General features: G+C 44.5%; 39 protein-coding genes and 1 pseudogene. 19 read left to right on the top strand and 21 right to left on the bottom strand.

Going from position 1 to position 56,295, the window contains the following annotated elements; translation table 11 throughout:
• The 5 genes and pseudogenes from RIB93_RS11030 to RIB93_RS11050 all read right to left on the bottom strand — a co-directional run.
• A pseudogene (locus tag RIB93_RS11030) lies at window positions 1–396 on the bottom strand (IS1634 family transposase); the annotation flags it as partial.
• Window positions 397–631: 235 nt separating this feature from the next.
• Complete coding sequence (locus RIB93_RS11035; RefSeq protein WP_446372830.1) at window positions 632–2,350, bottom strand: adenylate/guanylate cyclase domain-containing protein; 1,719 nt, start codon at window positions 2,348–2,350, stop codon at window positions 632–634.
• Window positions 2,351–2,700: 350 nt separating this feature from the next.
• A complete protein-coding gene (locus RIB93_RS11040; RefSeq protein ID WP_446372831.1) occupies window positions 2,701–5,409 on the bottom strand; it encodes an ATP-binding protein in 2,709 nt (902 codons plus the stop codon).
• A gap of 34 nt (window positions 5,410–5,443) precedes the next feature.
• The gene (locus tag RIB93_RS11045; protein WP_446372832.1) at window positions 5,444–5,842 is read right to left on the bottom strand and encodes a response regulator; all 399 of its coding nucleotides are present in this window, start codon (window positions 5,840–5,842) and stop codon (window positions 5,444–5,446) included.
• A gap of 54 nt (window positions 5,843–5,896) precedes the next feature.
• Complete coding sequence (locus RIB93_RS11050; protein ID WP_446372833.1) at window positions 5,897–7,414, bottom strand: GAF domain-containing sensor histidine kinase; 1,518 nt, start codon at window positions 7,412–7,414, stop codon at window positions 5,897–5,899.
• Between the two features lie 544 nt (window positions 7,415–7,958).
• On the opposite strand from RIB93_RS11050, the gene RIB93_RS11055 reads away from it, so the two are divergent.
• Window positions 7,959–8,156 carry a hypothetical protein gene (locus tag RIB93_RS11055; RefSeq protein ID WP_446372834.1) on the top strand — a complete coding sequence of 66 codons (198 nt, stop codon included), beginning with the start codon at window positions 7,959–7,961 and terminating at the stop codon, window positions 8,154–8,156.
• 109 nt (window positions 8,157–8,265) lie between these two features.
• On the opposite strand, the gene RIB93_RS11060 is transcribed toward RIB93_RS11055, so the two are convergent.
• Together RIB93_RS11060 and RIB93_RS11065 are read right to left on the bottom strand one after the other, a co-directional pair.
• On the bottom strand, window positions 8,266–9,276 hold the full coding sequence (locus tag RIB93_RS11060; RefSeq protein ID WP_446372835.1) for a 3'(2'),5'-bisphosphate nucleotidase: 1,011 nt from the start codon (window positions 9,274–9,276) through the stop codon (window positions 8,266–8,268).
• Window positions 9,277–9,595: 319 nt separating this feature from the next.
• Complete coding sequence (locus RIB93_RS11065; protein WP_446372836.1) at window positions 9,596–10,765, bottom strand: AI-2E family transporter; 1,170 nt, start codon at window positions 10,763–10,765, stop codon at window positions 9,596–9,598.
• Between the two features lie 439 nt (window positions 10,766–11,204).
• Between RIB93_RS11065 and speD the strand changes: the two genes are divergently transcribed.
• Window positions 11,205–11,603, top strand: a complete 399-nt coding sequence (speD, locus tag RIB93_RS11070; RefSeq protein WP_446372837.1) for an adenosylmethionine decarboxylase — start codon at window positions 11,205–11,207, stop codon at window positions 11,601–11,603.
• Window positions 11,604–11,750: 147 nt separating this feature from the next.
• On the top strand, window positions 11,751–11,900 hold the full coding sequence (locus RIB93_RS11075) for a hypothetical protein (protein ID WP_446372838.1): 150 nt from the start codon (window positions 11,751–11,753) through the stop codon (window positions 11,898–11,900).
• 18 nt (window positions 11,901–11,918) lie between these two features.
• On the opposite strand, the gene RIB93_RS11080 is transcribed toward RIB93_RS11075, so the two are convergent.
• Window positions 11,919–12,782: a TlyA family RNA methyltransferase gene (locus RIB93_RS11080; RefSeq protein ID WP_446372839.1), complete on the bottom strand. Its 864-nt coding sequence runs from the start codon at window positions 12,780–12,782 to the stop codon at window positions 11,919–11,921.
• Between the two features lie 184 nt (window positions 12,783–12,966).
• Here RIB93_RS11080 and RIB93_RS11085 point away from each other — a divergent pair, with 184 nt between their 5' ends.
• Together RIB93_RS11085 and RIB93_RS11090 are read left to right on the top strand one after the other, a co-directional pair.
• The gene (locus RIB93_RS11085) at window positions 12,967–13,467 is read left to right on the top strand and encodes a hypothetical protein (protein WP_446372840.1); all 501 of its coding nucleotides are present in this window, start codon (window positions 12,967–12,969) and stop codon (window positions 13,465–13,467) included.
• 268 nt (window positions 13,468–13,735) lie between these two features.
• Window positions 13,736–14,812, top strand: coding sequence for a WD40 repeat domain-containing protein (locus RIB93_RS11090; RefSeq protein ID WP_446372841.1), 1,077 nt, complete (start codon window positions 13,736–13,738; stop codon window positions 14,810–14,812).
• A gap of 36 nt (window positions 14,813–14,848) precedes the next feature.
• Here RIB93_RS11090 and RIB93_RS11095 read toward each other — a convergent pair whose 3' ends face one another.
• From RIB93_RS11095 to RIB93_RS11105, 3 genes are all read right to left on the bottom strand, one after another.
• Window positions 14,849–15,208: a hypothetical protein gene (locus tag RIB93_RS11095; protein ID WP_446372842.1), complete on the bottom strand. Its 360-nt coding sequence runs from the start codon at window positions 15,206–15,208 to the stop codon at window positions 14,849–14,851.
• Window positions 15,198–16,841 (bottom strand): CPBP family intramembrane glutamic endopeptidase, encoded by a 1,644-nt coding sequence (locus RIB93_RS11100; RefSeq protein WP_446372843.1) that lies wholly within the window; start codon window positions 16,839–16,841, stop codon window positions 15,198–15,200. The genes RIB93_RS11095 and RIB93_RS11100 overlap by 11 nt, the downstream gene beginning before the upstream one ends.
• Window positions 16,842–16,995: 154 nt before the next feature.
• On the bottom strand, window positions 16,996–17,226 hold the full coding sequence (locus RIB93_RS11105; RefSeq protein WP_446372844.1) for a hypothetical protein: 231 nt from the start codon (window positions 17,224–17,226) through the stop codon (window positions 16,996–16,998).
• A gap of 118 nt (window positions 17,227–17,344) precedes the next feature.
• On the opposite strand from RIB93_RS11105, the gene RIB93_RS11110 reads away from it, so the two are divergent.
• The 3 genes from RIB93_RS11110 (at window position 17,345) to RIB93_RS11120 (ending at window position 25,719) form a co-directional block, all read left to right on the top strand.
• Window positions 17,345–18,697: a histidine phosphatase family protein gene (locus RIB93_RS11110; protein WP_446372845.1), complete on the top strand. Its 1,353-nt coding sequence runs from the start codon at window positions 17,345–17,347 to the stop codon at window positions 18,695–18,697.
• Between the two features lie 157 nt (window positions 18,698–18,854).
• Window positions 18,855–19,610 (top strand): Uma2 family endonuclease, encoded by a 756-nt coding sequence (locus RIB93_RS11115; protein WP_446372868.1) that lies wholly within the window; start codon window positions 18,855–18,857, stop codon window positions 19,608–19,610.
• Between the two features lie 304 nt (window positions 19,611–19,914).
• Window positions 19,915–25,719 carry a GAF domain-containing protein gene (locus RIB93_RS11120; RefSeq protein ID WP_446372846.1) on the top strand — a complete coding sequence of 1,935 codons (5,805 nt, stop codon included), beginning with the start codon at window positions 19,915–19,917 and terminating at the stop codon, window positions 25,717–25,719.
• A 400-nt stretch (window positions 25,720–26,119) separates the two neighbouring features.
• On the opposite strand, the gene RIB93_RS11125 is transcribed toward RIB93_RS11120, so the two are convergent.
• Window positions 26,120–27,214: a DJ-1/PfpI/YhbO family deglycase/protease gene (locus tag RIB93_RS11125; protein ID WP_446372847.1), complete on the bottom strand. Its 1,095-nt coding sequence runs from the start codon at window positions 27,212–27,214 to the stop codon at window positions 26,120–26,122.
• A gap of 236 nt (window positions 27,215–27,450) precedes the next feature.
• On the opposite strand from RIB93_RS11125, the gene RIB93_RS11130 reads away from it, so the two are divergent.
• On the top strand, window positions 27,451–27,855 hold the full coding sequence (locus tag RIB93_RS11130; RefSeq protein WP_446372848.1) for a DUF6335 family protein: 405 nt from the start codon (window positions 27,451–27,453) through the stop codon (window positions 27,853–27,855).
• Between the two features lie 160 nt (window positions 27,856–28,015).
• On the opposite strand, the gene pyk is transcribed toward RIB93_RS11130, so the two are convergent.
• From pyk to RIB93_RS11155, 5 genes are all read right to left on the bottom strand, one after another.
• The gene (pyk, locus tag RIB93_RS11135; RefSeq protein WP_446372849.1) at window positions 28,016–29,449 is read right to left on the bottom strand and encodes a pyruvate kinase; all 1,434 of its coding nucleotides are present in this window, start codon (window positions 29,447–29,449) and stop codon (window positions 28,016–28,018) included.
• Between the two features lie 293 nt (window positions 29,450–29,742).
• The gene (locus RIB93_RS11140; protein ID WP_446372850.1) at window positions 29,743–31,023 is read right to left on the bottom strand and encodes a M16 family metallopeptidase; all 1,281 of its coding nucleotides are present in this window, start codon (window positions 31,021–31,023) and stop codon (window positions 29,743–29,745) included.
• Between the two features lie 457 nt (window positions 31,024–31,480).
• Window positions 31,481–31,750 carry a hypothetical protein gene (locus tag RIB93_RS11145; RefSeq protein ID WP_446372851.1) on the bottom strand — a complete coding sequence of 90 codons (270 nt, stop codon included), beginning with the start codon at window positions 31,748–31,750 and terminating at the stop codon, window positions 31,481–31,483.
• 98 nt (window positions 31,751–31,848) lie between these two features.
• Entirely contained in the window at window positions 31,849–32,217 is a 369-nt protein-coding gene (locus RIB93_RS11150) for an aspartyl protease (protein ID WP_446372852.1), read from the bottom strand.
• Window positions 32,214–32,531, bottom strand: coding sequence for a hypothetical protein (locus RIB93_RS11155; RefSeq protein ID WP_446372853.1), 318 nt, complete (start codon window positions 32,529–32,531; stop codon window positions 32,214–32,216). The genes RIB93_RS11150 and RIB93_RS11155 overlap by 4 nt, the downstream gene beginning before the upstream one ends.
• A gap of 287 nt (window positions 32,532–32,818) precedes the next feature.
• Between RIB93_RS11155 and RIB93_RS11160 the strand changes: the two genes are divergently transcribed.
• Both RIB93_RS11160 and RIB93_RS11165 read left to right on the top strand, forming a co-directional pair.
• Entirely contained in the window at window positions 32,819–33,796 is a 978-nt protein-coding gene (locus RIB93_RS11160; RefSeq protein ID WP_446372854.1) for a carbohydrate ABC transporter permease, read from the top strand.
• Complete coding sequence (locus tag RIB93_RS11165; protein WP_446372855.1) at window positions 33,793–34,695, top strand: carbohydrate ABC transporter permease; 903 nt, start codon at window positions 33,793–33,795, stop codon at window positions 34,693–34,695. Before RIB93_RS11160 ends, RIB93_RS11165 begins: the two co-directional genes overlap by 4 nt.
• Before the next feature lie 23 nt (window positions 34,696–34,718).
• Here the strand turns inward: RIB93_RS11165 and RIB93_RS11170 are convergent, their stop codons facing one another.
• A complete protein-coding gene (locus tag RIB93_RS11170; protein ID WP_446372856.1) occupies window positions 34,719–34,883 on the bottom strand; it encodes a hypothetical protein in 165 nt (54 codons plus the stop codon).
• A complete protein-coding gene (locus RIB93_RS11175) occupies window positions 34,880–35,254 on the bottom strand; it encodes a DUF433 domain-containing protein (RefSeq protein WP_446372857.1) in 375 nt (124 codons plus the stop codon). Before RIB93_RS11175 ends, RIB93_RS11170 begins: the two co-directional genes overlap by 4 nt.
• 191 nt (window positions 35,255–35,445) lie before the next feature.
• On the opposite strand from RIB93_RS11175, the gene RIB93_RS11180 reads away from it, so the two are divergent.
• The 3 genes from RIB93_RS11180 (at window position 35,446) to RIB93_RS11190 (ending at window position 38,160) form a co-directional block, all read left to right on the top strand.
• Complete coding sequence (locus RIB93_RS11180) at window positions 35,446–36,549, top strand: ABC transporter ATP-binding protein (RefSeq protein ID WP_446372858.1); 1,104 nt, start codon at window positions 35,446–35,448, stop codon at window positions 36,547–36,549.
• A 53-nt stretch (window positions 36,550–36,602) separates the two neighbouring features.
• Window positions 36,603–37,793, top strand: a complete 1,191-nt coding sequence (locus tag RIB93_RS11185) for an AAA family ATPase (RefSeq protein WP_446372859.1) — start codon at window positions 36,603–36,605, stop codon at window positions 37,791–37,793.
• 109 nt (window positions 37,794–37,902) lie between these two features.
• A complete protein-coding gene (locus tag RIB93_RS11190; protein WP_446372860.1) occupies window positions 37,903–38,160 on the top strand; it encodes a hypothetical protein in 258 nt (85 codons plus the stop codon).
• Window positions 38,161–38,351: 191 nt separating this feature from the next.
• Here RIB93_RS11190 and RIB93_RS11195 read toward each other — a convergent pair whose 3' ends face one another.
• Window positions 38,352–39,407, bottom strand: coding sequence for an aspartate carbamoyltransferase catalytic subunit (locus RIB93_RS11195; protein ID WP_446372861.1), 1,056 nt, complete (start codon window positions 39,405–39,407; stop codon window positions 38,352–38,354).
• Window positions 39,408–39,937: 530 nt separating this feature from the next.
• Here RIB93_RS11195 and RIB93_RS11200 point away from each other — a divergent pair.
• From RIB93_RS11200 to RIB93_RS11215, 4 genes are all read left to right on the top strand, one after another.
• Complete coding sequence (locus RIB93_RS11200) at window positions 39,938–40,957, top strand: SH3 domain-containing protein (RefSeq protein WP_446372862.1); 1,020 nt, start codon at window positions 39,938–39,940, stop codon at window positions 40,955–40,957.
• Between the two features lie 72 nt (window positions 40,958–41,029).
• On the top strand, window positions 41,030–41,959 hold the full coding sequence (locus RIB93_RS11205; RefSeq protein WP_446372863.1) for a type IV pilin-like G/H family protein: 930 nt from the start codon (window positions 41,030–41,032) through the stop codon (window positions 41,957–41,959).
• 92 nt (window positions 41,960–42,051) lie between these two features.
• Window positions 42,052–47,523: an AAA family ATPase gene (locus tag RIB93_RS11210; protein WP_446372864.1), complete on the top strand. Its 5,472-nt coding sequence runs from the start codon at window positions 42,052–42,054 to the stop codon at window positions 47,521–47,523.
• Window positions 47,524–48,296: 773 nt separating this feature from the next.
• Window positions 48,297–52,958 carry a response regulator gene (locus RIB93_RS11215; protein ID WP_446372865.1) on the top strand — a complete coding sequence of 1,554 codons (4,662 nt, stop codon included), beginning with the start codon at window positions 48,297–48,299 and terminating at the stop codon, window positions 52,956–52,958.
• Between the two features lie 207 nt (window positions 52,959–53,165).
• Here RIB93_RS11215 and RIB93_RS11220 read toward each other — a convergent pair whose 3' ends face one another.
• Window positions 53,166–53,714 (bottom strand): Uma2 family endonuclease, encoded by a 549-nt coding sequence (locus RIB93_RS11220; RefSeq protein WP_446372866.1) that lies wholly within the window; start codon window positions 53,712–53,714, stop codon window positions 53,166–53,168.
• A 125-nt stretch (window positions 53,715–53,839) separates the two neighbouring features.
• Here RIB93_RS11220 and RIB93_RS11225 point away from each other — a divergent pair, with 125 nt between their 5' ends.
• Complete coding sequence (locus RIB93_RS11225; protein WP_446372867.1) at window positions 53,840–55,756, top strand: ABC transporter ATP-binding protein; 1,917 nt, start codon at window positions 53,840–53,842, stop codon at window positions 55,754–55,756.
• Window positions 55,757–56,295 lie beyond the last annotated feature (539 nt).

Below are 56,295 nucleotides of genomic sequence, written 5' to 3' on the forward strand. Positions count from 1 at the left end.
CTCCTATACTGGATAGTTTGGTCGCTTCTTGTAATCCTCTCGCTGTAGCTAATTTCGACTTAGGGGCAATAATCCGCGCCGCTATCATCGATAGCACTAATCGTCTATTACGTGTGTTTTCGCTGCTAATGATTGAGTCTAGCCAATTTTTTTTATCGTTCCTAGCACAGCAGCGACGTGACCGTGAGGGCGAGAATGAACTATGTTAAACGTCTACTCGATGTCTTCAATCGCGTTGGCACCTTTGAGGAGAAGTTTTAAACCGACTACCGCCTCATCCGGCAATTAGGACAGGTTAGCTAGAGTCCGTTTCCGCACTTTCTTTCCTTCGCGGGAAGATTCGCGAAGTAATACGGCGGGTGGGGAATTTCTATTCGGAACACGTTCGATGTACATGACTACAATTGTCTCACAGATTTTTCCCCAAGAGTATTAAGAAAATCTTAAATATACATGGGTACGAATTGAGAGGAGTAATTGGCTCAAACGCTTACATAGTCGGGCTTTCGACTTCTATCACCAATCGGGATGGGGGGAACTTCAGCTTAATTGTGACTTTAGGAAAATGCTACAACCATTACCTGACAAGGCTTCTTAGCTTCCCCTCACCACCACACTTATTCAGCAGCCCCTACTTATCAGATTGACAGCGCCGCAGATAGAGTTGAGCAACAGTATCTCTAGGATTCATTTCCAAAACAACTTCAAAGTGTTGAGCGGCTTGTTGCATTTGTCGCTGATAGTAAAACAACACCCCCTGCTCAAACATTGTTTTCGTCGCTAACTTACTTTGTTTAATAGGAGGCTCATCGCCATCAAAGACTTCAAAAACTGCCACGGCTTTTGATTTTCCCTTTACTTTTACCTGCTCAATGAAGCGAAGATTATACTCGGTGGGATTTTGTAAACGTGCCAAGGTGTAATGGGTCATGAACAGCGATACGCCATACTTTTTGGTTAGATTTTCCAGCCGAGAGGCTAAATTTACATGATCACTAATGACAGTAGTATCCATGCGGTATCGTCCGCCAACGGTTCCCAGCATTAAAGAACCTGTGTTGATGCCAATGCCAATTTTCAGGGGTAGATATCCCGATTTCACCCGATTTTTATTATACTTAGCTAACCGTTGCAACATAGAAATTCCCGCGCAGAGAGCATCATCGGCACTGCCACTAAATAACGCCATAATCCCATCCCCCATATATTTATCAATAAATCCCTGATGTTCAATAATCGCCGGTTCCATCTTGTAAAGATAAGCGTTGATAAACTTAAAATTATCTTCAGGCGTCATCGTTTCAGACAGGGTAGTAAAGTTCCGAATATCAGAAAATAAAACCGACATCTCCTGCTCCACTTCATCGCCTAATTGGATATCAATAATACTGTCTTTCTCTAAAAGCTGAAGAAATTGACGGGGGACAAAGCGGGATAATGATTCATTCAGTTGAATCAGTTCCGCTTCGGCTTTTTGGCGCAAGTGCAGTTCCTGATAAACATCGCTAATATCTCGACCTTCGATAATCAGATATTCAACGATACCACTCTCATCAAGAATGGGTTTTATTGAGAAATCAATCGTGGCGGTGCGATTGTCAGCCCCCAAAATATCGATTTCATAGCGGATAAATTCACCACCAACCGCTTTTTTAAACGCTAATTTGACCTGAGCTTGGGTTTGGGGGGAAACAGTCCACCAGTAACAGTCCCACAATGGCTTACCCACCACGTCTTCTAACTGCAATCCGCCAAAATCTAAGGCGGTTTGGTTGGTTTCTAAGAGAATACCCTCAACCGAGAGCATTCCGGTAAACTGAAATGTCTGATTAAAAATTGCCCGAAACTTACGTTCACTCGCACTGAGTAACTGCACCGATTCCGCTAACTCCTGATTCAAACGCTGACATTGAACATTTTGTTCTGCCAGCTCTTTTGCCTGGAGATAACTGTTGACGGCTTCTACAACTGTTAATCTTAGGTCTTCAGTTTCCCAAGGTTTAGCAATATAACGATATAATTTTGCATACTTAATTGCCCGTCCCACGGCTTCTAGATTAGCTTGTCCAGTCAGCATAATTTTGAGGGTTTTGGGAGAAAGGACATGAACATGCTTTAATAGCTCATCTCCCTTCATATCTGGCATAATATGGTCGGAAATAATTAAAGGAACTTCATAACCATCCTCTAACAATTCGTCAATTAACTCTAATGCTTCTTCTCCCCCTTCAGCAATTTCAATTATATATTCATTACTTATTGCCTCTTGAAGTTCTGCCCTGAGGCTTTTGAGTATATTTGCTTCATCATCAACACAGATAATGACTGGTTTTTTTTTATCATTAGTCATTGTTTATGGGGTTAAAATTGGGCTAATTATGATTTAAAATATTAATCTAGCTTCAGACAAAGGTTTAAACAAGCAGAAATATACTCCGTTTGGCAAAGTAGATAAAAAAGCTAAATCTAACTAAGTCAAGTGATAGTTAGCTGTCCTACTGTTTTTCTACTATTATAACCGGACTTAGGATAATTTTTTCGTCGTCAACATATAAAATAATGGGTTTGCTCATTTGTCCCTTGTTTTTCATCCTGAGTGTAGATAGCGCGTTACACTAAATTCGCTTGACAATAGCTTTCACAAATTGATTTCTAATACTCCTGCCTACCCCAATTGCTATAGATAATTCCGTATTTCTGCTAAGATTCAATGGGGATAAAAACACTGAATGTCGTTCGACCGGGTTGACTTTCTACAGTTATGCAACCCAAATGTTTGTTAATGATTTTTTGGACAATATCAAGTCCTAATCCACTCCCTTCTCCAGCAGGTTTAGTCGTGAAAAATGGCTCAAATATTTTCCCTTTAATTTCTTCGGGTATACCACAACCACTATCAGTGATGCTAATTTTCGCCTGCTGGTTTTCTTGTGTAACATCAATCGTTAAGGAACCCCGGTTATCCATCGCTTGTAAGGCATTATGGATCAGGTTTATCCACACCTGATTTAGTTCATCGGGATAACAGGATACAGGTGGAATTTCGGCGTAGTTTCGGATTACTTCAACCCCTTGTTTTAGTTGATTTTGATAGAGAGTTAAAACTGTTTCAATTCCCTCAGTAAGATTGACTGTTATCTTTTCTCCAGACTGATCATAACGAGAATAGGTTTTCAGAGCAAATACCACTTTCGCGGCTCGTTCTGTGGAGGTATTAATTGTAGCAGTGCCTCGTTTGAGTTCGGAAAGTTTATAAGCAATTTCTAAGATTTGCAAGCTGTCAGGTCTTTTTAGCAGAGAGATAAAGGGTTCAATCTCGTCAGAAATCCCCATAATCACCAGCCTCTCTGCAATAATATCAGCATCAGTAATGTCCAAATTTTCCAGTTCCCGTCTTAAAGCTCTCTTAAATTTCCGCTCTTCTTTCGTAGAGAAAATTGATTGGTGTTGCAGTGAGCGTTGCAGTAAAGCCAGGAAAATAGCGGCGTCTTCTGTAGAGAGAGATTGAAACAGTGTGGGTAAGTGATTTAGGGTTTGATCTAGGAATTTGGCAATATTTCCGGCAGAGGAACGAATAGCTCCTAAAGGAGTATTAATTTCATGAGCAACGCCTGCAATGAGTTGACCCAAAGCTGCCATTTTTTCTTTTTGAATCAGTTCATCTTGAGTTGTTTTGAGTTCTTCGAGGGCTTGGGCGAGTTCCTGAGTTCGTTCAGCAACCTGAGTTTCTAACGTGCGATTGTAGTCCGCTAAAAGCTTCTCGGCTTCTTTGCGTTTGGTAATGTCTTGAAAGGCAGCAATAGCATAAATGATTTTACCCTGTTCATCGAAAATAGGTGTTGTGGAAACTTCTAAGGGAAGGATTTTATCGGGTTGATGTACTTCTAAATCATCTAGGTAAATCGTTTTTCCTTGTAACGCATTAACAATAGGTAGAGATTCTATCGGGTAAAGTTGATTGGTATTGGCTTGATAAATTTTATACGCTTGACTGAGGTTCTCTTTTTTGGCTTCTAAATGAGAAGTAATCCCTAATAATTTTTGTCCAGTCTGGTTCAAATAGCAGATCTGACCATTAGTTTCATGAACAGTAACACCTACAGGTATAGCTTCTAGGAATTGTCTTAACCGATTTTCGTTTTCTTCTAAGGTTTGAAAATAGACTTGTAATTGAGCAGCCATTTTATTAAAAGAACGTGCCAATTGCCCTAATTCATCTTCTCGGTTAATGGTGACAGTTTTATTAAATTCTCCTTGAGCAATTTTTTGGGAAATTTGGTTAAGTTGTATAATCGGTTTTGTTACCCAAAGTGTGGAAATGAATCCAATCACTGTTGCCAATATTAAGGCTAATATACAAAGAAAAATTGTTTGACGTTTACTCGCATTGATTTCTTTCAAAAAATCAGACTCAGCGACAACGACTACAACAAACCAGTTCAATCCAAATTGATCTCTATAAGGACTGACTTGTAGGAAATATTTTTGATTGTCAATCACTATAGTTTCAACAATTAAACCATTGATGGTGTTATTGCTATTTAATAAATTATTGGAAATATATAAAGCCGTTTTTCGAGTTATTGCATCTTGACTATGAATAGCCAACACTCTTTCTAATTGGTCTTGATTAGCTTTTGCCAACTCTTCTAAAGTAGAGGTAGCAACCAAATACCCTGATTCATCAACAATAAAACTTTGACCAGTCTGTCCAATTTTTAATTGTTGTAAAAAGTCACTAATAGCCGTCAAATAAAAACTACTATTAATAACGCCTTGAAGATTACCCTGAGCATCATAAACGGGTTGTACGGCTGCTAAGGTTAAACCTTTTGTATCTAATTGAGGAAAAATATCACTCCAAACTTCTGTTTTTGCTTCTACTGGTTTTGTATACCAAGGTCTAATCGTTGGATTATAATCTTTACTAATATTGATAGGCTTGATATATTTTCCTGTTTTATTCACCTCATAAGTGTGTAAATTATAATTAGTGGCAGTATTTGATTTCATAACTACTAATTGTTCATTAGCCCGTAATTCCACTCCAATAAAGTCCTTAGCTTGACTACCAAATACTATGCTGGTAACATTATCAAAAATTTGCAATTGCTGCAAAAAATATCGCTCTATTTTCTGAGTGTTTTCTAAATCAAAAGCTTGTAAATTTAACAAGGTTTTATTGGCTTGATTTATTTTATGAGGCAAGGTCAAGTGATTTGAGATATTGTCTTTAATATGATCATTGCTTTTTTCTATTAATTGATTAGCTAAATTGTTAACTGATTTTTGTCCATTTTTAAAAGACAAATAACCCACTAATCCTACTGCACCAAGAATTTGGAGTACAAAGGGTACAATAAGAACTATCCGTAAGGGAAGTTTGTTAATAATAGAACCATAGCTCATAGATCATTTTTCGCTAGTTAATTTCATCCTGACCTTAGTCAAGTTGGGCTAAACTTGATTTGAGAGTTTCTATTAATTCAGCCTCAGACCAAGGTTTAAATAAGCAGCAATGGAGTTTTGCTTCTTCTTTTGCTCGTTGAATGGCTGCTTCATCGGCTTGACCTGTGAGCATAATTTTAATGACGTTAGGAAATTGCTGATGCACTTTGATCAGAAACTCATCTCCCTTCATCCCAGGCATTAACCAATCCGAGACAATAATAATAATTGGCATTTCATCATCAATGAGTTCATCAATTACTTCTAAAGCCTCATCAGCATCTTCCGCTACTTCATAAGCGTAGACATTGCCAAATGCCTCCATGAGTTGCGTTCTCAGACTTTGTAAAATGTCTTTTTCGTCGTCAACACATAAAATAATCGGTTTGGTCATTTTTCATTCATCCTTAGTCATTGGTCATTAGTTCTTAGTATCAGTAGGAGGTTACTACTCAGACTGCATTGGGATAAAAACATTGAATCTTGTCCAACCAATCTGGCTTTCTACAGTCATGTGACCAGAATGTTTGTCAATAATTTTTTTTACAATATCCAATCCCAAGCCACTGCCTTGTCCAGCCGGTTTAGTGGTAAAAAATGGTTCAAATATTTTCGATTTGATTTCTTCGGGTATCCCAGAGCCACTATCGGTAATACTAATTTTAGCCTCCTGGTTCACTTGAGTGACATCAATGGTTAATGTGCCTCGGTTATCCATCGCTTGTAAGGCATTATGGATAAGATTTGTCCACACCTGATTTAGTTCATCGGCATAACAGGATACGGGGGGAATGTCGGTATAGTTTCGGATTAGTTTAACCCCTTGTTTGAGTTGATTGTGATAGAGGGTTAAAACCGTTTCAATCCCCTCAGTCAGGTTCACTATTATCTTTTCTCCCGATTGGTCATAGCGAGAATAGGTTTTCAAAGCAAACACTACTTTCGAGGCTCGATCTGTGGAAGTATTAATCGTAGCTGTGCCTCGTTTAAGTTCAGACAGTTTATAGGCAATTTCTAAGATTTTACAACTATCCGGTCTTTGTAACAAGGGCATCAAGCTGGCAATTTCATCCGTAATTCCCATAATCACCAGCCTCTCGGCAATAATATCGGCATCAGCAATGTCCAAGTTTTCCAGTTCGCGTCTTAAGGCCCTCTTAAATTTACGCTCTTCTTTCGTGGAGAATGTTGATTGGTGTTGCAGTGAGCGTTGCAGTAAGGCGAAGAAACTGGCTGAGTTTTCTGTTGAGAGGGATTGAAACAGTGTGGGTAACTGTTCTAGGGTTTGGTCTAGGAATTTGGCAATAGTTCCGGCAGAGGAGCGAATAGCTCCTAGGGGGGTATTGATTTCATGGGCAATCCCTGCAATTAACTGTCCCAAAGCTGCCATTTTTTCTTTTTGTATCAGTTCGTCTTGGATTGTTTTGACTTCTTCAAGTGCTTGGGCGAGTGCTTGGGTGCGTTCGGTTACTTTTTGTTCAAGCTTGTTGTAGAGTTTAGCATTATCAATGGCGATCGCAGCTTGTCCAGATAAGAGTTGTATGACTTCTAATCTATCAGGAGTAAAAGCGCCTGTGGTGAGATTATTTTCCAGATAGACAATACCACTAAGTTGACCTTGATTGATCAGTGGCGTACATAAAATGGATTTGGTTTGATTCACTTTGATATACGGATCATTAGTAAATTTTCCCTGTTGTGCAGCTTCCTTCTCAACAATAGTTTCTTTAGTACGGGTGACATAGTGAATAATAGATGTGGGTAAATGTTTCTCAAGAGGAATGGACTGTAAAACTGTAACGTTGCCAGAATCCACATTGCCAGACGCTTCAATTACCCATTCTCCTATTTTCTTTAAAAGAATAAACCCGGTTTGCGCCCCAGCATTTTCAAGGAGAACTTTCATTAAGTTGCTGAGTAATTTGTCTAGCATAGTTTTGCCGGAAATGGCGGGTGATGCTTTCATAGCGCTGGCTAAATCTAAGGATGTGTGGGGCTGAATTTATTATCCTGATAGTGACATAAAGATCACAGATTGGCATCTATAAAACCTGTGATGCTTTAGATAAGCGGGGTTGCAGCTATAAAGAGAGTTAGCAAAATCTTGTGACTCAGATTACTGTCACTGGCGCAATCGTGACGTTCATCGACACCCTGTAAATATTCGCGATCGCTGCCGATATGTCCCTGACGCTTTATTGGGTATTATATAAGGATTCAGCTTTATTTTGCTCTGATTATAACGATAATTAAACAAAACTATAGTAATACACAGGTATTACATGTACGATGAAATACATGGCTTGCTGTTAGGCTAACCTTGAACCCCAGACTCTGCACGTCAAATTGTAAGTAGGTTGGTGGAAATAAACTCAACCATGTTAAGTTATGTTAACAAACCTCAAACCCATTGAGGTTAGGACAATAAAATTAGGTGAAAAGGCAACAGGCAACAGGCAACAGGGGAATGTCCTAACGTATCCCGGTAGTGCTATACATTTAAATTGGGAATGGGTAGTGAGCAAGAGGCTCAATGTAGTGAGCAAGATGCTCAATGTAGTGAGCAAGATGCTCAATGTAGTGAGCAAGATGCTCAATGTAGTGAGCAAGATGCTCAATGTAGTGAGCAAGATGCTCAATGTAGTGAGCAAGATGCTCACACTACGTCAAGGATTTCGCGATTATTGACATTAAGATTTAAATGCTGAACAGCTTATATTTCTGGGTTCGTGTTGCCAAGCTACCCAATAGGCGTAATCATTACATATTACAACTGTGGGTTACAGCCTTGGAGTCCTGAAGCCTTCTTTTGTTAGATTAGGGTATGAATTTGGATGTCTCAGAGGCTTGAATCTCCTGTGCTACGGCGGCTAACACCACATCATGAATCGCCCCATTACTGGCAATAATCCCCTGATTATTGAAAAGCTTAGTTCCACAGGCAAAGTCTAAGGGTTTACCATACATATCGGTGACTCGTCCCCCGGCTTCTTCCAAGACAACGACACCAGCCGCATGATCCCATATATTTTGCCGTTTTGAGGATTCCAGCGGAAACGGTAAGCGGATGTAGAGATCGGCTTCCCCTCGTGCAATAATGCCGTATTTGACCATGGAATCAATCTGTAGGGAAGGGGTGATAAAACCAAGGGATTGAGTGATAGCGGCTTGCAATTCGGGGTTCCCATGAGACGATTCTACACTTTTGACTAATCGGAGAGACTCGATGCGATCGCACTCATTGACACGGATTGTCTGAGGTTGACCTCCAGCTAGGGGGATTAGGGTTGTCCCTTGTTCTTTGACTCCGACAAACAGAACGCCGCGATCGCCATCCGGTTGGTTAGGATGAATCGGGATAGCCGGACATCCTAACACCCCCAGTTTCACCTCACCGTCTTCAATTAACGCTAAGGCGATCGCGTAATTGTCACCCCGGACATAACCTTTTGTCCCATCAATCGGATCAAGTGTCCAATAGCGATCTGCCACTTGACCCGTACCCCGATCAATCCAGGTGATAATCGTTTCCGGTGTCGCCTCAGCAATCTGGTTTTTAACATAATGAGTCACCCCTGTCAACTGTTGCGTCATCGCCGGTTGTCGCAACAAGCTAGAGTTTTCCTCTCCCACGATGGAATCACGGGGAAATGCCTCTGCTAATACCCGACATATAACCGCTTGTGTACCAAAATCAGCCACAGTCACCGGAGAGCGATCGGGTTTGGTTAGGGTTAAGGAACCCTCTTCCTGACGTACTTGTTCACATAATTGAGCCGCAGCCGTTACAGCTTGGATAGCAACTTGTTTTTCTCGCTGGTAGGACATGGTTTATGCTGAGATCCTATCTTGACCCCGTTAGTATAGAGGTTGTTCGCTCTAAATAGGTTAAGGTGAATGTCGCTGACCTTAAGAAGAATGTCACTGACTTAAGCGTTTGTAGTGAGCGCTGTCTTCGCTTTGAGGCACGCTTCGTGCCGACTACGAACTCATATTATTTCAGGGCTATTCACCTTAAGAAGCCTGCCAATAAATTTCTTATCTTGGAGCTAAAGCAAGAATCGAGCTTACTAAGTAAGCCTTTGAACCCGTTTTAACGGGTTTAAGCTTTTAGCCCCAACTTTAGTTGAGGGCTTAACGAGCGTGCTTAAATTGTCTCTGATTGTTCCATTCCCTGAGTGTCTTGACTAGAACTGTCAGAATCAGCATCGGTATTAGCAGCAATACCCAAAGTATTCTGAGATTTTTTTTCATTCAAAGGATTGGAGAAAAAATCTCCCGTCTGAGGCGGTAACGTGGGGTCAAGTACAATTTCCGCTAAACTTTTCACCACACCCGTCACCGGAATCGCCAGAATGACGCCCAAGATTCCGCCAATTTTCGCCCCCAATAACAAAGACGTTAGAATAATCACGGGTGATAAACCCGTTAAATTGCCCATAATTCGGGGAGCAATTAAATTATCTTTGACCTGTTGCAAGGCGACAGATACTCCCAAGACTTCCAAGGCTAGCCACCAATCAATAAATGCGACAACAATGACCACGGTAGCAATTCCCAGAGTGGCACCAACAAAGGGAATAATCTCCATAAAGCCGATAAAAACAGCAAACAGCAGAAAAAACGGCACTTGTAATAAACGGAAGCCCAAGGTTAATGTTGTTGCCATAAATAACCCCAGCAAGAGTTGACCCGATACAAACCGCTGAAGATTGCGTCGCAGTGCTTGAGTTAATCCATAACGGATTTTGGCAGAGACAATACTGGTAATACCGCGCCATAGTCGTTCACCATCAATGAGCATGTAAAACGAAAGGACGAGGACTAAAATTAAGTCGATAAACCAGCTAAATGTCCCGACAACTAAGCCCAAACCCGTTGACGCGATCGCTTCGGCTTGAGCTTGAATACGTGCTAACATTTGAGATCCTAAAATTCGCACATCAAAGGGCAAATTATGTTCCACACTCCACGCTTGAAAGTCCACCAATTGCTGTTGACCTTGATCGAGTAATTCGGGAAAACGAGTCACTAATTGCCGTCCTTGATTAAATACGGGTGGTGCTAGGGTGAGGGCAATGAAGATAACAAAAACCGCCGCGACTAAATAAACCAAAATCGCCGCCACTGTTCGAGGTAAGAAGGGTCGCAGTACCCGAACGGCATAGTTGAGCAAAAATGCAATCAGAGACGCCGTGAGCAAAATACTAATGATTTCGCCCACATAACTCAGCGCACTCAGCGTGACCCAACCTGTTACTAACACCAGCAACCATGTGATTAGAATTTTTTGAATCGGTGAAAATATAGAATTCATCGCAGTTTTCTGGTTAGCAGTTTGCTCTATGTTATAACTTAAGCGGGTCATGCTTAAGATGGATAATTTTAGGAGTAGATTGTGATATAAGTTTTAAAGCAAAATTATTTGGCGGCATAGAACCAAGTTCAATGATCTCGGAAATCGGGGTTATTTGCTCCAAGGGATAATTTATTTGTTACCCTAATCAATAGAGCGACTTAGCTGTAGCGACTAGTCCCCCTAGGCGGAAGTCAGGAGTCATGTATAGACGCAATATCTGGCGTCTGTCAAACTTCTGTTTTGAAGGGTTGGTAAATTTACGCCATGCTGTGCTAAGGAACAAAAGAGTGCCTTGGATTCTGAATCGGGTTAAATCTCTAATGAGTTGAGGACTGAATTGAGTCTATGCTATAAATAGAGTCTTTGAAATCTTATTGGGTGGAGTAGATCGAGTAGAATGAAACAAGTGGGAACTCATCTGGTCGTTGACGCATGGGAAGCGCCTGAAGACCTTCTCAATGATCCTGAGGGAATTCGCCGCGCCTTAATTGATGCGATTTCTGTTGGAGAAGGAACTCTAATTGATTTATGTGTACACCAGTTTAGTCCCCACGGAGTCACGGCGACAGCGACATTGGCGGAGTCTCATATTGCCATCCATACCTGGCCCGAACATGGCTATTTTGCCGCTGATTTATTTTTTTGCGGCTGTGGTAAGCCAAAAGAAGCCATGAAACTGCTACAAACAGCGCTCCAAGCTAAACGGGTGCGGATGAGGGAAATTGCACGCGGTTTTGAGAATATACCGGACATTCAGGAGCGAATTGAACAGTTGTCGAGCGCAGTCCCCAACTAAAATCTCCGATTTAGTTGGGGTCTGTTCAAGAGTCAGTTTATCAGATGGTGAATTGACCTCATCCCCCACTATAACCGGTTAGATTGAGTGGGGGATTCCAAACCTGGCAACACAGAGCAAGGTAGAGTCACCCTGGAGGAAAAAAGCATGTTCGAGACAATTATTGTGTTTGTCTTGGGTTTGACCCCCCCAGTGCTTTCGATATGGGTGATGCATCGAGCGAAGGAACAAGCGCAAATCCGGTTAAGAAACTCGATTCAAGCATTTCCTTTAACTGAACGACAAAACCCGCCCTGATCCCCAGATAAATTGGATTCAAGGTTTCTCTCGAAAGTAAGCGGTAGCCAATTGAGTGATGTCTTGAATTTCACTTAAATCAGGACTCTGAATTTGACTATCCATTCCTAGCCAGAGCAGATATTCAATATTACCCGCAGGACCTGTAATAGGTGACCAGGTTAAGCCTTGATAGACCCAACCTAAATCCTGGGCGGCTGGTAAAATTTGTGCGATCGCGCCAGCTTGATCTTTAGGATCGCGCACTACGCCCTTTTTGCCAACCCGTTCTCGTCCCACTTCAAACTGTGGCTTCACCAGTAACACCACCTCACGCGGCGCTTGTAGCAGGTTCCACAAGGCTTCTAGGATTTTTGTCAGGGAAATAAACGACACATCGACAACCCCTAAATCTGGATAAATCTCCTCCTTGTCCTCCTCATCTATTCCGAGGGGTTCTCCATATAAATCAGCAGGTTGTAAATAGCGTAAATTCGTGCGTTCCTTCAAAATCACCCGGTGATCATTTCGCAATGTCCAAGCCACTTGTCCATACCCCACATCAACACCGTAAACCCGTTTTGCCCCCTTTTGCAGTAAGCAGTCGGTAAAGCCTCCCGTGGAAATACCGCCATCTAAGCAAATACGTCCGGCTACCGCTATACCAAACTCGTCTAAGGCTTTGACTAACTTTTCCCCACCTCTAGAAACATAAGGGGATTTTTGATTAATTTTAATCTCGGCGGTTGTGTCTATTTCAGTTCCCGGTTTATCAACAAGCTGCTGATTAACCCGCACTTCTCCCGCCCGAATCAGCCGTTGTGCCTGTTGTCGGGATTCGCATAAGTTAAGATCTACTAATAAGGTATCTAGTCGTTGTTTCAAGCGTCTAATCGATCGCATTTGGGAATGTTTTTCGTAAAATATTGTAGGAACTAATCTGAGAGTTTAATGCCTATATATTACCCAACATAACTATATCTGACTATATTGTTATTGAAACTTTACAATACCTCATTGCATAAGTCCCTGACAGTGAGAGATACAACCCAGTATTAGATATCGATCTGCTGCTGTCAGGTGAGCTATGCATCCAACTAACGATCCTTCTGCTTATTCCACAACCCACTCTCCTTGTACCTCTGTTCCCCTTGATTTGTTCAAAAGTGGACAGTTGCTGGCGATTAAACCTGACTGTCGGGGAGGCTTAATTATCCAAAAACGGTTTTATGCTGATTTTGTCGGTTCCGGTGCTGCTGTGGGAAGTAGTTTTGATGTTGATTGTACGTCAGTGTATGCCATTGGGGAGGTTGAATTTTATGCACCTGCCACATACACTGAACGCCAGCAAGCGTTTCAGAAACGCCGGGAATATTGCGAAACGTTACAATCAATTGTGGTCAGACCTGCTCCCCTCGATCGCGCCACGACCATCTTGCATCAATTATCTCTCTGGTTAGATGCTAAGCTGATTTCCGAAATTCCCTCGGCTTGGATTGCCGAGTTAGCCGGAGTATTGACAAAGACTATAATGATTATTCGCCAACCACGTCCAACTAATCCTGCGGAAAGATTAAATATTCATTAAATTTCTCAGCCAGATTATTTAATTTAACCCAAAAGTATGAGGTAGATTGATCCATTCCAAGTGATCATGGCATCATTACCGTAGTTTGGGAGTTTCGCCATGCCTGGATTCTCTGTAAGTTGTACCCTCTCCGAATTAATTTCTTTGATTTTTTGTGCTGTTGTTGGCACGGGAATAATATTTATGGGATACTTTTTGGCATTATCTGTCGTCTAAGGGAACAATCTCACCCATTCCGGTGGGATGGTGTTGTTCTCAAGGGTTAACTATGAGTCGTCGGTCAAGTTCTTATGCGGTTATCGTCACACTGACGGTTATAACTGTACTGTCAGTTATCGTAACCAATGTGCCGCGATCGCTCTCTGTATCCCCAAATCCTGGCAATGCTACTCTCATCGCCGCTACGCCGACTCAACCATGGCAAGATGCCAAATTATTGCGTAATATTAAGGGACATGCAGATGCCGTAGGTGCGATCGCGATTAGCCAAGATGGAAAACTTCTGGCTACGGGTAGCGATGATCAAACGATTAAACTCTGGAACCTAAATACAGGTCAACCATTGCGGACGCTTTCTGGACATTCGGATCAAATTACTGCCCTCGCGATGAGTCCAAATGGAGAACTATTGGTGAGTGGAGGGGGTATTGAGGACGGTTCCATTAAACTCTGGAATCTGGAAACAGGTGACTTGATTAAGACTCTCCAAAAGAAAGAAGGGATGATTCCATCTTTGGCAATTAGTCCAGACGGACAAATTCTAGCGAGTGGAAGGAGAGGAGAAGGATTAGGGTTTGTTTCGGAAATCGCCCTTTGGGATTTAGAAACAGGCGAACAACTGCTTCAGTTTGAGATTGAAAATTTAACCCTATCTCTTGCGTTTAGTCCCAATGGAGAACTCCTTGTCAGTGGTTCTGAGGACGGTACCATTCATCTATGGAATTGGCAGAGTGGAGAAATCCAGCATATCCTCCAGCATCCTCAGTCTTTAAGAGCATTGGCGTTTAATCAGGATGGAAAAGTTCTGGTGAGTGAGAGTTTTTCTGAAACCATTAATGTTTGGAATCCCGAAACTGGGGAATTAGTTTCGACACCAGTGGAAAATCCTAAACCTGTGTTTGTCAATGCCTTGGCGTTGCATCCGTCGGGTAACATTTTAGCTAGTGCGTTAGGTCCTTATGGCAGATTAGGGTTATGGAATCTGGAATCGGGTGAGTTGATGACGATGTTGGAAGGGTTTTCGGGTTCGATTTTCTCCCTCAGCTTTAGTCATGATGGACAGATATTGGTGAGTGGGAGTAATGATGGCGCGATCGCTATTTGGGGAATAGGGAATAGGCAATAGGGAATAGGGAATAGGCAATAGTCGGGGCGGGTTTAGTTACATCTGGGTGAGGGAAGAAACGATAGTTGTAAAATCCACCCCTACATTTGGAAAGGGCGGGTTTTGAACAAAGGTTAGTATCAATAGCGGAACGAAAGCCCATAAACCCGCCCCTACATTTGGAAAGGGCGGGTTTTGAACAAAGGTTAATATCAATAGCGGAACGAAAGCCCATAAACCCGCCCCTACATTTGGAAAGGGCGGGTTTTGAACAAAGGTTAATATCAATAGCGGAACGAAAGCCCATAAACCCGCCCCTACATTCGGAAAGGGCGGGTTTTGAACAAAGGTTAATATCAATAGCGGAACGAAAGCCCATAAACCCGCCCCTACAAACCATACTTCCTCAATTTCCACCACTACCTAAAATTACTAAACTCAATAACGTCCCCGTATTCCAGAGACTGTGAACGAGCATGGGGGCGACAAGATTGCGCGATCGCGTGTACACGATTCCCAATACAATGCCTAATGTGGCTAAGGGGAGGACTTCTGACAAACTCAGATGTGCGATCGCAAAGACGAAACTACTGGTGACAATGGCTCCCCAAACAGGCATATAGCGCGTTAACGACGGTAACAAAAACCCTCGGAACATGAATTCCTCAAACAGGGGTGCAGCAATGCAAGCCGTGCTAAAAAATATCACAATAGCAACTGTATCCTGTCCTTCTAGCACCAGAGAAAGAATCGGATTACTCCCTCCTTGTCCCTGCCATAATTGCTGGTTCAGGAGTGAGACTAAAATCACCAGGGGTAGCGCCACAAGATAGCCACCTAATCCCAAAATAATCCCTTTTCTGCGGAATTTAATCCGAAACCAATCCTCTGGTAAAGGTAAAAAATCCTTGATCGAAAGGTAAAGGACTCCCAATCCTCCAGCCGCTAGCACAATGTAAGTCATTAAAACATAGAATGCCTGCATTCTTACCGTAAAACTAGCCGGATTCAGATTGAACAAGCCCAGGAAAAGTGGCAGGATAAAAATAGGAAGGAGGATTTGACCGATAAAGAAAAAGCCCAGAATCAAGACTTGCCAAATCATTTCTCCATCCCACGGCGTATCCCACCGGATAGTGCTGTTAGTGGCGAGGAGCGATCGCTCTCCCTGAAGTAACCACTGACCCAGCAAAAATAGCAAGAGTCCCACCCCGACAAGACCGCCAATTCCGGGAATGGCACTAATTAGAGTTAACTTAACTAAGGCTTGTTTGGCTCTCTCTTTTTCTTGAGCTTGTAAGGACACTAAGGCATCTTGACGCTGTTGCAATTGATAAAGCTGGAACAATGCCCGATACTGGAACCAACTATCTAAATTTTGTTGAATTTTTGACTCCGCATCGGGTAAAATTCGAGGCGAATCACTCCAAAGACCTGCTAATATGGCGGCAGTTTTGGCGGATGGCGTCGTTGCTGGAGCGGTACTTTCCACGGTTTCTTGCTCAATCAACTCATTCCATGTCTGAATCGCCATCTCTGTTCTACCCTGTTGAGCTTGCAGCAGTCCCAACCGCACATTCAGTTCATCAATAAGTTGTTCTGTCTGAGAAAATGACTTTTGCAACTGCTTTCGCTGCTGAGAGGTCATCGGAGCCTCGTCAATGGGAGCGATTTGCATTTGCGGTTTAGCCAGCTCATCACCGATAGATGTTGTCACATCCGGGTTTGAGGACAGTTGTCCCAGTTTGGCGATTATTTTCGATTGAGTTGTCTGCGCTGTTTCCAGGACTTGTTCATATTGCTCTTGGGCATTTTCAAACGGATTCTCACCGAGTAATGCATTCCGCGCCGCCGTTAAATCCTCTTCTCCTTCTGTTGCTAAACTCTGACCTTCGGCAGCATGGAGTAATAAATTGGTTTGGTAAAGTTCTAAGCGACTTTGAATTTGAGGCTGACCCCAGCTTTCAACCAAAGAAAGGCTGATTTGTAAGACTACAGCAACTGTCAGCACGGCTAAAATTAACCGTTTAATCACTAAACCAGTATTCATGAACCCCCCAAAAAAAGTAATAAGTCATAAGTCATAAATAATAAGTCATAAGTTCTAACGTTCTCAAAAAATATTTAGTAACAAAGCTCACGGTTTTTGTTTCAGACGTAATCTGTCGCATTCTAGCTTTTCAGGGGAAGTCTTGAAACCCTATTTATAGGGGAGATACACAGGAAAAATTAACCTCTTCTCCATCTTCCCCATCTTCCCCAGCTTCCCCATCTTCCCCATCTTCCCCAGCTCCCCCAGCTTCCCCAGCTCCCCCAGCTTCCCCAGCTCCCCCAGCTACCCCATCTTCCCCATCTTCCCCAGCTCCCCCAGCTTCCCCAGCTCCCCCAGCTTCCCCAGCTCCCCCAGCTTCCCCAGCTCCCTCGCCTTTTTGCACAGCAGGTGAGCGGTTAAACTAAAAATGACCCTGATATTTGAAGATGCCCCAAGGATGCTACCAGCATTTGGGTTAATCTGGCTACTGTTCATCAATTGGTCACATAGGAGCAAAAGGATTGACTACTCGCGTCATTATTGTACGGCACGGTCAGAGCAGCTATAATGCCCAGCAACTCATTCAAGGACGCTGTGATGAGTCCGTGTTAACGGAAACAGGGGCTGATGATGCCCGTAAGGTGGGTGCTGCCCTCAGTAGCTTGAGCCTTGATGCTGTTTATTGCTCTCCTCTCCAACGAGCGAAGCAGACCGCAGAGGTCATTCTACCTTATTTATCTGGCTCACCCCCTCTTCAACCATCAGAAAACCTGATGGAAGTCGATTTACCCTTGTGGGAAAAAGTGGCTAAATCTGACGCCCGGAAAAAATTCCCGGAAGATTATCGGTGCTGGAAAGAACGCCCGGAGGACTTCTATATGGAAATCACTACGTCGGAGGGAACCCGGAAGCATTTTCCTGTCTTGGCACTTTATCAACAAGCGCAGCAATTCTGGCAAGAGATTCTACCCCGTCACCAAGGTGGCACGATTTTAATCGTGGCACACAATGGTATTAACCGCTGTTTGCTGAGTAGCGCTTTGGGTATTTCTCCCGCCCGTTACCAGTCCGTCTTACAATCCAACTGTTGCATTAATGTTCTGAATTTTACGGGGGGTTGGGGTGAACCCGTGCAATTAGAGTCTCTCAATCAAACCTCTCATGTTGGTACGCCGTTACCGACGCCTCGCCCCAGTAATCGGGGGTTGCGTCTGCTGCTGGTACGTCACGGGGAAACCGAGTGGAATCGTGTCTCCCGCTTCCAAGGCGGGATTGATGTGCCGTTAAATGAAAATGGGCGTCAACAGGGACAGCAGGTGGCTGAGTTTCTTAAAGATATTCCGATTGATTTTGCCGTGACCAGTCCGATGTTACGTCCCAAGGAAACGGCTGAATTGATTCTTCAGTATCACAGTGGTATTCCGCTAGAACTTGAGGAAAAGTTTCGCGAAATTAATCATGGGCTTTGGGAGGGTAAATTAGAGTCAGAAATTAACCAAGAATACGCCGATTTATTGCATCAATGGAAAGTTACTCCAGCGACGGTACAAATGCCCAATGGTGAAAATTTAAACCAAGTATGGGAGAGAGCAACAGCCGCTTGGGATAGGATGATTCAGGTCAAAGCTGGAATGGCTGAGTCAGAACTAAAGACGGGTTTAGTTGTTGCTCATGATGCGATTAATAAAGTTATTCTTTGCCATGTTTTGGGATTGAGTTCAGAATCATTCTGGAGTATTAAACAAGGGAATGGTGGTGTGAGTGTGATTGAATATAGTCAAGGGTTAGAGAAATTACCTGTCGTCCGGGCGATGAATATTACAACTCACCTTTCTGGAGATATTTTCGACCGAACGGCAGCAGGGGCGTTATAGCAGTAGACACATCGATTAGGACTTTCGATACCATTGTAGAGACGTTGCATGCAACGTCTCTACATATTGGTGGAAATAAACTCAACCCTGTTAAGTTAGATAAATAATCCTCAAAGCCTTACAAATGACAAATGACCAATGACAAATGACAAAAATCATGTTTCAAACTGACCCGCCTCAAGACCCAAAAAAAGTTTTGCCTACAATGTACGATCTCAAGAGCGAAGACCCAGAGGAACCCGGTTTGCCTGACAAATATCATTTACTACAAGCGCGTTTCCTTGAAGATACCTTCTGTCCTCCTAACTACCCAACGGATCGCATTTTTGTTGCCAGCGATTTGAATCTTTACTACAATCCGCGCCAGACCAATTGGTACAAACGCCCCGACTGGTTTGCTGTAGTGGGGGTTGATAGACTCTATGAACAACGAGATTTACGAATGAGCTATGTGGTGTGGCAAGAAGAAGTGAATCCCTTTGCCGTGGTAGAACTGATTTCACCAGGTACTGAAAAAGAAGACTTGGGACAAACGCTGCGGGAAGCCAATCAACCGCCGACAAAGTGGGAAGTCTATGAACGTATTTTGCGTGTTCCCTATTACATCGTGTTTAATGGTCGCACGAACCAGCTAAGAGCGTTTCAGTTAATGGGTAGTCGCTACACCGAGTTAGACTTGAGTGAACCGCGTGTGTGGATGAACGATATTCAGCTAGGGTTAGGACTGTGGCAGGGTTTCTATGGGGAATGCGATCGCATCTGGTTACGTTGGTATGATGCACAAAGCAACTGGATTTTGACTCCCTCAGAGCGAGAAAGACAAGGCGTTGAACGAGAAAGACGACGGGTAGAGAGATTGGTAGAACAATTGCGATTGCCTTCGGCACAAGCGAAGCTTATCGCTTGGTGTTGAACCCGATGTGGATTTGGAGGTTTAGTTGGCATTTGGGGATGTTTGCCTATGGGAGAAATGGATTCAACCGGACATAATATAACCAATGACAAAAGTTAAAAAAAAATAAGTTCTCACCTCTGGGGAAGAGGCTGCGGATTTTTTCAAAGTTTGGCAGTATAAAGAATAGGTATCTGCTTCTAGGGCAGTGTGACGGAAATAGCCCTACAGTTAATCAAGAGGAGAGAGAAAAAGTATATAACATCAACTTTACAGCCTTGGAGTTTGTTTGTTCCAGCTACAGCCTGCGCCCTACCCAATTATTATGCAGCCTGACACCACCGCCATTACCTTACCTGCTTTAGAGCATTTTATTGACTATCATCCCCTCACGATTGAGGCTGAAGCAACTCTAGTCGAAGCGATCGCTCTGTTAAATCAAGGACAATCCTTGTCGGGCTATCAGTCTGGGCAAATTGCCAGAGAACCAGAACCTTCCCATCGCTGCGTTTTAGTGACCGAAAACTCGGCGTTGATCGGGATAGTCTCCACACGAGACTTGATTAAGCTGATGCTTGCTAGGGTGGATTTTCAGGACACTCAGGTGGCTGATGTGATGGTGCGATCGCCGATTACGTTAACCCTCTGTGAGTCCTGTCATCTGTTTACTGCATTATCCCTTTTCGAGAGCTATTCGATTGATTATCTCCCGGTTTTGGATGAGACAGGTAAACTTATTGGATTAATCACAGAAAATAGTATTTGTCAAGCCTTACCTGAACTAAATTTACTCCAGTCGCAATCAGTGGCAGCGAGAATGACAACTTCGGTGCTGCAAGTTCCGTTGACTACTTCTATTCTGGACGTGGCACAACAGCTGATTAAGACTCAGGAAACTTGTGCTGTATTGATTCAGGAAAGGGGAATCGGGGATGAAACCAATGGGAGACCATTTCAAAAGAGTGCGATCGCGTCGCCATTATCCTCAGTTTCAGCCCATTCCATACCTGTAGGATTAATTACAGAACAGGATTTGATCCACTGTTTACAGCTCTGTGTATTTGGACTTGACTTGTCAAAAACACCCGTGTCTATGGTGGTAAAAAAACCGCTGTTGAGTCTCCATCCGGATGATTCCATAAAGCAGGGACTCGAACAGATGCGGCAAGTCGGGCAAATCCCTCAATTAGTTTACCAATCTCCGGAAAATCTTCTCGGCATTTTCACCGCAAAGGACATCATAAAAGCGCTGAATCCTCTGGCGCTGCTGAATCAAGTTGAGCAATTACAACAAACAATTAATCAACAAGCCAACCAACTTCAGCAAACCCTGAATGACTTAAGCCAAGCCGAAACGACGTTGGAAACAAGCCATCAGCGTTTGCAGTTGATTCAGACAATAGCCAGCAATCCCACATTGAACGGCAAAGACTGGCAAACGGAATTTAGTGAGTTGACACAAGCCCCTTCAGCATCCCGTTGTCTTCCCTCCTCTTCATTAGTGGAAACTCCCGGCGATCATGCAATTGAGCCGCCTCAGGTTGCCCATATCGTCAAAACCGCGACAGAACGGCTGGAATTAATCCTCCGCGCCTCCCAGGATGGATTTTGGGACTGGAATATGATTACTGGGGACATTTATTTCTCTCCCCGATGGAAAGAAATGCTGGGTTACGCCGATTGGGAATTGCCGAATGAATTGGCGTCTTGGGAAAAGGTGATTTTTGAGGAGGATCGGATTGCCGCCTTAAAACTGATTGAAGATTATAACAGTGGTAAGGTTTCTCGTTTCCAAACCGTCCAACGCTTCCATCATAAAAACGGCTCAACGGTTTATATTTTGTCCCGGGCAATTCATCAAAAAGATGCCGCAGGTCGAGTGATCCGCATGGTAGGGACTCATACCGATATTACCGATCGCAAACAAGCCGAGGCAACTTTACAAGCTGAATATTCCTTTAAAACCCAACTGATCGAACGGATGGGAGAAGGTGTCTGTGTCTGCCATAGTATTGAGACGTATCCCTATATCCGCTTCACAGTTTGGAATCAGCAGATGGTGGAGATTACCGGGTATACCGTTGAGGAAATTAACCGTCGAGGCTGGTATCAGACATTCTATCCCGATCCGAAACAACGCAGCCAAGCCGTCAAGCGAATTGCTCAGATGCAACGTGGGGAGGATTTAGTCGCAGAGAAATGGGACATCGTTCGGGCGGATGGTAGCCACCGTATTTTATCGATCTCCACATCCAGAATTGAAACCTCAGAGAATCAGACTCATATCTTAGCCTTAATTCAAGATGTAACTGAACGCTTGCACTCGGAAACTACGTCGCAGCAACAAGCCGAACGGGAGCGATTAATTCGAGCGATCGCGCTGCGGATTCACCAGTCGTTGCAGTTGGAGGATATTCTCCATACCACGGTGACTGAAGTGCGACAGTTCCTGCAAACGGATCGGGTGTTAATTTATCGCTTCAATCCCGATTGGAGTGGCGTCGTCGCCGTGGAGTCGGTGGAATCAGACACGTTATCGGTGTTGGGACAAACGATTTATGACCCCTGCTTTGGAGAAAAGTCGGCAGTGCGTTACCAACAGGGTTATATTCATACCTTGGAAGATATTCACACATCGGATATTTTAACCTGTTATCGAGACTTTTTAGCCGATCTTAACGTCAGGGCAAATTTAGTCGTCCCGATTCTACAGGGACAAAAATTGTGGGGATTACTGATTGCCCACCATTGTCATCATCCTCGACATTGGCAAACCGTTGATATTGATCTGCTTCAGCAATTAGCCACCCAAGTCGCGATCGCGATTCAACAGTCTGAATTGTATCAGCAGTTATCCACGGAACTAATTGAACGCAAACAGGCGGAAACCGCCCTCCGACAGCAAGCCGAACGAGAACGATTAGTAGGTGCGATCGCTCGCCGCATTCGTCAATCGTTACACTTAACCGAAATTCTGAACACGACAGTAACGGAGGTGCGGCACTTCCTACAAACGGATCGGGTGTTAATTTACCGTTTCAATCCCGACTGGAGTGGTGTGGTAGAAGTCGAGTCTGTAGCCGTGAAAGAGTTATCGGTATTGGGACGCACGATTTTTGATCCCTGCTTTGGCGAGAAGTCAGCGGTGCGTTACCAACAGGGTGATATTCACACCTTGGAGGATATCCATACGGCTAACCTAGAGTCCTGTTATCGTAACTTTCTTGCCGATTTACAGGTGAGGGCAAATTTAGTCGTACCGATTATACAAGGACAAAAATTGTGGGGTTTACTGATTGCCCACCATTGTAATCTTCCTCGACATTGGCAGCCCCAAGAGACAGAATTACTGGTACAACTCGCCACGCAAGTTGCCATTGCGGTACAGCAGTCGGAACTCTATCAACAAGCCCAAGCCGATTTAAGCGAACGCCAACAAGCAGAAACCGCATTACAACAGCAACTCCAGCGCTCATTACTGCTAAAACAAATCACCCAAGACATTCGCCAAAGTTTAGACGCCCAACAAATTTTTCAAACCACCGCCACTCAAATTGGTCAAGCCTTTCGCGTTAACCGTTGCGTCATTCACACCTATATTGCCTCGCCCACTCCCCAAATCCCTTTTGTCGCCGAATATTTAGAACGGGGTTACTCCTCTATCCTCAACGTCAAGATTCCCGTTGACCAAAATCTTCATATTCAACAGGTATTAGCCGCCGATCGCGCGATCGCCTCTAACAATGTTTACGACGATCCTTTGTTACAAAATGCCACGGGAATGTGTGACGAGGTAAACCTGAAATCTATGTTAGTCGTTCGCACCTCGTATAAGGAAAAACCCAATGGGGTGATTTGTCTACATCAGTGCGATCAGTTTCGTCAATGGAGTAATGATGAAATTGAATTACTTGAAGCCGTTGCCGATCAAGTAGGGATTGCCCTTGCCCAAGCCCAACTCCTGGAACAAGAAAAGCACCAACGCCAGCAATTATCCGAACAAAACGTGGCGATGGAAAAAGCCAAACAGATCGCCGAAGCCGCCAACCGCGCCAAAAGTGATTTTCTGGCAACCATGAGTCATGAAATTCGCACGCCGATGAATGCGGTAATTGGCATGACGGGACTGCTGTTGGATACCCAACTGAGTCATGAACAAGCCGAATTTGCCGAAACAATCCGCAACAGTGGTGAAGCCCTGCTGACGATTATTAATGATATCCTCGACTTCTCCAAAATTGAGTCCGGCAAACTGGAGTTGGAGGAACAACCGTTTAATCTGCGAACCTGTATTGAAGAATCTCTAGATCTGCTAACGCCAAAAGCCGCAGAAAAAGGCATAGAACTGGCGTATCTGTTTGATCCTCACACCCCCAACACAATTCGCGGCGATATTACCCGACTGCGGCAAATTCTGGTTAATTTACTCAGTAATGCCCTCAAGTTTACCCATAAGGGAGAAGTGACGGTTTCGGTTTCCTCTAAGCGGATAAGTCCCCAGTCATTAGACCACCTTTCTCACCCAAATTATAAGGAACAACAGTATGAAATTTTGTTTGCAGTTAAAGATACAGGGATTGGTATTCCTCCGGATCGCTTAGATCGTTTATTTAAAGCCTTTAGTCAAGTCGATTCCTCCACCAGTCGCCACTATGGGGGCACAGGATTAGGGTTAGTGATATCTAAGCGATTAAGTGAAATGATGGGGGGTAGAATTTGGGTAGAAAGTGAAGTGGGTAAGGGTTCAATCTTTTACTTCACGATTGTTGCCCCTGTCTGCCACATTGATAATCTCGGTAATTTGGATCTCCGGCAACCTCAGCTTGAAGGCAAGCGGATGTTAATTGTGGATGATAATGCCACTAATCGCCGCATTTTAACTCTACAAGGTCAATCGTGGGGGGTGCTGACCCGTGCGGCTGAGTCGGGTGATCAGGCATTAGACTGGCTACAGCAAGGGGAGACATTTGACTTAGCGATTCTGGATATGCACATGCCGGGAATGGATGGGGTTAATCTTGCCTCACACATACGCCAACAGCCAGATGGTCAAGAGATTCCCTTGGTTATGTTAACCTCAATCGGCAAGCCAGAAAACAGTGGTCAACTAGATGAAGCCAAGTTTGCGGCGTTTCTGACTAAGCCGATTAAGCAGTCTCAACTCTACAATGTGTTGATGGATGTATTAGTCGGTCAACCGGTGAAAGTGCGGTCAACCTGTGAGATTTCACCGACGATTGATCCGTATATGGGTTCAACTCTACCGTTGCGGATTCTGTTGGCGGAGGATAATGTGGTTAACCAGCAAGTGGGATTGCATATTCTCAGCCGCATGGGGTATCGGGCGGATGTAGCCGCCAATGGCTTAGAAGTCCTCGAAGCATTGCACCGCCAGTCTTATGATGTGGTATTGATGGATGTGCAAATGCCGGAAATGGATGGTTTGATAGCGACTCAGCGCATTTGCCAGGAATGGTCACCGGAAAACCGTCCTCATATTATAGCGATGACGGCTAATGCTATGCGAGGCGATCGCGAAACCTGTTTGCAAGCAGGTATGAACGATTATATCAGCAAGCCGATTCGGGTCGAGGAACTAGTGCGATCGTTGCAGGGAGTGCCAAAAAAGGTACAAGAGACTCGGAGTTTCCAGAAGGCAGAAGCCAGAGAGCAGAGGCTCCAAGCCCAGGAGCAAGGGAGCAAGGTACAAGACAATAATAACGGTTTAGACGGACATGATGTGATTGATAACCACGCTTTTCAACAACTGTGCGATATGGTCAAAGATGATCAAGTCTTAATCCAAGTGATTGATAGTTTTTTGGACGAAGGCGCTCAGTTGTTGGGGGTGATGAACCAAGCACTGGATTCACAGAAAACAAATACATTGTCACCTGAGACGCTAACCACTTGTCAACAGGCGGCTCACAGTCTCAAATCTACCAGTGGTACGGTTGGTGCAATTCACCTTTCTGAACTTTGTAAGCAGTTAGAAACGATAGACATTGAAGATGAAACCGATAATCCACTGACGTTAACGACTCATCTATTAACACAAATCGATCAGGACTATGAACAGGTGAAGGTGGCGTTACAAAGCATACGTCAGCAATTGAAGGAAAAGTGTTGATTGTGTAGGGGCGGGTTGAGGGATTTTAGTATAGCTATAGATGATAACCTTTGTTATACCAAGTGGCATTCAAAGATATAACGTTCTCTCCCCCAGCTTTCCCAGCTTCGCCAGCGCCCCCGGCTCCCCCAGCTTCCCCAGCTTTTCCTATCTACTACGGAAAGAGCGCAACTCGGTATTAGCGGATTGTCTGGGTTTCTTTATTCCTTAACCCGCGTTTTTTGGCAAATTTATGCGCGATCGCTTCTCCGATGATCAGAAACTTTCTCTCCATGGTTAGAAACCTTACAAAAAGTAACGTATGATTATTTTTAGTCAATCCATTTTTTCAGACAAGGGAGACAAGATAAGAGTTGAGCGGGTTAGCGTATTTCGGCTAACCCAAACAAATCACCAATTCTTAACCTCCAACCGCCGCCAGGGTAGTAGGTTCAGCAGGCGTAGCTTCTTGTTCTCCCAGACGATTGTGATACAGGCTGGCTAAACGCTGTTCATAGTCTGCCAACTCCTCTTCAATCTGAGTAAACAGCACCGTTGACGTGGGATCTGTGAATTGTTTCCGCAGATTATAAGCATCGACAACACCCGTTTGAATGTCACCCAATGCATGGCGTAAAATTGATAAACTATCGTTAGGTTGCAGCCAATTTTGTAAGGCAGCATAGGCATCTGTCGCCACTTCCGGAATCGATTCAAACGCCTGCAAATCTCTTAAGCGATTCTCCAGCATGATAATATGATGCTGCTTATTTTCGATGATTTCTTGCAGTAGCGATCGCAACTCTAAATCAGAGGCTTTTTGGGCATAATACTCAAACACTTTTCGCCCATATCGTTCCCCAGCTAAGGCAGTATTCAATCCATTCACAATATCAAGCTTGCTACTTCCTCCCCAAGCTTCTGCCAATTGCCACCATTGAGCCGTCATATCCGTTTCATCGGGTAAGGCTTGATCCGGAATCCCTAACCCCAAGCGGGTGAGAATTGCCGTGGTAAAGATTGCCAAATCACCAGGTTGACGAGAGGTAATCAGATTCCCATCCACGACTAAGGGTTCATCCACATAGTTAGCCCCAGCGTTGGTCATATCCTTGCGAATCGAGAGAAATCCGGTCGCATTTTTACCCTGAAGTAAATCCCCTTCAATTAACACTTGGGGACCATGACAAACTGCCGCAACGAGTTTATTCAACTCCATTGCTTTCTGTACAAATTGGACAGCATTGGGATTATTTCGCATCGTATCCGGTGCCATCCCACCGGGGATAATCACCGCATCAAAGGTGTCGGGACGGGTTTCGGTTACTGTACCATCCGGTTTAATCGAAACTTTGCCTTGTTTCCCCTGATAGGTGTCATTCATGCGCGAACCCAGCACCACAACCTGCGCCCCCGCTTGTTGCAGCGCTTGATCAGGAATTTGAAACTCGGAATCTTCAAACTTCTGATCGATCAGAATGGCAACTTTTTTGGGTGTATTATCGGTTATCATCATTGGAATTGTTAACGACTTTATTACTGGATCGAAGGTAGAATTTTTCTGGGGTATTCTTTCAGCCACGAAAATTCTACGGGCTAAACAGGTAGTATTGATAAGCATTTTCAGCTTAGGAATGACTCACACAGATGTCATCCCTCAAAAGAAATAAAATAGGATTCGCTCTGGGGTAATAAACTGATGTGCCTGCAAAAGGCTAAGCTGTGAGTGCAGATAGTAATATAAAAGACAATATGGAACCTGAAAACATTAACCAATCTCAGTCCAACCCTGTATCAGAATCAGACAAACCTCAGGAAACCCACGAGATTGAACCGACTTATGAGGGACTCAGCGATCGCGACACGGCTGATGGTAGACTGATTGAAGAATCAAGAACCCGTATGGCAAGCGGTGAACCCACCACGAGCGATGTTGATGCCAACCGCTACCAGGCAAAAGTAGGCGGTGAGGAAGCCGTTGGCGGTTTAACACCGACGCCCGATCAAAATGTGACCCAAGAGATGGAGCGAGCCGTTGGTGTCGAAGGCGCTCAAAAAGAACCGGTGCAAGTCACCAATAAGCTAGAACGACGGGATGAGCAGCGTTGGGAATTAGATCCCAAGTCCTCTGAAGATTATCAAGAACACGGCGTCTAGACTATTAATCCGTAGGGGTTGCTGAATCGAGGGGGTGAGAGGGAGATGGGGAGATTGGGGAAAAAGAAAGTTCTACATTAGACTGCAACTTGGTATCAGTTCAAGTAGGTTGGGTAGAGCGCAAGCGTTACCCAAGGGGCTAACCGTAGTTAAGCCAGATTTAAGATTCAGTGCTAATCGTGTGAATCTTGAGCAAATTAGTCCCGCCTGAGACTTTTGTCGGAATCCCAGCGATAATTAAAATTTTATCTCCTTCTACCACTAAATTCCGTTTGAGTAACTGAGTTTGGGCTTGATTGACTAACTCTTCAAAGGACTCAACTTCTTGCTCGAGTAACAATGGTTTTACCCCCCAAACCAAATTCAAATTGTGGTAAACTTTCCGATTAGGCGTCAGAGCAATAACAGGGACTCCTGGACGCTCAGCGGCGGCTAATTTGGCGGTGTGACCGGTACTGGTGAAAGCCGCAATACAGCGCAAATCCAGAATTTTATCAATCGTGTTCAGCGCTTCACTGAGGGCATTGGCTTCATTGGTTGCGGCTGGGGGATAATTAACAAACTTAATTTCCGGTTCCACATCCGTAGCAATACGGGCTAGCATGGTCACAGCTTTAAGTGGATATTTACCCACGGCTGACTCCCCAGACAGCATCACCGCATCGGTGCCATCGATAATTGCATTCGCCACATCACTGGCTTCAGCACGAGTTGGACGGGGATTATTAATCATACTATCGAGCATTTGGGTGGCTGTGATTACTGGAAGCCCCTTTTGGTTACAAATCCGAATAATTTTCTTTTGCAGAAACGGCACTTTTTCCGGACTCATTTCTACACCCAAATCGCCCCGTGCTACCATGATTCCATCACTTTCATTGATAATGGCTTCTAAGTTCGCGATCGCTTGAGGTTTTTCGATTTTGGCAATCACGGGTAGGGATGAGGCATTGTGTTGCTGGAGAAATCCTTTGAGAGTACGGATATCTTCTGCCGAACGAACAAAGCTTAAGGATACCCAGTCAACCCCTTGAGCAATGCCAAATTCTAAATCTTGTTGGTCTTTATCTGTCATTGAGGGTAAGCGATTTAGGCTCAATCCGGGCAAATTCACCCCTTTACGGCTTTTGAGTATCCCCCCTTCGACGACTTGACATTTAACGGTATTGCCGTCAATGTCCTCAACCCGCAGTTCTAAGAGTCCATCATCTAGGAGAATCTGCACTCCAGGTTCCGCTTCTTGAGCCAGGTGGGGATAGTCGATAGCCACCGTTTTCGGTTGATGATTGAATTCAGAAACGGGAACTAAGGAAATGGATTCTCCTTGAACCAAGTTAAGTCCTGCATCGGGCAGTTTCCCGACTCGAATTTTTGGTCCTTGTAAGTCTTGGAGTAAGGTAATCGGTGTATCTAAGTCCTCTTCAATAGAGCGTAGCAAAGAAATGGTGTGAGCATGGTCATCGTAGCTACCATGGGAGAAGTTCAACCGTGCCACATTCATGCCCACTTGCACCATTTGCTTAAGGATGTCCGGTGAATGACTCGCAGGACCAATGGTAGCAACGATTTTAGTGCGATTACTTAGAGGTTTCATTAATTATCCCTAAATTGTGGTAGGGGCACAGCATTGCCCATTGGTGTCAACTTAAGCTCAACCCCTCTCCCCCAGCCCCTCTCCCAAGCTTGGGAGAGGGGAGCAAGAAGGGAGCAAGATAATCTGGTTCCCCTTCTCCCCAGGGTCCGGAGTTGGGGTTAGGGGATGAGGGGGAAAATGTCAAGGAGTAGATAGACACGGCTTAAAACCTTGTCAGCATTAGTTTTCGCCTTAAGTTGACACGGATGAGCATTGCCGTGCCCTATTATCTTAATTATCTCTTCGCGGTCTCTTCACGCTGGTTTCATCGTCACAATACCATAGGCATCCGTTGCCAGATAATCTTGGGCAGCCTGTTGAATATCGTGAGCCTTGACCGCTTGAATGCAAGCCGGATAATTTAAGGCTGGGGTTAAATCCCCTAATTGGGAGTGATAATAGCCATATAGACTGGTGCGATCGCTCGGTTTCTCATTACTAAAGGTAAAGCGATTCGCCACCTGGGTACGAATACGGGCAATATCCGCCGCCGCGACACATTCCGTTTGTAGCTGACGAATATGTTCCCCAATCGCCGCTTCCACAATGTCTAAGTTCTCTGTCGGAAGCTGGGCGGAAATATAAAATATCCCCTGTAACTGTTGAGTCATATTACTCACCCCAATATGAGTCACCAGTTTACGATCTTCGCGCAAATCTCGCACCAACCGTGACATCCGCCCCTGTCCTAAAATAGCGGCTAAAACGTCTAATGGATAGGTACTCTCCAACTGTTTTAATCCCGGTACTCGCCAAACCATGACCAATCGCGCTTGCTGTAATGTCGAATCTACATACTCTTGGCGCACAATGTCGGGAAACGGCGCTTCTGGCTTATACGTGAGTCGCGAAGTATAGTCAGAGTCACCCTTAACCTCAGCTTTGGCAAATCCCTGCACCACTGTGTCAATCAACTCCTCCACCGGTAAATTGCCCACGGCGACGGCTGTCATGGTTTTGGGTTGATACCAGGTGTTATGAAAATCCCGCATCTGCTGAGAGGTTAAGCTTTCAATCACAGAAGTCGGTCCGAGTACCGGGCGACGATAGGGGAGGTAGTCAAAGCTGGTTTCTAACGCCCGCCGAAAGGTGCGGCGACGGGGACTATCTTCCGAACGCCGAATTTCTTCTAACACCACTAGCCGTTCCCGTTCAAAGGCGTCATCAGGAATCAGGGGATTTAACACCACATCCAGTTGCAAGGGTGCGAGTTGGGCGAAATCTTTGGGGGCTGTGGTGATGTAATAGTGGGTGTAATCATGACTGGTTGCGGCGTTAGTCACCGCACCACATTCTTCAATCAGCCGCTCAAACTCGCCACTGTTCAGGCGCGGTGTTCCCTTAAAAACCATGTGTTCGAGAAAATGCGCCATCCCGTTAATTGGGTCAGGTTCAACGGCGGAACCCACATTCACCCAGACATTCAGGTTAACCGCATCGACAGGCATCTGTTCTGCCACAATGGTTAGACCATTTGGTAATGTCTCAATAGTTGGGGCATTTAGAGGTGGAGTTTTGAGCAGAGTTGAAGTCATTCGTTACTCGCTTGCTTTGCAGGTGTGCCATGTCTTTCTATCTTAATGGGTTTGTCCGATTCCATCCTGTATACAACTGATGCTTCCCGATTTGATAGAACTGGCGATTTATTTCCTAAGCTTATACCCTACTTACAATGAACTGATGTATGGCTCCCGGTTAGCAAGTGGAGGCGATTGAAATCGCTGCTACACAAACAAAGTCCGCCTGCGCGGACTGGATTATAACGGGGGTAGCTAATCCGGATTTGGTATTAATTATTATCGCTGCTTTCTGCATTGACGGAAACAGTGCGATCGCGCTGATCAACCCTTTGCTCTTTTATACTCAATTTTTATCGATTTTTAATAACTATACTCCTTTCTTCAATCGCTTTTTATATCTATTTTATTTCCTGTTTTCAAGGAAAGATGGAGCGGCTATCGCCGTAGAGTTGTCCTTTTTTAGGATTACACATTATCCATTAAAAAACTGCCGACAAAAGTCTCGATACAGGAATTTTGCCATGGAAGCCCCGTAGGGGCGCACTGACGTGCGCCCTTCCCCCGACGTGCGCCCTTCCAAGGTTGCGCCGCGTGTTTTGTGGATTTGCTTCTTGGAAAGCACAACTTTTGGGTAATAATATGTCCGGCAAATCACTCCTAATAAAAAAGAATGAAACCCTTGCTGTGACAGCATCACTATTAGGGTTAATTGACGGACTTGATAGAAGGGCGGGTTTTGCAATTAATATTGTCGGTGATGTGCGAATTTAAAGGCTAAACCCGCCCCTACAAGCACTCATAGCTGCTTCATTTGCTGCAAATGCGATCGCGTTTCCCTATTCACCCCAGCGTCAACATTTCGGCTGCAAAATTCACCGCCAATGGTAGCATCTTCAACCACTGTAAACCGAGTAGCGGTTCGGATATACCTGATCCAGCTAACACGGGAATAATATATTCCCTTTCATCTAGAAAAACCCTGCCTTCATATACATCAAAAAAATCCTCCCCTTGTACCATTCCCATCGCACGTTCACCTTCAATCATCGACCAACCCAAACTTTGCACATCTTGAGCATCAAGCACTAAGTAGCCCGTTGTAAAGCCTGTATCTAGTAACACATCAATGGGGTATCGTTCTGCATCAACGCCAACTAAATCAATTTCAAAGATCAGTTCACCAATCTCACCAAACTTGCCTGAAATCATATCTTGCCACAAGTTCCGGTTTCGTTAAGGCGCATGATTCCCACCATACCGCTTGGGTATTTTTGACGCGCTTTTTGCATCGCTACGTCTTCATCCGGATCAATAAAATAATCCCCACTGTTTGGCTCAATAATCATAAACCAGTTGTAATGATCTTGGATGAGTTGAGGACTGACTTGAGCGAAAATCTCTCGATAGCGCTTTATCCGGACATTTTTTTGAGCTTCCCGTCTGGCTAACTCCTCTGGGGGTATCGTATATTCCGGAAATATTCTGCCTTGACGACGAGGACGAACAGATTTGGTGTGAGTCATCGGTTTAATGCTTAGAGAGTCACGAGGATATGACTATTTTACAAGACTGTCAACCAGCAGAATTGACAGTCCCAACCTTAGCACAGCTACTGCATGACGACTTTTTAACCATTAAGCGTGCAAGTTAGGATGAATGTTACTGATTTAAGGCTGGTGGGCAATGCTACGGTATATTTGGTGGGCAATGCCCACCCTACTTAGCACAGACGGATAGAATAGACCGATTATCATAGATTATGGCAACAGAATTAATCGGTATCGGTTTTCTCCAGTCAAAGTAAACTCTTATGTCAGTTTTCAATAAAATTCTCAGTGTAATTATCGCCGTAATTATTGGCTGTGGCGGTGTACTTGGCATATTTTATGCCATGAATTACCTAGCCAACACCTTACCTCATAAATGGCGATCGCGAATTCTGCCTTGGATTTATCTCGCCCCCGCCCTGCTGGTGCTGACGGCGTACTTAATTCTACCGACGCTGAATACAATTTACATCAGTTTTCTGGATCGGCGATCGCAGAATTTTGTCGGCTTGGAGAATTACCAGTTTGCGTTTACCAGTGAGGCGATGCTGGTGGCGTTTCGCAATAACCTGTTATGGCTGGTTCTAGTTACTGGGTTTAGTGTCGGGTTTGGCTTGATTCTGGCGGTACTCATGGATAAGGTACGCTATGAACCCCTCGCCAAGTCGCTAATCTTTCTACCCATGGCAATTTCCTTTGTCGGCGCGAGTGTGATTTGGCGGTTTGTTTATGCCTTTCGTCCAGCCGGAGCAGCGCAAATTGGTTTACTCAATGGTATCGTAACTAGCCTGGGATTTGAACCCGTGGGCTGGTTAGTGGAACGTTCGATTAACAATTTTGCCCTGATTGCGATTATGATATGGTTGCAAACGGGTTTCTGTCTGGTGTTACTTTCCGCCGCCGTTAAAGGGATTCCCAAAGATATTATCGAAGCCGCCCGCATGGATGGGGCGAGTGAGGTGAAAATTTTCTGGCGGATTACCATCCCGATGATTCGTTCCACCTTAGCGGTGGTGACAACAACGGTGGTGATTATGGTGCTTAAGGTGTTTGATATTGTCTTTGTGATGACGGCGGGGAATCAAGGTACCGAAGTAATTGCTTCGCGGATGATTAAAGAAATGTTTAACTATCGCGACTATGGCAGGGGGAGTGCGATCGCGGTTATCTTATTACTGGTAATTATACCAATCATGGTTGTGAATATCCGCCGCTTCCGTCAGCAAGAGGCAAGTCGATGAAATCTAAACGTCGCCGTAAATCGAATTCTGTGAAACATCTGTCTCATCAGTTACGAAATGCCTTCAATAGCCTTCCGGTTCACCTGAGTTTAATCGTCATTTCCTTAATTTGGACATTACCCACCGTTGGCTTATTGATTAGTTCTCTACGCCCCAAGAATGATTTGTTAGAGAGTGGCTGGTGGATGGTGTTTCAACATCCCTTTGATTTCACCCAATATCAGTTAGGAAATTATATCGATGTTTTGACAGCGGAAGGAATGGGACAAGCGTTTCTAAATAGCTTTACCATTGCCATTCCCGCTACTGTTATTCCCATTGCTATCGCCACGTTTGCGGCTTATGCATTTTCTTGGATGCGGTTTCCGGGGCGTCAGGTGTTATTTATTTTAGTCGTGGCGTTGCTGGTTGTTCCCTTACAGATGACGCTAATTCCGGTATTGCGATCCTATAATCATTTTGGATTATCGGGTTCGTTTTTGGGTGTATGGTTAGCCCATACGGGGTATGGAATGCCCTTAGGGATTTATTTACTCCGGAATTATATCGGTTCCCTACCCAAGGATTTAATCGAAGCGGCGGCGGTGGATGGGGCGTCGCATTTGACCACATTTACACGCTTAATTGTACCCCTTTCCCTGCCCGCGATCGCCTCCTTTGCCGTGTTTCAATTTTTATGGGTATGGAATGATTTATTAGTCGCCTTAGTCTATCTGGGCGGAACACCGGATGTCGCCCCATTAACTATGCGCTTAACCACGTTGGTGGGATCTCGCGGCGAAGCGTGGCATTTGCTAACAGCCGGGGCGTTTGTCACGATGATTGTACCCCTGATTGTGTTTTTTGCCCTGCAACGGTATTTTGTCCGGGGAATTTTGGCAGGTTCGGTTAAGGGGTAATATCTGATATCAGTTTTATCCTATCAAAATAAGCGATTATTTACTTGATCATTGCTATCAATCGATAGATTCATTTCTTTGAAGCTAACAAAGCGAATCGGAAGTAACTCCAACCAACCTTGACTGGCAATATTTCCTAATATAATTTCTGCATGTCCCCCCAAATTGTGATCAATAAGAAAAATCATGCTTCTAGTTGATGTCTAGCTTTCTGCTGTTGAAGTTTTATCCAAAGAGTTTCTCGACCTAGTTCTGGTGGTATTGTGGCAACACGTTTAGCGTGTTTACGATTGCGCTCCTGCCAATACTGTCGATTTTCTTCAGCCTGTTTTAGGACAATTTGATACTCTGCTTCAACATCAGAGCGATTTGCCTCAATATAGGATAAGGCAGCATTAATTTGCTCATCTGTAAGATCAAACAGCGCCCGGATAAACTTTGGTGGATATTGAGCCGTTAGATAGTCCATCACATCGTAGATTGTGATGCGTGTACCTGAAATGGTTAGTCCACGTTCTGTACGGATGATGTTTGGTTGTTGATTGTCCACTGAAGCCATACCCGTAACCTTACACAAAACTGACTCTATCGTATACGAAAATGATGGAGTTAGCTATAGCTACGATAGATTGATAGAAACAGCGATATATCGAGAATTAGTGTAAACCCCTGTACATTTTTTATCAAATCATCATTTATAATAGCATACAAGGGGGTCTCTACAGCTAAATTCCCAATTCAGGTTCTAAAATGGCTAGTGTTATTTTTGAAGGCGTCAACAAACAATTTAATGATTTTATCGCAGTCAATGATTTAAACCTAACCATTGACGATGGTGAATTTCTCGTCTTTGTTGGTCCATCTGGCTGCGGAAAAACCACCTCCCTACGGATGCTGGCGGGACTTGAGGATATCACCCAAGGCAGTATTTATATTGGCGATAAGCGAGTCAATGAGATTCCGCCCAAAGACCGGGATATTGCCATGGTTTTCCAATCTTATGCCCTCTATCCTCACATGTCTGTCTATGAAAATATGGCATTTAGCCTGGAGTTACAAGGGAAGCGAAAAGGCGAAGTTAAAACCCGTGTTGAAAGTGCCGCTAAGCAATTAGGAATTGACCATTTACTCTACCGCAAACCCAAAGAACTCTCCGGAGGACAGCGCCAGCGAGTGGCGGTGGGTCGCGCTATTGTGCGTAATCCGGCTGTATTTTTAATGGATGAACCATTATCTAATTTAGATGCGAAATTACGGGTACAAGCGCGGGCAGAAATTAATAAATTGCATAACGAATTAGGCACTACATTTATTTATGTCACCCATGATCAAGTGGAAGCGATGACCATGGGAAGCCGGATTGCGGTGATGAATCATGGCGTCTTGCAGCAAATTGATACCCCAGAAAAGCTGTACAATTATCCGAATAATGTCTTTGTCGCGGGTTTTATTGGCTCCCCAGCGATGAATTTTTTTGAGGCTAAATTAATCAGCAAAGAGGATAATTTGTATGTAAAAACCGACTCATTTGAACTCCATATACCTCCAGACAAAGCCCTATTTTATCAACATTATGCCGGGGAAGAGGTGATCTTTGGCATTCGCCCAGAAAATATTCATGATCCTGACTATATTCCCCCAGATATTCGTCCAGCTTCTATCAAAGCGACAGTATCCGTTACGGAAATGATGGGGAATGAAATCATTGTCTATTTAACGACGCTAAGCAATCACGAATTTATTGCCAGAGTCGATCCGCGATCGCGCATGACTGTGGGACAATCAATTAGTGTGGTGTTTGATCGGTCTCAGTTTCACCTGTTTGACAAGCACAGTCAACAAGCGATTACCTGATTCTCGGTTCCCTTGAACAGGGTGGAACGTCTGTATAGAGGCAAAAACTGATTATGTCTAATTCATTGGTCAATCTCCAAATCAACAATTTTCGCTGTCTGGCGAATGTTCCCATTACCACCAATCCCCTCAACGTTTTATTTGGACCCAATGGATCAGGAAAATCAACGTTTCTAGATACAATCTGGTTTGTTCGAGACTGTGCAATTCGGGGAGTGTCCTTAGCGGCTTCTGATAGAGATCATGGAATTGGTTTACTTTGGGATGGTGCTGAGGATGGAGAAACGATATCGATTACTATTCAAACTCACTCCGCTACCTATCAAATTACGTTTGGTTATTCATCGGGGAGGATAGAACCCTTTGTGGGAGAACAGTTGTATACAACTGATGACAATATTTGTTTAATTGACCGCAAAATAGGAAGTGATAAGGCGTCGTTTTATCAGGTTGGACGAGGACAATCCCAATACATTTCTCTCAAAGATCCCGAAAAACTAGCTTTAACGCGGTATGTAGACTGGGAAGACAGTGCATCAACGGCGGCTGATATTGAAAACTTACTGCGCCTTGTCCGTCGCTATGACTCCCGTTCTGCGTCTCTATTTAAACTGAAACGATTGGGTTCGGAATCCGATTATGGCGATAGATTACAGGATCGGTGTGAAAATTTATGGTCAGTCTTGCGAAATTTACATGATCGGCGAGTGGTTGATGACCGATATGACACGATTATTCATTTCATGAAAGAAAGTTTTCCATCGTTCAATGGTTTAACCTTTGAGCAAACAGGTCGATATACAGTTTATACTAATTTTTTGGATGAAAGGCGTCAAGGTTTAATTCGAGCATCAGGGGTATCCGATGGTCATCTTCAGATGCTGATTAATCTCACCGCCTTGTTTTCTGAAGAGTTGAGCCGATATTCGTTAATTTTACTGGATGAACCGGAACTATCCCTTCATCCTTGGGCGTTAGCGGTTTTAGCTAAAGCAGTAAAATTGGCGACCAAAGAATGGAATAAGCAAGTTTTTATTGCTACGCATTCTCCTGTTTTGATCAGTCAGTTTGAGCCAACAAATATATTAGCCGCAGAACTGGATCAGCAAGGAAAAACCGTAATGAAACGGGTTAGTGAGATAGAAGCTATCCAAGATTTACTGGAAGACTATGCTACGGGTTCGCTGTATATGGCTGAGATGATTGCACCTCAAAGTAAGTCTCCGTTTGAGGAGGAGAGGTGATGAGTAGTAGACCTAATACGGATAGTCAAAAATATCGTTATTTTCAATTCGGATTGCTGGTTACAGGCGAAACAGAAGCAGAACATCTTTAGCCGATTATCAAGGGGATGTGGAAGATATTCGTCATCCTAAAAATTATCTTGGAGATCTATATCCTAATTTCAAGGAAAAGAAACATGGCGGGAAGATACTTCAGCGACTTAATGTCGAACATATTTTGTCTTGTCCGGATACCTGTAAATCTCTAAGAACTCTATTCAAATGGTCTGTTTTGTGTATGGGACAACCTTTGAGTGATCAGTATCAACTTCTTAATGGGAAATTATTTGATATCACGCGATCGCAACTCGATTATACTGATCAATGAACCCTAATATCCCCGATTGAGTAAAGGGCGACCCGACCCCATTGAACGGATTGGTGTTGTTAATTGATGCAAGCGGGTCGCCCCTACAAGCCCTCGATGTATAGGTTTGTTCTATCCAGAAAAGATACGATCGCATTCGTAGGACACCCCTCATTCACAAAGGACAAAGGACATAAGACGAATGACAACTATCAAGACTTCCCACTCCCCATCAGATAAAGCAGCGCCATGCGTACCGCCACACCACTGGTAACCTGTTGAGAAATTAAACTGAATTCCGGATCATCCATTAACTCGGAACTAATTTCCACACCGCGATTGACGGGTCCGGGGTGGAGAATTTTGACTCCAGGGTGGCAAAGTTTTAAGCGATCGCGTGTAATTCCATACCGTTGATGATATTCTCGCAAACTGGGTAATAGATGGGCTGTCATGCGTTCTTTTTGCAACCGTAAGGTCATGACAAAATCGGCATCTTTCAGCGCAGGTTCAACATTCCAATGCAAGAATAGCCGCCGATTGGGGATTGGCGATTGGGAAAAATTCTCCCCCGGCTTCCCCGGCTTCCCCGGCTTCCTCTGCTCTCCAGTTCCCTGGACATATTCAGCAAACTCCTGGGGAACTAATGTGGGTGGACCGGCTAAATGAACCTCAGCGCCACTGGCGGTTAGACTCCAAATATTAGAACGGGCAACCCGTGAATGGACGATATCCCCAACAATGGCAATTTTTTTGTCTGCCAAGAGTTTCAGGCGAGGATACTCAAAATCTAATAGAGAGGTAATTGTAAATAAATCCAGCAACGCCTGAGAGGGATGTTCATGTTGACCATCGCCTGCATTCAAGATACCGACATTCGTCTCGAGGCGATCCATTTCAGTCGCGATCGCATGGGGGACTCCTGCTTCTCGATGGCGAATCACCATCATATCAGCTCCCATTGCCAAATAAGTTTTTGCGGTGTCGAGAATCGTTTCTCCCTTGGTCAAAGAAGAGGTTCCTGGTGCAAAGTTGAGGGTATCCGCACTCAACCGTTTAGCGGCGAGTTCAAAACTACTGCGGGTGCGGGTTGAGGGTTCAAAAAACATATTCGCCACCACCTGACCTTGCAAAGCCGGGACTTTTTTGGTGCGCCGAGAGAGAACTTCCCGACAGCTAGCGGCGGTTTGTAAGAGGGTATCGTATTCAGCCGATGTAAAATCTTCCAGGGAAAGGACATGGCGGCGAGTCCAAGTGGCAGTAGCCATAAGAATAAGAATGCGTACTATACAGAGGAGCTAACCGTTACTATAATCTTCATTCCCCTCCGACGACAAATAAATAAGGGTTGTAGAGACGTTCCAGTTTCACTATTATCGTTGGAAATGGTGCGTTACGCTACCCTACCCTTCGGGAACGCTGCGCGAACGGGAACGCTTCGCGAACGCTAACGCACCCTACACCCGCCCCGACTTTACGTATGACAAAGGACATAAGACAAATGACGATTCCCGCAATTTTGTCCAACTACTGAAATCTTTCTTTTGAGGGAAGTTAGTCCACTTAATTATCCTTAATAATACTACTAGAAAAGAAAATTATAAAATTATATTAGATGAACCCAGCCGTCGTCGTTTTGCTATCCCCAACTAATTCTGTAGGTAGTCGGACAAAAGATACTCTACTAAATTTTGTCAACAAGCCTCAAACCCTTACAAAGGACGAATGACGAAGGACGAATGACGAATGACGATCTCAAAGGTTCATCACTGCGATAAACGAACAGTGAGGTATTTTCATGGAAACCCTAGCCTATACCCATTTCTCTGCCCAAGCCGATGACATGACTCCCCACTCCCAACCGAGTGCTGATGGGTTTGTCTGGGAGTCAGAGGTTTACTGGAAACCACCGAGTTTAGCCTGGATTCAGGGACTAGCATTGGCGATCGCACTGTCTTCCTTAAGCGTAACCAGTAGCGCTTGGGCGGCTGTGGTTGATACGAATGGTAGTCCCCTAAATGTGCGATCGGGTCCCGGTTTAGGGTATGGCGTGGTTAGCACTCTCGCCAATGGCACTACCATTAATCTCAGTGGTCTTGATGCCGATGGCTGGTCTCAACTCAGCAATGGCAACTGGGTCGCTTCTCGCTGGGTACAAGGTGAAGCTGAGAATGACGATAGTGATGTTCCATCCGCTGTCTTGCGCCCTGGTAGTACGGGGACAGCCGTAACCAATCTGCAAAATCGATTGCAAGAGGTTGGGGTTTATAACGGACCCGTCACTGGCTATTATGGTCGCCTCACCGAAGCGGCTGTGAGAACGGTTCAGGCGTCTGAGGGATTGACACCGGATGGGATTGCTGGACCGACGACGTTAACCGCCTTATATGGCGAAGATGGGGATGGGGGAGGTGAGACTCCCGTGACGAATACAGCCGTTGTCAACACCAATAACAATCCTCTGAACGTGCGATCGGGTCCCGGTTTGGGGTATCGTGTGGTGGGTACGGTCGCCGATAACCGAACCGTTAGCCTCAGTGGTCGTAGGGTTGATGGCTGGTCTCAACTGGCAAATGGCAACTGGGTCTCTTCTCGCTGGATTGGGGGTGAAGGTGGCGGTGCAACTCCAGCAAGGGATACCGCCGTGGTGACGACGAATGGGAGTCCCTTGAATGTGCGATCGGGTCCCGGTTTAGGCTATCGGGTTGTGGATACTGTAACCGATGGCGCTGCGATCGCAACTACGGATCAGACGGCGGGGAATTGGATACGACTGGCTAATGGTGGCTGGGTGTTTTCGGGATGGGTGGCGACGTAAGTGTCATTCGTCTTATGTCATTCGTCATTCGTCATTCGTCATTGTTACAATCCAATCAGTTAGCTGGGTTGGATGGCTATGATGAATCCTGTTTCTCTATTGCTTGAGTTGTGCCGATCGCGTTTGATATTCGTTCTTTTCGCCCTGCTTGTCTGTAGTGGCGTCCCTTCGCAAGCGCAATCTGAACCGGATAATCCATCCCCAGCATCTGAGATGCGATCGCCAACGGATGCGGTTACCCAGCAATTAATCGGAGAATGGCAAGCCACTGATCCAGCATCGGGGGAATCCATCCAGTTAATTTTTGCCCCCGATAACCAATTATTTTTTATCTTACCCGCTCAAGATGGGTCGGCTGTGGCAATCCAGGTAGACTACCAAATTCAGACGGCGACTCAACCGATGCACCTGGATATGGCACTCACTCCGGATGAAATCGCCTTAACTATTTTTGAGTTAACCCCAGAGGGGAAGCTGCGCTTAGAATTTAAAGATGTTACGCCGGGACAACCTCGACCCACGGCGTTTAGTGATACGGCGTTACTCTTGGCAAAGACATCGGATGATACCACCGTACCCGAAGATATTTCTGTGATTGAGTTGGAAACCAGCGCCAACCGATCCAGCCAAGCGATTCCGATGCAGTACATCAGCCTCTTAAATCGCGCCCAGCAGGTGTATTATCTAGAAAATCGTCAATTTGCCAATACCCTCGAACAGCTAGAAATTGCCACAAACCTAGAAACGTCCTTATATACTTATGAAATCATGCCATCCCGCGATCGGGCTGAGAGTGTCGCGATTACGGCATATCCCAAAGATGAGGGACTTCCTAGCTATATTGGTGCGGTATTTGTCACTACCGTTGATGGGTTTGAGACAACAGTCTCTGGAATTTGTCAGAGTGAGAAACCTGCAACCTCACCGCCGCCAATGCCAATTCCACCTTCAGCCGATTCTACAGAGATTCAATGTCCCGCCGGATCTCGTCTGTTGCAGTAGGGGCTTGGTAACCAAGCCCCTACTTTAACTTGGTAACCAAGCCCCTACTTTAACTTTAACCAATCCTCTCAGTGTTTCCTCCCTCTACCCCTATGGTTACCGTTGCTGGCTGTCGGATTCTGGCTCAAATCTATGAAAGTCGTAACTCTCTAGTTTATCGTGGTATCCGAGAATCAGATCAGCAATCGGTGATTCTCAAAGTTCTCAAACAAGATTATCCTACGCCCGCAGAAATTAACCGCTATCAACAAGAATATCAAATCACCCGTTCCTTCAACTTTGGCGGTGTGGTTCAGGCTTATAGCTTAGAACCCCATCAAACCACCCTGGTGATTATTTTTGAAGATTTTGGCGGTTCCTCGTTAAAAGTCTTACTCCAGGAACGGGCATTTACGCTTAAAGAAGTCTTGAGTATCGCCATTCGCAATACAGAAAGCTTAGGCAGAATTCATGCTGCCCATATTATTCACAAAGATATCAACCCTGCCAATATTGTTTTCAATCCTGAAACGGGACAACTGAAAATCATTGACTTTGGCATTGCCACCGTTTTATCACGAGAAAACCCGACCCTGAAAAATCCCTCAGTCTTAGAAGGCACATTAGCCTACATGTCACCGGAACAAACCGGGAGAATGAATCGGGCGCTGGATTATCGTACTGATTTTTATTCCTTAGGGGTTACGTTCTATGAATTGCTAACCCATCACCTTCCCTTTGCAACCGAAGATCCCCTAGAGTTAGTCCATTCTCATCTGGCAAAAGAACCGATTCCGCCTCACCAAATGAATCCAGAGATTCCGCAAATTCTCTCGGATATCGTGATGAAATTATTGGCAAAAAATGCCGAAGATCGCTATCAAAGTGCCTGGGGACTAAAATCAGATTTAACGGTTTGTTTAATGCAATTAGAAACCCAGGGAAAAATCGAACCCTTTCCTCTCGGTCGCCAGGATATTTCTGAGCAATTTCAAATTCCCCAAAAGCTGTATGGTCGAGAACGGGAAATTCAAATTCTACTGGACACCTTTATTCGGGTTTCTGGACGTACTGTATTAGCAGACCCAACGCCAGACTCAATCAGGGCGGGTTCTGAACAAAAGTTATCGTCAACGGCGACACAAAATTCCCTAAACCCGCCCCGACAGACTCGAAACTCCCCCAAGGAGATGATGGTTGTATCTGGATATTCCGGTATAGGGAAGTCAGCGCTAGTACAGGAATTATATAAACCCATTACTCAACGGCGGGGCTATTTTATTCGCGGCAAATTTGATCAATATCAGCGGGATATTCCTTACTCAGCCGTGATTAAAGCGTTTCGAGAATTAATCAAAAACCTGTTAACTGAAACCACAGTCCAACTAAGCCGATGGCGCGACCAACTCTTAGCCGCTTTAGGTGTGAATGCTCAAATTATTATTGATGTCATTCCGGAAGTTGAACTGATTGTCGGCAAACCCGTTTCAGTTTCTAGTTTACCCGCTACAGAAGCGCAAAATCGCTTTAAATTAGTTCTGCAAAAGTTCATCCGTATCTTTGCCAAACCTGAACATCCGTTAGTCATTTTTCTCGATGATTTGCAGTGGGCGGATAGCGCTTCGTTGAAACTCATGGAATGGTTGATGAACTCCTCGAATCAGGGTGAGACTGACTCCCACATCGACGGGTTGTTTGTGATTGGTGCTTATCACGATAACGAAGTGAGTGCATCTCATCCTTTACTATTAACCTTCGAGACTATTCGGTCAAGTGGAACCATTATCCATCAGATTGTTTTAGCGCCATTGGAATTAATAAGCATTATCCAATTGGTAACAGAAACACTCAAATGTTCACCTGATCATGCCCAGCCTCTGGCTGAATTAGTTCAGGTAAAAACGGGCGGCAACCCTTTTTTTGTCAATGAGTTTTTAAACTATTTATACAAAGAAAAAATTGTTACCTTTGACTCTCAAGGGGGAATGTGGCGGTGGGATATAGCCAAAATCCAAGCCCAAAACTTTACTGATAATGTTGTCGCCATTCTAGTCAATAAGATTCAAACCTTATCGCCAAAGGTGCAACGGGTTTTACAGTTTGCCGCTTGTTTGGGCAATTCCTTTGAACTCAAACCATTAGCCTTAGCGTTAGGCGAATCGCTGTCCGAAACAGCGGTGCAGTTATGGCAGGCAGTTGTTGAAGGATTAATTGTGCCTTTGGGTGAATACTACAAGTTAATCAGTCCATCCCATAATACTGAAAATCTGTTGCAGAAACGTCAACCTTTAGCCTCGAATCCTGGCTCATTAAGCAGCGATATAGAACATCAAAACTTCACCATCCAATACAAATTTGCTCACAACCGAATTCAGAACGCTGCTTATTCTTTGATTCCTCAAGAACAATGCCAAGCGATTCACCATACGGTGGGTCAATTATTACTGAAAAATACGTCAGAAGACCAGTTGTCAGAGACTCTTTTTAATATTGTCAATCATCTGAATATTAGTATTGAGTTAATCCAGTCTCCTGAAGAACAGAATAAATTAGCTCAATTGAATCTTTGGGCAGGTCAAAAAGCCAAAGCCGCAACCGCTTATGAAGCGGCGATGAAGTACTTGACAATCGGTCGAGAACTTCTTCCTCCAGACAGTTGGCAGGCGCAGTATGAGTTGACTCTAAACTTGTCTATGGAAGCCATCGAAGTGGCATATTTATTGACTGATTTTGAAACCGCCCAAACCCTAACCAATGTTGTGCTAAACCAGGCGGAAACTCTAATTCATAAGGTTAAGGTCTATGAAATTCAAATTTTATTCGATAGTTCTCAAAATCAAATGCTGTCCGCTATCAAAACGGCAAAGCAGGTTTTAAAGCTATTAGAAATACCGCTAACTCAAACGCCTCCTGTTTATCAAACGATTGAGGCGTTAGCAGATTTGCCAGAAATGACTAAACCCACTCAATTGGCAGCTTTGCGAATTTTGATGTCCGTTATGGCACCTGCCTATATTGCCAAACCATCTCTGTTACCGTCGCTTATTATCACTATGGTGAATCTCTGTATTCGCTATGGAAATTCATCACTAGCAGCTTATGCTTATAGTGTTTATAGTTTGCTGTTGTGTGGTAAACAAGAAACGATTGATCAAGGCTATCGCTTTGGTCAGTTAGCCTTAACCGTATTAGAGCGCTTTAATGCCAAAGACGTACAAGCCAAAGTTCAGCAGCAATTTAATGCCTTTGTCCGCCCCTGGAAAGAACCAGCGCGAAAAACACTAAATCCGTTACTCGATACAATTCAAACGGCGATTGAACAGGGTGATATTGAATATGCTTGTCACTGCACCGTAAACTATTGTACCTATTCATTTTTCGTCGGACTTCCCTTAGCTGAAGTTGAGTCAAAGCAAGCCCAACACCTGGAATTAAATCATCAATTTAAACAAGATTACCAGATTAACTATATCACGATTTGGCGGAACTTATCCGTATGCTTAATGGAGGCTGACCAGTCTCCCCATTTAGACTTGACTGTTTTTGATCAGGTTCTGCCTGATTTATTAAAAGCGAATAATCAGCTTTCAATTTTATCTGTTTATTGGGCGAAATTATTCATTTATTACTTATTTGACAAGTATGAAGAAGCGGAAACTCAGGTTTTTCTGGCTGAAAAGTATAAGGGGAGCGTTAAAGGCTTATTAAATAGTGTTTTAGCCAATTTCTACTCGTCTTTGGTTCTGTTAGCGGTATGTCATTCAGCAAGTCCCAGCAAACGCCGACGATATCTGATCAAAGTGGCAAGACAGCAAAAAACGATGCGAAACTGGGCAGAACATGCGCCTTGTAACTTTCAGCATAAATATGACTTAGTAGAGGCTGAACGGGCGGGAGTTGGCGGTAAAACTATTCGAGCGATGGAGTATTATGATCGGGCGATTCAGGGGGCAAAAAAACAGGGCTATTTTCATGATGAAGCTTTGGCGTATGAACGAGCCAGTCAGTTTTATCAACGGTTAAGTCGGGAGGAAATTGCCCAAAACTATTTACAAAAAGCTCACTATGTTTATACGCTGTGGGGGGCAATGGCGAAAGTTAAACAGTTGGAAGAAGCTTATCCCCAATGGCTGTTTGCCCGAGTCAATGGCAATGATTCAGCCGGAGTTCCCCAAAAAAGTTCGATAGTGACAACAACGACGCAAAGTCGAAATAAATCTTCAGATTTTCTTGACTTAAACACAGTCATAAAAGCCGCGCAAGTGATTTCCGGTGAAATTGTCTTGGATAAATTACTAGCAGCGTTGATGAAAATTTTAATTGAAAATGCTGGAGCGCAAAAAGGGTTTCTTATTTTAGAAAGCAAAGGAAAATTAAGGATTGAAGCCGAGGGACAGGTGAATACCCTTGCCCAAGCCTGTGCCGAATGTGATCAAATTCAGATTTTACAATCTACTGACATTGAAGAAAGTCAATTTTTATCTGTAACCATTATTAATTATGTAGCTAGAACGCAGGAAATTGTTGTCTTAAATGATGCCCTAAATGAGGGACAATTTACTCAAGATTTCTATATTCAGCAAGAACAGCCGAAGTCAATTCTCTGTGCGCCGTTGATTAATCAAGGAAAACTCAGCGGAATTGTCTATTTAGAAAATAATTTGACGACGGGAGCATTTACAGCTAGCCGATTGGAACTGTTGCGTCTTCTATCCGCGCAAGCCGCCACATCTATTGAAAATGCCCGTTTCTATACAAGTTTGGCAGAACTGAATCAGGCGTATGAACGGTTTGTTCCGCGTCAGTTTCTCCAATTTTTGGATAAGGAAAGTATTGTCGATGTCCAGTTGGGTGATAATGTCCAACAGAAAATGTCGATCCTATTTTCGGATATTCGCACTTTCACGACATTATCGGAAACGCTGACGCCGGAGGATAATTTTAAGTTTATTAATGCTTATTTGTCGCGCATGGAGCCATCGATTACTAACCATAATGGCTTTATTGATAAATATATCGGTGATGCAATTATGGCACTGTTTAGTGGTCAGGCTGATGATGCAGTTAAGGCGGGAATTGCTATGCTACACCAACTGAGGATCTATAATCAACATCGACAGAATTCCGGCTATCCTCCTATCCGGATTGGGATTGGGATTAATACGGGAGGGTTGATGCTAGGAACCATTGGTGGAGTCTCGCGCATGGATAGCACGGTGATTAGTGATGCGGTGAATTTAGCCTCTCGCATTGAAGAGTTAACCAAATATTATCAAGTCCCCTTATTAATTTCTCATCATACGTTTTCCCGTTTATCTGATCCGACTAATTATGCGATTCGCCTGATTGATAAGGTGAAGGTGAAGGGAAAATCGGAATTGGTAACTGTTTATGAAGTGTTTGATGCAGATTTATCTCAGATTAGAGCCGCTAAATTAGCCACGTTACAAACCTTTACCGAAGCCTGGTATTTTTATAACCTGAAGGCGTTTGCTGAGGCGAAAAAACGTTTTGCTGAGGTTCTCCGGGTCAATCCTCAAGACCAAGTGGCGAACATCTATCTCAACCGTTGTCAACAGCAATAGCTATCGGTGTGTTTGATTGAGAGAAAACAGTCCCCTAAGTAGGTGGAAAAAATTAAAAATTTGGAAAGATTGATCATATCATGTAGGGGCGGGTTTAGGGATTAAATGAGTAGACTCACCTTAAACAAGACAACAAAACCCGCCCTTTTTTTAACCGTGAGTGGATTTGGGATTGAGGTTATCGGTTAGGTTCAATACGGGGGAAGGGCGGGTTTTGTCTGACATTTATTGATTTGCCCGTCAATTGAGTTCCTAAACCCGCCCCTACTGACGTTCCAATCAGGTCTAGCTGACAACATTGGATTTTCTCTACCGTTAGGACGTTGCTGTTGTCAGCGCATTGGAATATTATGAGAATGCCGTAATACAAGTAATACGCTAGTATAACACAGTGATGGCTGTAGGTGAGAGAGGCTACGGGACTGAAATCTTCGGTTCTGTCTAGTACCCCTATCGGCAATGTACAGAGGTGATTAGTCTCTTTACAAAAGTCGAAACTGTTTAGCTGTCAAGCTTTCCGGTGAATGCGACAGGTGGGAAACGTTCGCCGTGAAGGTTGAGTGAGTGAGTGCTGTTCAGACGTTTGGCAAAACCATACTCATTCAATAAAAACATCTTTTTTGAGTTTTACCCTCAAACTATTTCAATCGTTGATGGATTGAATCTATTGGGTGCATCGCTAATTTGGGTTGAACTGCATAAAAAAGGACTAGATTCTGCTTTAAAGCTGTAGGGTTTACGTCCTTGACTTTAGCCATCTTTAAGCGACTCTCATGTCAATGCGATCTCTTAAGCACCTGATTGCCAAAGGGTTAACCAATGTGCCTCTACGAACGGTATTCGTCGTCCCCTTTCTGGTGCAAATTTTTGCCATAGTCGGAGTGATTGGCTGGTTATCCTTTCGCCACGGAAAGCAGGCGGTGAATGAGGTAGCGACTCAATTACAAGATGAAATTACGGTTCATATTGAGGATAGGTTGGAGCGATATTTAGCCATTCCTCATCAAATTAATCAGAGTAATCAAGATGCGATTTATCTGGGAAGCTTGACCATAGACACCTTGCAACCCTGGGAACAGCATTTGTGGCGACAAGTGCAACGATTTGATTCTGTGAGTTATGTTGGTGTGGCGAATGAACAGCGAGGACTGATTGCGGCGGGACGGCGAAATCGGGATCAATTGGTGATTATCCAAGCGAATCCTGGGACAGATTTTGACTTCTATACTTATAGCACCCACAGTGAAGGCGATCGCAAGACCCTGATCGAGAGTACCACAAACTACGACCCCCGACGGCGACCCTGGTATAAAGCCGCCTTGCAAGCCGATAAACCCACTTGGAGTGACATTTACCCCCATTTTGGCGAAGGCGATCGCACGTTGCTAATCAGCGCCGTTCAACCCGTTTACGACAGCAATCAGCAGGTTCAGGGTGTCTTAAACACAACCCTGCGTCTTTCCACGATTAACGATTTCCTGCAAACGTTAAAAATCGGTAAATCGGGACGCCTGTTTATTATGGAACGTTCTGGATTCTTAGTCGCCACATCCGCCCCGGAACCGCCTTTTCAACATAACCCAAATCAAATCACCCGATTAAAAGCCAGCCAAAGTCGTGACCCCTTAATTCAAGCCAGCGCCAACTATTTAACCCAACAGTTTAGCGAGTTAAAGGCGATTCAAGAGTCCCAGCGCCTGGACTTTAAGCATCAAGGGCAGCGCCAATTTTTACAAGTCATGCCCTTACAAGATAGCCACGGATTAGACTGGTTAATTGTCGTAGTTCTCCCTGAAGCTGACTTCTTAGATCACATTCATAATAATACCAAATCAACTATCCTACTCTGTCTGGTTGCCCTAATCATCGCCACGGGAATTGGTATTAGTACCGCCCACTGGATCATTCAACCCATCCAGCGCTTAAATCAAGCCGCTAACGCCATTGCTAATGGCGAATGGAACCAAAAAATTGAGGTTCATCGCAATGCTGAACTGGGTAGTCTCAGCGCCGCCTTTAATCAAATGGCGGATCAATTAAACCAATCCTTTGCCACTCTCAAAGACCAGAATCATCAGATGAACCGTTTAAATGAGGCATTGGCAAAAAGTGAGAAACAGTTAGCTCAAATCTTAGAAACCGTACCCGTTGGTATCGTGGTGGTTGATGCTCAGGGGCAATTTAATTATACCAACGATAAGGCACAAGGGTTTATCGGAGAAGCGTTCACCCCCGACGCGATCGCGGATAATTTTTGTGCCGTTCATCACTGGTATATCGCCGGAACCGATCAATTTTATCCGACCGAAGAGTTACCGATTGTTCGAGCCTTACAGGGACAACGATCTATTGTGCATAATATTGAAATTCACCAAGATGACCAGATTATTCCGATTGAGATGTGGAGCAAACCTATCTTAGATGAACAAGGTCAAATTATTTATGCCATTGCCGTTATCAACGACATCACAGAGCGCAAAAAAGCCGAAGCCGAACGGATGCGTTTTAGCCAAGAACTGGAATTCAAAGACCATCAAAATGCCGCTTGGCAGCGCCTAGATAAGCTCAAAGATGAATTTATAGCTAATACATCCCACCAACTTCGTACTCCTCTCCATGGCATTGTCGGCATTGCTGAATCCTTAATCGATGATGCTACCGGAAAGTTACCCTTACAAACCCGGATCAATTTAGGCACAATTGTTGCCACGGGACGACGTTTATCTAACTTAGTCAATGACATTCTCGATTTTGCCAAACTTAGACACCAAGACATTCAACTCCAGCCACAGCCCGTGGGAGTACGAGAAATAACGGAGGTAGTTCTCCGACTCAGTTATCCGCTGATTGGGGATAAAGAGTTACAACTGATTAATGCCATTTCTCCGGACTTACCTATCGCTTATGCGGATGAAAATCGGGTGCAGCAGATTTTGCAAAACCTAGTGGATAATGGGATTAAGTTTACTGATAAAGGAACGGTCAAAATTTCGGCTCAATTGGTAAGTTCAAGGCAGAAGTTAGAGGGCAGAGGTGCAGCAGTGCAGTGGGACAAGGGAGAGTTGAAGGAGTTAACTCAAAACCATGTCCTTGAGCGCAGCGAAGGAGTAGTCAGCGTGGTTTTGGAATCAACGGTATCGTCAACCGATGGCGCAAATTTTATCAACCCGCCTCTACCAAACCGGTTCCCTATAAGCGAAGTGGAGGATCAAAACCTTGTCCTCGAACAAAGTGAAGGGTCAACATCCAGTCAGGACGGGTTTTGTACAAACGTTACTATCAATAGCGAAAACAAAATTCCTAAACCCGCCCCGACAAACCATGTCCTAGAAGCCAGTGAAGGGTCAACATTCCAAATGCTAGCCATTACTGTCTCTGACACAGGAATTGGCATCCCCAAGTCTCAAGTAAACCGTATTTTTGAATCCTTTGAACAAGGGCAGGGTTTTCTAGGGCATCAATATGGCGGTACAGGGTTAGGGTTAGCCCTGACGAAAAAGCTAGTGGAGTTGCATGGGGGAACCATTGAGGTGCAATCAACCTTAGGCGTCGGCTCTCAGTTTACGTTTACGTTGCCAATTTTTGACGGACAAATTCCAGACTTTAAGCCCGATCCGATTGAGTCAATCGTGGCAATACCTAAGACAGTTTACAGTGCCAATTCCTTTGTGAGTCAACCTCCTAGTGTCGGTACGTCTTGTCCCCTATTACTGACCCTTGATCAACCTAGCTTAACCCTAAAACAACACCATAATCTCCAGGATGACGAACCCTTAATCAACCCGTTCAAAATTTTAATCGTCGATGATGATACAGTGAATCGCCAGATACTCGTCAACTATTTATCCTTAGAAAATTATCAACTTGCCCAAGCCGCCAATGGTAGGGAAGCGTTAGATATCATTAACAATGGTTTTCAGCCTGACTTGGTGTTACTTGATGCGATCATGCCCCGCATGACTGGGTATGATGTTTGTAAAAAACTGCGTGAATTCTATCCCCCTACTGAACTGCCCGTGTTACTGTTGACGGCGAATGAGCAAGTGAATGACTTAGTGGCAGGTTTTAGTGTGGGCGTGAATGATTATTTGACGAAACCGATTGCCAAACACAAACTTTTGGTCAGGATTAAAACTCATCTGCGTTTATCCACAATTGCTAAAGAAAATGCCCAACTTTACGCAGCGGTGCGGGAAAGTGAGCGGAGATTGATGCAATTTTTAGATGCTGTACCTGTGGGGATTTTTATCCTCGATGCTAAGGGCAAACCCTACTATGCTAATGAAACGGCTAAACAGATTTTAGGTCAAGGCATTGTGGACGCTGTTACCGTTGAAGAATTAGCTGAGGTTTATCAAGCCTATCGCACAGGAACAGATCAACTCTATCCCACCAACCAAATGCCTATTTTTCTGGCGTTGCAGGGCAAAACGTCTACCATTGATGATGTGGAAATTCACCGAGGGGATCAGATTATCCCGATTGAGGTGTGGGGAACTCCTATCTATGAGGAACAGGGTAAGGTGGCTTATGGGATGGTTGCCTTTCAAGATATCCGCGATCGCAAAAAAGCCGAAGCGGAACGGGAAGCTTTTACTCGTGAACTGTTTCAACTCAATCGAGCCTACGAACGGTTTGTTCCTAGTCAATTTCTGCAATTTTTACAGAAAAAAAGTATTGTGGATGTGCAACTGGGGGATCATGTTCAACAGGAAATGTCTGTTCTGTTTGCCGATATTCGCAACTTTACAGCACTGTCAGAACAGATGAATCCTAGTGAAAATTTTAACTTTATCAATGCCTTCTTAAGTCGCATGGAACCGGCTATTCGGGAACATAATGGCTTTGTCGATAAATATATTGGCGATGAAATTATGGCGCTGTTTAGTGGCAATGCGGATGAAGCAGTGCAGGCGGGAATTACTATGTTTGAGCGGCTGGCTTTATATAATCAACATCGGGCGAATTATAACTATGCACCCATTGAGATTGGTATAGGAATCAATACCGGAGAATTAATGCTGGGAACCGTGGGCGGATTTTCCCGTATGGATAGCACGGTGATTAGTGATGCGGTGAATTTAGCCGCCCGCCTGGAAGAATTAACTAAAATCTATCAAGTACGGCTATTAATCTCGCACCATACATTCTTGAGGTTGTCGAATCCCGGTGACTATGGGATGCGCCTTGTGGATAAGGTGAATGTGAAAGGGAAAGCGAAAAAAGTAACCGTTTATGAAGTCTTTGATGCTGATCCGCCCCAGATACGAAAAGCAAAGCTGGCAACGAAAACGGAATTTGAGCAAGGGCTAATGTTATATTATCGCGATCGCCTCTCAGATGCGGCTCAAGCGTTTAGCCAATGTTTGCAGCTTAATCCAGGGGATAAGGTAGCGCAACATTATCTCAAACGCTGTCAGCATCGGATGCGATGATGTTATTTGTCAAAACACTGATTTCACGGATTTATTGGAGAGATGGGGGTAGGGCGGTGAGAGGTTGGTTGCACTGATTACACTGAAAAGTGGGGAGGGCGGGTTTTGTTGTTCATTGATTGGTGACAAGTTGTTTGAGTGGCTAAACCCGCCCCTACATTTATTGATTTTTTCCATCATTAAACTATTAGATATCGGTAAAAAATATTATAAATCAGCAAAAAATTGGTTGATTGATACCTCAATTGTGGGGAAGGCTTGTGGAGAAATTATGCCTTGATTGATCACCAATGATTTTAAGTAATCGGCATCATGAGGCTGTCGAAAGACGTGGATCTGATTGGCTTTGAGATTAACCACCCAGTAATCGGGAATACCTGCCAAGGCATAGGTTTTCGGCTTATCATTGAGATCATAGTCCAAAGTAGACTGAGAAATTTCAATCAGCCAAAAAATATCCTGAGGATAGGGATGATGCTGGAGATATCGTTGTCGAGGCGGTTGGACAATGGCGACATCGGGTTGGGGTTCAGAATTAGCGAAGGTAATCGGATGAGCTTCTCGCACCAGGGCTAATTCCTGCAGGAGCGAACGTAGATAGTGGACACCCCCTTCGGTTACATAGCTATGGATTGGTCCTTCTGGTGGCATTTCTACGACTTCTCCTTGCAAAAGTTCGACCCGACGGTGGTTGAGAATACCCGTCTCAATCAGGCGATGATAGTCGGTGACTGTCCATTTGACTAGAGTTTTCATCAGTTGTGTCAATTCAGTAACAATAGACTATTTAGCTCCTATAGTACGATCGCGAATCAATGGGGATGCGGTACGATAGGGCATTGGCTTGTTACAATTTCCATTAATTCTCGTTTTAGCGTGTCATGGCTGATACCGTTCTCGACGTTCGCAACCTACAAGTCAAATTCAAAACCGATGAAAAGGAAGTCCTGGCTGTTGATGGGATTAGTTTTCAAGTGAAACAGGGGCAAACCCTGGGTATTGTCGGCGAGTCGGGTTCGGGGAAGTCAGTCACCTCACTGGCGGTGATGGGGTTAGTGTCAACACCGGGTAAGATTACTCAGGGGGAGATTTATTTTAAAGCCGATGGCGCTCAACCCAAAGACTTGCTGACGCTGAATCAGGAACAGAAACGCCGATTTCGGGGGGGTCAAATTTCGATGATCTTCCAGGAACCGATGAGTTCCCTCAACCCCGTCTACACAATCGGGTTTCAGCTTATTGAGGCTATTTTACAGCATCCGGACATCTCCCAAGGCGAAGCACGGCGTCAGGCGATCGCACGGCTGCAAGAAGTGCGGCTGATTCCTAGTGATGAGGAACTTAAGCTGGAGTATGAACAGGAAAATCCCGATCGCGCTGTTCGTAGTGAGCGCTTTAGCGCTTCCACTGATCGAGTCATTAGCCAGTACCTGAATCAGCGCAAACAGGAAATGCTCAAACGCTATCCCCACGAACTATCCGGGGGTCAATTGCAACGGGTGATGATTGCTATGGCAATTGCCTGTGATCCGGAGATTCTGATTGCGGATGAACCCAGTACCGCCCTTGATGTTACCGTACAGGCGGCAATTCTAGACTTGCTGCGGGAGTTGCGGGATCAGCGGGGAATGTCAATGATTTTTATCACCCACGACTTAGGCGTGATTGCTGAAATTGCTGATAGCGTGGCGGTGATGTATCGGGGAAAAATTGTCGAAAGTGGCGATGTCTGGCAAATTTTTGCTAATCCTAAACATCCTTACACGAAAGGATTATTAGCCTGTCGTCCGACGTTAGAAAAACATCTAAAATACTTACCCACTGTGGCTGACTTCATGGAGGAAGTAAAGACAGAGGAGGGTAAAGTAGAAATTCGCGAAAAATCCCCGACGTTTGAGCAGGAAAATGGGGCAAAGGTTCAGCGAGATAATCTTGCCATTGCTGACGCCTCAGCCTCTCCCTTACTTGCCGTTGAAAATCTCCGAGTGGGGTTTCCTGTAGCCAACGTATTTGGCAAAACCAAACGCTATATTATGGCGGTCAATAATGTGTCCTTTAAGGTTTACAAAGGCGAAACCTTGGGACTCGTGGGGGAATCGGGCTGCGGTAAATCTACCCTTGCCCGGACATTATTGCGCTTAATTGAACCGATGGAGGGTAAGGTAACATTTGACAATCAAGATATCACCCATCTAAAAGGTAAGGGTTTGCGGCAAATGCGGCAAAAAATGCAAATTATTTTCCAAAATCCTTTTAGTTCCCTAGATCCTCGGATGAAGATTGGGGATGCGGTGATGGAACCATTGGTGATTCATAAATGGGGAGATAATGCCAAAGCCCGTCGCGATCGCGCCGCTGATTTGTTTGAGCGGGTGGGGTTAAAGCCCGACTGGATGAACCGCTATCCTCACGAATTTTCAGGGGGACAACGCCAACGGGTTTGTATTGCTAGGGCGCTAGCACTTGAGCCTAAGTTTATTATCTGCGATGAATCGGTTTCTGCCTTGGATGTGTCGGTACAGGCGCAGGTGCTGAATCTGCTCAAGGAGTTACAGAGTAAGTTAAAGGATGAGTTGAATCTGACTTATATCTTTATCTCCCATGACTTGAGTGTGGTCAAATTTATGAGCGATCGGATAATGGTGATGAATAAGGGCAAAATCGAGGAAATTGATGCGGCACAGAGTATCTATCGGGAACCAAAAACCGAGTACACGCGCCAGCTTATTGAGTCGATTCCCACGGGAAGCTTGGATCGGATTCAGCAACAGCAAGCAGGGCGAGGATTGATTCCTTGATTTAGAACGCGATCGCTAATAGATTCGGGGTGGGTTTCATACAGCACGATCTGTAGGGGCGGGTTTGACAGATAACTTATAGCAACAAACCGATAACTTAACTAAACCCGCCCGGTTGTCGGGGTGGCTCACGGGATCAGGGCGGGTTTAGTTACATTGGGGTCAAACCAAAATGATAGTTGTAAAACCCGCCCCTACAGGTGGTTAGGGTTCCGGTTGTCGGGGTGGCTCACGGGATCAGGGCGGGTTTAGTTACATTGGGGTCAAAACCAAAAGGATAGTTGTAAAACCCGCCCCTACAGGTGGTTAGGGTTCCGGTTGTCGGGGTGGCTCACGGGATCAGGGCGGGTTTAGTTACATTGGGGTCAAAACCAAAAAGATAGTTGTAAAACCCGCCCCTACAGGTGGTTAGGGTTCCGGTTGTCGGGGTGGCTCACGCGATCGGGGCGGGTTTAGTTACATTGGGGTCAAATCAAAAGGATAGTAGTAAAACCCGCCCCTACAGGTGGTTAGGGTTCCGGTTGTCGGGGTGGCTCACG

The organism is Coleofasciculus sp. D1-CHI-01 (genome assembly GCF_040218875.1).
Classification (GTDB): Bacteria; Cyanobacteriota; Cyanobacteriia; order Cyanobacteriales; family Coleofasciculaceae; genus Coleofasciculus.

Excerpts from the sequence above, each read along its gene's own strand:
- RIB93_RS11150 (WP_446372852.1), bottom strand. The coding sequence starts at position 32,217 with ATGATTTCAGGCAAGTTTGGTGAGATTGGTGAACTGATCTTTGAAATT.
- RIB93_RS11215 (WP_446372865.1), top strand. The coding sequence starts at position 48,297 with ATGTCAATGCGATCTCTTAAGCACCTGATTGCCAAAGGGTTAACCAAT.
- RIB93_RS11170 (WP_446372856.1), bottom strand. The coding sequence starts at position 34,883 with ATGATTTTTCTTATTGATCACAATTTGGGGGGACATGCAGAAATTATA.
- RIB93_RS11120 (WP_446372846.1), top strand. The coding sequence starts at position 19,915 with ATGCAGCCTGACACCACCGCCATTACCTTACCTGCTTTAGAGCATTTT.
- RIB93_RS11075 (WP_446372838.1), top strand. The coding sequence starts at position 11,751 with ATGTTCGAGACAATTATTGTGTTTGTCTTGGGTTTGACCCCCCCAGTG.
- RIB93_RS11050 (WP_446372833.1), bottom strand. The coding sequence starts at position 7,414 with ATGAAAGCATCACCCGCCATTTCCGGCAAAACTATGCTAGACAAATTA.
- RIB93_RS11115 (WP_446372868.1), top strand. The coding sequence starts at position 18,855 with ATGTTTCAAACTGACCCGCCTCAAGACCCAAAAAAAGTTTTGCCTACA.
- RIB93_RS11040 (WP_446372831.1), bottom strand. The coding sequence starts at position 5,409 with ATGAGCTATGGTTCTATTATTAACAAACTTCCCTTACGGATAGTTCTT.
- RIB93_RS11065 (WP_446372836.1), bottom strand. The coding sequence starts at position 10,765 with ATGAATTCTATATTTTCACCGATTCAAAAAATTCTAATCACATGGTTG.
- RIB93_RS11080 (WP_446372839.1), bottom strand. The coding sequence starts at position 12,782 with ATGCGATCGATTAGACGCTTGAAACAACGACTAGATACCTTATTAGTA.
- RIB93_RS11125 (WP_446372847.1), bottom strand. The coding sequence starts at position 27,214 with ATGATGATAACCGATAATACACCCAAAAAAGTTGCCATTCTGATCGAT.
- RIB93_RS11185 (WP_446372859.1), top strand. The coding sequence starts at position 36,603 with ATGTCTAATTCATTGGTCAATCTCCAAATCAACAATTTTCGCTGTCTG.
- RIB93_RS11175 (WP_446372857.1), bottom strand. The coding sequence starts at position 35,254 with ATGGCTTCAGTGGACAATCAACAACCAAACATCATCCGTACAGAACGT.
- RIB93_RS11160 (WP_446372854.1), top strand. The coding sequence starts at position 32,819 with ATGTCAGTTTTCAATAAAATTCTCAGTGTAATTATCGCCGTAATTATT.
- RIB93_RS11055 (WP_446372834.1), top strand. The coding sequence starts at position 7,959 with ATGGGTAGTGAGCAAGAGGCTCAATGTAGTGAGCAAGATGCTCAATGT.
- RIB93_RS11130 (WP_446372848.1), top strand. The coding sequence starts at position 27,451 with ATGGAACCTGAAAACATTAACCAATCTCAGTCCAACCCTGTATCAGAA.
- RIB93_RS11165 (WP_446372855.1), top strand. The coding sequence starts at position 33,793 with ATGAAATCTAAACGTCGCCGTAAATCGAATTCTGTGAAACATCTGTCT.
- RIB93_RS11100 (WP_446372843.1), bottom strand. The coding sequence starts at position 16,841 with ATGAATACTGGTTTAGTGATTAAACGGTTAATTTTAGCCGTGCTGACA.
- RIB93_RS11180 (WP_446372858.1), top strand. The coding sequence starts at position 35,446 with ATGGCTAGTGTTATTTTTGAAGGCGTCAACAAACAATTTAATGATTTT.
- RIB93_RS11045 (WP_446372832.1), bottom strand. The coding sequence starts at position 5,842 with ATGACCAAACCGATTATTTTATGTGTTGACGACGAAAAAGACATTTTA.
- RIB93_RS11090 (WP_446372841.1), top strand. The coding sequence starts at position 13,736 with ATGAGTCGTCGGTCAAGTTCTTATGCGGTTATCGTCACACTGACGGTT.
- pyk (WP_446372849.1), bottom strand. The coding sequence starts at position 29,449 with ATGAAACCTCTAAGTAATCGCACTAAAATCGTTGCTACCATTGGTCCT.
- RIB93_RS11155 (WP_446372853.1), bottom strand. The coding sequence starts at position 32,531 with ATGACTCACACCAAATCTGTTCGTCCTCGTCGTCAAGGCAGAATATTT.
- RIB93_RS11085 (WP_446372840.1), top strand. The coding sequence starts at position 12,967 with ATGCATCCAACTAACGATCCTTCTGCTTATTCCACAACCCACTCTCCT.
- RIB93_RS11035 (WP_446372830.1), bottom strand. The coding sequence starts at position 2,350 with ATGACTAATGATAAAAAAAAACCAGTCATTATCTGTGTTGATGATGAA.
- RIB93_RS11225 (WP_446372867.1), top strand. The coding sequence starts at position 53,840 with ATGGCTGATACCGTTCTCGACGTTCGCAACCTACAAGTCAAATTCAAA.
- RIB93_RS11060 (WP_446372835.1), bottom strand. The coding sequence starts at position 9,276 with ATGTCCTACCAGCGAGAAAAACAAGTTGCTATCCAAGCTGTAACGGCT.
- RIB93_RS11140 (WP_446372850.1), bottom strand. The coding sequence starts at position 31,023 with ATGACTTCAACTCTGCTCAAAACTCCACCTCTAAATGCCCCAACTATT.
- RIB93_RS11210 (WP_446372864.1), top strand. The coding sequence starts at position 42,052 with ATGGTTACCGTTGCTGGCTGTCGGATTCTGGCTCAAATCTATGAAAGT.
- RIB93_RS11195 (WP_446372861.1), bottom strand. The coding sequence starts at position 39,407 with ATGGCTACTGCCACTTGGACTCGCCGCCATGTCCTTTCCCTGGAAGAT.
- RIB93_RS11205 (WP_446372863.1), top strand. The coding sequence starts at position 41,030 with ATGGCTATGATGAATCCTGTTTCTCTATTGCTTGAGTTGTGCCGATCG.
- speD (WP_446372837.1), top strand. The coding sequence starts at position 11,205 with ATGAAACAAGTGGGAACTCATCTGGTCGTTGACGCATGGGAAGCGCCT.
- RIB93_RS11200 (WP_446372862.1), top strand. The coding sequence starts at position 39,938 with ATGGAAACCCTAGCCTATACCCATTTCTCTGCCCAAGCCGATGACATG.
- RIB93_RS11220 (WP_446372866.1), bottom strand. The coding sequence starts at position 53,714 with ATGAAAACTCTAGTCAAATGGACAGTCACCGACTATCATCGCCTGATT.